52 protein-coding genes, 1 other RNA gene, 4 pseudogenes and 1 riboswitch (1 of these 58 cut by a window edge) are annotated in these 57,211 nt (G+C 63.3%); of the genes and pseudogenes, 26 read left to right on the top strand and 31 right to left on the bottom strand.

Annotated elements, in window-relative coordinates; genetic code table 11:
- Positions 1–98 precede the first annotated feature (98 nt).
- The 5 genes and pseudogenes from XANALMUS060_RS11505 to XANALMUS060_RS11525 form a co-directional block, all read left to right on the top strand.
- Positions 99–461, top strand: a pseudogene (locus tag XANALMUS060_RS11505) (DDE-type integrase/transposase/recombinase); the annotation flags it as partial.
- Positions 462–482: 21 nt separating this feature from the next.
- Positions 483–842 (top strand): annotated as a pseudogene (locus XANALMUS060_RS11510) (DDE-type integrase/transposase/recombinase); the annotation flags it as partial.
- Between the two features lie 439 nt (positions 843–1,281).
- Positions 1,282–2,064: an ABC transporter ATP-binding protein gene (locus tag XANALMUS060_RS11515; protein WP_045738534.1), complete on the top strand. Its 783-nt coding sequence runs from the start codon at positions 1,282–1,284 to the stop codon at positions 2,062–2,064.
- On the top strand, positions 2,061–4,484 hold the full coding sequence (locus tag XANALMUS060_RS11520; RefSeq protein ID WP_052688156.1) for an ABC transporter permease: 2,424 nt from the start codon (positions 2,061–2,063) through the stop codon (positions 4,482–4,484). The genes XANALMUS060_RS11515 and XANALMUS060_RS11520 overlap by 4 nt, the downstream gene beginning before the upstream one ends.
- On the top strand, positions 4,481–6,892 hold the full coding sequence (locus XANALMUS060_RS11525; protein ID WP_045738535.1) for an ADOP family duplicated permease: 2,412 nt from the start codon (positions 4,481–4,483) through the stop codon (positions 6,890–6,892). Before XANALMUS060_RS11520 ends, XANALMUS060_RS11525 begins: the two co-directional genes overlap by 4 nt.
- A 146-nt stretch (positions 6,893–7,038) precedes the next feature.
- Here the strand turns inward: XANALMUS060_RS11525 and XANALMUS060_RS11530 are convergent, their stop codons facing one another.
- Positions 7,039–7,227 carry a DUF5668 domain-containing protein gene (locus XANALMUS060_RS11530; RefSeq protein ID WP_045738536.1) on the bottom strand — a complete coding sequence of 63 codons (189 nt, stop codon included), beginning with the start codon at positions 7,225–7,227 and terminating at the stop codon, positions 7,039–7,041.
- Positions 7,228–7,283: 56 nt separating this feature from the next.
- Positions 7,284–8,393 carry an HlyD family efflux transporter periplasmic adaptor subunit gene (locus XANALMUS060_RS11535; RefSeq protein ID WP_235430464.1) on the bottom strand — a complete coding sequence of 370 codons (1,110 nt, stop codon included), beginning with the start codon at positions 8,391–8,393 and terminating at the stop codon, positions 7,284–7,286.
- A 55-nt stretch (positions 8,394–8,448) separates the two neighbouring features.
- On the opposite strand from XANALMUS060_RS11535, the gene XANALMUS060_RS22050 reads away from it, so the two are divergent.
- From XANALMUS060_RS22050 to XANALMUS060_RS11545, 3 genes are all read left to right on the top strand, one after another.
- Positions 8,449–8,592 (top strand): hypothetical protein, encoded by a 144-nt coding sequence (locus XANALMUS060_RS22050; protein ID WP_235430465.1) that lies wholly within the window; start codon positions 8,449–8,451, stop codon positions 8,590–8,592.
- A 237-nt stretch (positions 8,593–8,829) separates the two neighbouring features.
- Positions 8,830–10,248 (top strand): sigma-54 dependent transcriptional regulator, encoded by a 1,419-nt coding sequence (locus XANALMUS060_RS11540; protein ID WP_045738538.1) that lies wholly within the window; start codon positions 8,830–8,832, stop codon positions 10,246–10,248.
- A 28-nt stretch (positions 10,249–10,276) separates the two neighbouring features.
- Positions 10,277–11,593: an ATP-binding protein gene (locus XANALMUS060_RS11545; protein WP_045738539.1), complete on the top strand. Its 1,317-nt coding sequence runs from the start codon at positions 10,277–10,279 to the stop codon at positions 11,591–11,593.
- A 166-nt stretch (positions 11,594–11,759) separates the two neighbouring features.
- On the opposite strand, the gene XANALMUS060_RS22055 is transcribed toward XANALMUS060_RS11545, so the two are convergent.
- The 4 genes from XANALMUS060_RS22055 to XANALMUS060_RS11565 form a co-directional block, all read right to left on the bottom strand.
- Positions 11,760–12,038 (bottom strand): hypothetical protein, encoded by a 279-nt coding sequence (locus XANALMUS060_RS22055; RefSeq protein WP_052688157.1) that lies wholly within the window; start codon positions 12,036–12,038, stop codon positions 11,760–11,762.
- A gap of 15 nt (positions 12,039–12,053) precedes the next feature.
- Positions 12,054–12,566, bottom strand: coding sequence for a DUF2726 domain-containing protein (locus XANALMUS060_RS11555; protein ID WP_045738540.1), 513 nt, complete (start codon positions 12,564–12,566; stop codon positions 12,054–12,056).
- 161 nt (positions 12,567–12,727) lie between these two features.
- Positions 12,728–14,467 (bottom strand): ABC transporter ATP-binding protein, encoded by a 1,740-nt coding sequence (locus tag XANALMUS060_RS11560; protein WP_045738599.1) that lies wholly within the window; start codon positions 14,465–14,467, stop codon positions 12,728–12,730.
- Positions 14,468–14,609: 142 nt separating this feature from the next.
- Complete coding sequence (locus XANALMUS060_RS11565; protein ID WP_045738541.1) at positions 14,610–15,668, bottom strand: serine kinase; 1,059 nt, start codon at positions 15,666–15,668, stop codon at positions 14,610–14,612.
- A 211-nt stretch (positions 15,669–15,879) separates the two neighbouring features.
- Here XANALMUS060_RS11565 and XANALMUS060_RS22060 point away from each other — a divergent pair.
- The 3 genes and pseudogenes from XANALMUS060_RS22060 to XANALMUS060_RS11585 all read left to right on the top strand — a co-directional run.
- Positions 15,880–16,284: pseudogene (locus XANALMUS060_RS22060) on the top strand (cobalamin B12-binding domain-containing protein); the annotation flags it as partial.
- A 259-nt stretch (positions 16,285–16,543) separates the two neighbouring features.
- A pseudogene (locus tag XANALMUS060_RS11580) lies at positions 16,544–18,053 on the top strand (radical SAM protein).
- Complete coding sequence (locus tag XANALMUS060_RS11585; protein ID WP_082065093.1) at positions 18,050–19,339, top strand: nucleotidyltransferase family protein; 1,290 nt, start codon at positions 18,050–18,052, stop codon at positions 19,337–19,339. Before XANALMUS060_RS11580 ends, XANALMUS060_RS11585 begins: the two are co-directional and overlap by 4 nt.
- A 300-nt stretch (positions 19,340–19,639) precedes the next feature.
- Here the strand turns inward: XANALMUS060_RS11585 and XANALMUS060_RS11590 are convergent, their stop codons facing one another.
- The 20 genes from XANALMUS060_RS11590 to XANALMUS060_RS11685 form a co-directional block, all read right to left on the bottom strand.
- Entirely contained in the window at positions 19,640–20,770 is a 1,131-nt protein-coding gene (locus tag XANALMUS060_RS11590) for an aminotransferase class I/II-fold pyridoxal phosphate-dependent enzyme (protein WP_045738544.1), read from the bottom strand.
- A gap of 10 nt (positions 20,771–20,780) precedes the next feature.
- Positions 20,781–21,569 (bottom strand): SDR family oxidoreductase, encoded by a 789-nt coding sequence (locus tag XANALMUS060_RS11595; RefSeq protein ID WP_045738545.1) that lies wholly within the window; start codon positions 21,567–21,569, stop codon positions 20,781–20,783.
- Positions 21,566–22,834: an aminotransferase class V-fold PLP-dependent enzyme gene (locus XANALMUS060_RS11600; protein WP_045738546.1), complete on the bottom strand. Its 1,269-nt coding sequence runs from the start codon at positions 22,832–22,834 to the stop codon at positions 21,566–21,568. Before XANALMUS060_RS11600 ends, XANALMUS060_RS11595 begins: the two co-directional genes overlap by 4 nt.
- Before the next feature lie 23 nt (positions 22,835–22,857).
- Positions 22,858–24,306: an FAD-dependent monooxygenase gene (locus tag XANALMUS060_RS11605; protein WP_045738547.1), complete on the bottom strand. Its 1,449-nt coding sequence runs from the start codon at positions 24,304–24,306 to the stop codon at positions 22,858–22,860.
- A complete protein-coding gene (locus XANALMUS060_RS11610) occupies positions 24,303–25,481 on the bottom strand; it encodes a tryptophan 2,3-dioxygenase family protein (protein WP_235430466.1) in 1,179 nt (392 codons plus the stop codon). The genes XANALMUS060_RS11605 and XANALMUS060_RS11610 overlap by 4 nt, the downstream gene beginning before the upstream one ends.
- Positions 25,478–26,005, bottom strand: coding sequence for a VOC family protein (locus XANALMUS060_RS11615; protein WP_045738548.1), 528 nt, complete (start codon positions 26,003–26,005; stop codon positions 25,478–25,480). Before XANALMUS060_RS11615 ends, XANALMUS060_RS11610 begins: the two co-directional genes overlap by 4 nt.
- Before the next feature lie 417 nt (positions 26,006–26,422).
- Positions 26,423–27,529, bottom strand: coding sequence for a glycosyltransferase family 4 protein (locus XANALMUS060_RS11620; protein ID WP_045738549.1), 1,107 nt, complete (start codon positions 27,527–27,529; stop codon positions 26,423–26,425).
- The gene (locus XANALMUS060_RS11625; RefSeq protein ID WP_200894046.1) at positions 27,526–28,674 is read right to left on the bottom strand and encodes a glycosyltransferase family 4 protein; all 1,149 of its coding nucleotides are present in this window, start codon (positions 28,672–28,674) and stop codon (positions 27,526–27,528) included. The genes XANALMUS060_RS11620 and XANALMUS060_RS11625 overlap by 4 nt, the downstream gene beginning before the upstream one ends.
- A 23-nt stretch (positions 28,675–28,697) precedes the next feature.
- Complete coding sequence (locus tag XANALMUS060_RS11630) at positions 28,698–29,393, bottom strand: class I SAM-dependent methyltransferase (RefSeq protein WP_045738550.1); 696 nt, start codon at positions 29,391–29,393, stop codon at positions 28,698–28,700.
- Positions 29,390–30,622 (bottom strand): amidohydrolase family protein, encoded by a 1,233-nt coding sequence (locus XANALMUS060_RS11635; RefSeq protein WP_045738551.1) that lies wholly within the window; start codon positions 30,620–30,622, stop codon positions 29,390–29,392. Before XANALMUS060_RS11635 ends, XANALMUS060_RS11630 begins: the two co-directional genes overlap by 4 nt.
- Positions 30,623–30,625: 3 nt before the next feature.
- Positions 30,626–31,471 carry a class I SAM-dependent methyltransferase gene (locus tag XANALMUS060_RS11640; protein ID WP_045738552.1) on the bottom strand — a complete coding sequence of 282 codons (846 nt, stop codon included), beginning with the start codon at positions 31,469–31,471 and terminating at the stop codon, positions 30,626–30,628.
- 123 nt (positions 31,472–31,594) lie between these two features.
- The gene (locus XANALMUS060_RS11645) at positions 31,595–32,467 is read right to left on the bottom strand and encodes a Wzz/FepE/Etk N-terminal domain-containing protein (protein WP_235430467.1); all 873 of its coding nucleotides are present in this window, start codon (positions 32,465–32,467) and stop codon (positions 31,595–31,597) included.
- Complete coding sequence (locus XANALMUS060_RS11650) at positions 32,464–33,633, bottom strand: membrane protein (protein WP_045738554.1); 1,170 nt, start codon at positions 33,631–33,633, stop codon at positions 32,464–32,466. Before XANALMUS060_RS11650 ends, XANALMUS060_RS11645 begins: the two co-directional genes overlap by 4 nt.
- The gene (locus tag XANALMUS060_RS11655) at positions 33,630–34,577 is read right to left on the bottom strand and encodes a glycosyltransferase (protein ID WP_045738555.1); all 948 of its coding nucleotides are present in this window, start codon (positions 34,575–34,577) and stop codon (positions 33,630–33,632) included. The genes XANALMUS060_RS11650 and XANALMUS060_RS11655 overlap by 4 nt, the downstream gene beginning before the upstream one ends.
- Positions 34,577–35,830, bottom strand: a complete 1,254-nt coding sequence (locus tag XANALMUS060_RS11660) for an O-antigen translocase (RefSeq protein WP_045738556.1) — start codon at positions 35,828–35,830, stop codon at positions 34,577–34,579. The genes XANALMUS060_RS11655 and XANALMUS060_RS11660 overlap by 1 nt, the downstream gene beginning before the upstream one ends.
- Positions 35,827–36,942, bottom strand: a complete 1,116-nt coding sequence (locus XANALMUS060_RS11665) for a DegT/DnrJ/EryC1/StrS family aminotransferase (RefSeq protein WP_045738557.1) — start codon at positions 36,940–36,942, stop codon at positions 35,827–35,829. The genes XANALMUS060_RS11660 and XANALMUS060_RS11665 overlap by 4 nt, the downstream gene beginning before the upstream one ends.
- Positions 36,939–37,874, bottom strand: coding sequence for a GNAT family N-acetyltransferase (locus XANALMUS060_RS11670; protein WP_045738558.1), 936 nt, complete (start codon positions 37,872–37,874; stop codon positions 36,939–36,941). The genes XANALMUS060_RS11665 and XANALMUS060_RS11670 overlap by 4 nt, the downstream gene beginning before the upstream one ends.
- Complete coding sequence (locus tag XANALMUS060_RS11675) at positions 37,861–38,811, bottom strand: hypothetical protein (protein ID WP_045738603.1); 951 nt, start codon at positions 38,809–38,811, stop codon at positions 37,861–37,863. The genes XANALMUS060_RS11670 and XANALMUS060_RS11675 overlap by 14 nt, the downstream gene beginning before the upstream one ends.
- A gap of 7 nt (positions 38,812–38,818) precedes the next feature.
- Positions 38,819–39,484: an acetyltransferase gene (locus XANALMUS060_RS11680; RefSeq protein WP_045738559.1), complete on the bottom strand. Its 666-nt coding sequence runs from the start codon at positions 39,482–39,484 to the stop codon at positions 38,819–38,821.
- Positions 39,485–39,487: 3 nt separating this feature from the next.
- A complete protein-coding gene (locus XANALMUS060_RS11685; RefSeq protein WP_045738560.1) occupies positions 39,488–39,904 on the bottom strand; it encodes an FdtA/QdtA family cupin domain-containing protein in 417 nt (138 codons plus the stop codon).
- Positions 39,905–40,149: 245 nt separating this feature from the next.
- Here XANALMUS060_RS11685 and XANALMUS060_RS11690 point away from each other — a divergent pair, with 245 nt between their 5' ends.
- From XANALMUS060_RS11690 to XANALMUS060_RS11755, 14 genes are all read left to right on the top strand, one after another.
- The gene (locus tag XANALMUS060_RS11690; protein ID WP_235430470.1) at positions 40,150–40,719 is read left to right on the top strand and encodes a cytochrome b/b6 domain-containing protein; all 570 of its coding nucleotides are present in this window, start codon (positions 40,150–40,152) and stop codon (positions 40,717–40,719) included.
- Positions 40,720–40,854: 135 nt separating this feature from the next.
- Entirely contained in the window at positions 40,855–42,153 is a 1,299-nt protein-coding gene (locus XANALMUS060_RS11695; protein ID WP_235430472.1) for a cytochrome C, read from the top strand.
- A gap of 29 nt (positions 42,154–42,182) precedes the next feature.
- Entirely contained in the window at positions 42,183–42,581 is a 399-nt protein-coding gene (locus tag XANALMUS060_RS11700; protein WP_045738563.1) for a c-type cytochrome, read from the top strand.
- Between the two features lie 176 nt (positions 42,582–42,757).
- Entirely contained in the window at positions 42,758–43,519 is a 762-nt protein-coding gene (locus XANALMUS060_RS11705) for a hypothetical protein (RefSeq protein WP_235430468.1), read from the top strand.
- 63 nt (positions 43,520–43,582) lie between these two features.
- Entirely contained in the window at positions 43,583–44,167 is a 585-nt protein-coding gene (locus XANALMUS060_RS11710; protein WP_045738564.1) for a sigma-70 family RNA polymerase sigma factor, read from the top strand.
- Positions 44,164–44,805 (top strand): hypothetical protein, encoded by a 642-nt coding sequence (locus XANALMUS060_RS11715; RefSeq protein WP_045738565.1) that lies wholly within the window; start codon positions 44,164–44,166, stop codon positions 44,803–44,805. The genes XANALMUS060_RS11710 and XANALMUS060_RS11715 overlap by 4 nt, the downstream gene beginning before the upstream one ends.
- A 2-nt stretch (positions 44,806–44,807) precedes the next feature.
- Positions 44,808–46,157 carry a S8 family serine peptidase gene (locus XANALMUS060_RS11720; RefSeq protein WP_045738605.1) on the top strand — a complete coding sequence of 450 codons (1,350 nt, stop codon included), beginning with the start codon at positions 44,808–44,810 and terminating at the stop codon, positions 46,155–46,157.
- Positions 46,158–46,167: 10 nt separating this feature from the next.
- Positions 46,168–46,980 (top strand): heme ABC transporter permease CcmC, encoded by an 813-nt coding sequence (gene ccmC, locus XANALMUS060_RS11725; protein WP_045738566.1) that lies wholly within the window; start codon positions 46,168–46,170, stop codon positions 46,978–46,980.
- The gene (ccmD, locus tag XANALMUS060_RS11730) at positions 46,977–47,192 is read left to right on the top strand and encodes a heme exporter protein CcmD (protein WP_045738567.1); all 216 of its coding nucleotides are present in this window, start codon (positions 46,977–46,979) and stop codon (positions 47,190–47,192) included. The genes ccmC and ccmD overlap by 4 nt, the downstream gene beginning before the upstream one ends.
- Positions 47,176–47,643 (top strand): cytochrome c maturation protein CcmE, encoded by a 468-nt coding sequence (gene ccmE, locus XANALMUS060_RS11735; protein ID WP_045738568.1) that lies wholly within the window; start codon positions 47,176–47,178, stop codon positions 47,641–47,643. Before ccmD ends, ccmE begins: the two co-directional genes overlap by 17 nt.
- A 37-nt stretch (positions 47,644–47,680) precedes the next feature.
- Complete coding sequence (locus XANALMUS060_RS11740; protein ID WP_045738569.1) at positions 47,681–49,666, top strand: heme lyase CcmF/NrfE family subunit; 1,986 nt, start codon at positions 47,681–47,683, stop codon at positions 49,664–49,666.
- Positions 49,663–50,208, top strand: coding sequence for a DsbE family thiol:disulfide interchange protein (locus XANALMUS060_RS11745; protein WP_045738570.1), 546 nt, complete (start codon positions 49,663–49,665; stop codon positions 50,206–50,208). Before XANALMUS060_RS11740 ends, XANALMUS060_RS11745 begins: the two co-directional genes overlap by 4 nt.
- Positions 50,205–50,660: a cytochrome c-type biogenesis protein gene (locus XANALMUS060_RS11750; protein ID WP_045738571.1), complete on the top strand. Its 456-nt coding sequence runs from the start codon at positions 50,205–50,207 to the stop codon at positions 50,658–50,660. Before XANALMUS060_RS11745 ends, XANALMUS060_RS11750 begins: the two co-directional genes overlap by 4 nt.
- The gene (locus tag XANALMUS060_RS11755; RefSeq protein ID WP_152640487.1) at positions 50,657–51,313 is read left to right on the top strand and encodes a cytochrome C biogenesis protein; all 657 of its coding nucleotides are present in this window, start codon (positions 50,657–50,659) and stop codon (positions 51,311–51,313) included. Before XANALMUS060_RS11750 ends, XANALMUS060_RS11755 begins: the two co-directional genes overlap by 4 nt.
- Before the next feature lie 144 nt (positions 51,314–51,457).
- On the opposite strand, the gene XANALMUS060_RS11760 is transcribed toward XANALMUS060_RS11755, so the two are convergent.
- Complete coding sequence (locus XANALMUS060_RS11760; RefSeq protein WP_045738572.1) at positions 51,458–52,804, bottom strand: voltage-gated chloride channel family protein; 1,347 nt, start codon at positions 52,802–52,804, stop codon at positions 51,458–51,460.
- An 80-nt stretch (positions 52,805–52,884) separates the two neighbouring features.
- Positions 52,885–52,955: riboswitch (Fluoride riboswitch) on the bottom strand.
- Positions 52,956–53,068: 113 nt separating this feature from the next.
- Complete coding sequence (locus tag XANALMUS060_RS11765) at positions 53,069–54,442, bottom strand: replication-associated recombination protein A (protein WP_045738573.1); 1,374 nt, start codon at positions 54,440–54,442, stop codon at positions 53,069–53,071.
- A gap of 93 nt (positions 54,443–54,535) precedes the next feature.
- Between XANALMUS060_RS11765 and dmeF the strand changes: the two genes are divergently transcribed.
- Entirely contained in the window at positions 54,536–55,573 is a 1,038-nt protein-coding gene (dmeF, locus tag XANALMUS060_RS11770; protein WP_045738574.1) for a CDF family Co(II)/Ni(II) efflux transporter DmeF, read from the top strand.
- Positions 55,574–55,577: 4 nt separating this feature from the next.
- On the opposite strand, the gene XANALMUS060_RS18645 is transcribed toward dmeF, so the two are convergent.
- The 3 genes from XANALMUS060_RS18645 to XANALMUS060_RS11780 form a co-directional block, all read right to left on the bottom strand.
- A non-coding RNA gene (locus tag XANALMUS060_RS18645) (sX9 sRNA) lies at positions 55,578–55,655 on the bottom strand.
- A gap of 100 nt (positions 55,656–55,755) precedes the next feature.
- The gene (lolA, locus tag XANALMUS060_RS11775; RefSeq protein WP_045738575.1) at positions 55,756–56,382 is read right to left on the bottom strand and encodes an outer membrane lipoprotein chaperone LolA; all 627 of its coding nucleotides are present in this window, start codon (positions 56,380–56,382) and stop codon (positions 55,756–55,758) included.
- A 76-nt stretch (positions 56,383–56,458) separates the two neighbouring features.
- Positions 56,459–57,211, bottom strand: the 3' portion of a protein-coding gene (locus XANALMUS060_RS11780) for a DUF3857 domain-containing transglutaminase family protein (protein WP_235430473.1). It continues 1,098 nt past the right edge of the window; 753 of the gene's 1,851 nt are visible here — the last part of the coding sequence; the start codon falls outside the window, past its right edge — the gene reads right to left on this strand; its stop codon occupies positions 56,459–56,461.

Genomic DNA, 57,211 nt, shown 5'->3' on the forward strand with positions numbered 1-57,211 from the left:
TGAACTCGGCACTGAACTTCCTACGCTTTGACATGAACACTCCTCATGGCCTGGATCGGCCTTCTTGTAAGTGTCCGTGAAAACGGGGGTGAACCCACATGCCCACCGAGTTGATCTGCACGGCGTTGCAAATCGCCATCGCCCTGCGCCAGCCCAAGCCCGGGCTGATCGTGCATACCGATCGCGGTAGCCAGTACGCCAGCCAGGCCCACCGCGATCTGCTGGCCAAGCACAAGCTCGTGGCCAGCATGAGCCGCAAGGGCAACTGCTGGGACAACGCGGTGATGGAGCGGTTCTTCCTGAACCTGAAAATGGAACACGTCTGGCAGCGCCTCTACGCCAACCCCAACGAAGCCATCGCCGACATCACCCACGACATCGTCGGCTTCTACAACACCCACCGGCTGCACTCGACCCTCGGCTACCGATCACCGGCCGACTACGAGAAAGCCACTACCTGAAATTACCTATCGCGGTGTCCGCCCACCGAGTTGATCTGCACGGCGTTGCAAATCGCCATCGCCCTGCGCCAGCCCAAGCCCGGGCTGATCGTGCATACCGATCGCGGTAGCCAGTACGCCAGCCAGGCCCACCGCGATCTGCTGGCCAAGCACAAGCTCGTGGCCAGCATGAGCCGCAAGGGCAACTGCTGGGACAACGCGGTGATGGAGCGGTTCTTCCTGAACCTGAAAATGGAACACGTCTGGCAGCGCCTCTACGCCAACCCCAACGAAGCCATCGCCGACATCACCCACGACATCGTCGGCTTCTACAACACCCACCGGCTGCACTCGACCCTCGGCTACCGATCACCGGCCGACTACGAGAAAGCCACTACCTGAAATTACCTATCGCGGTGTCCACTAAAACTTGGCCAGCCAGGACACAGTACTTGACACTGATCGAACACAGGCGCGGTTGCCCGGCAGCATTTGTCGGAGAGGCGCAATGATGGCGACAGGAGTCCGAAAACGTACCATCCTAAATGGACGAGAGAGAATATTTTGGTGGAATTCGGCGTCTTTTTACTAACCGTAGTGGCGAATTTCGTGACGCAGCGTCACGGCTCGGCCGAAAACGCCCGAGAATGGTCTGTGGTGACCGTTTTTGGTCGCTTTTCCACGGCTGGAAAACGGCGGAAAAAATACGCGAGGTTGCGTGACAATCGATGATAAAAGTGATTTCATCATATGCAGGATTGAAGCGTGACCCTCATTGAGTAAATCACACAATGCGAAGCGCTTTTTGGTCCTCCATCTCCATATAACCCATGGGTATACATTGAACGATCAGTGCGAGCGTCCTCTCATTCGTCTTGAGTTGGTTTCGAAGGTCTTTCAATCGGAGGAAATCGAAACTCACGCGCTTTCCAGCGTGAATATCGAGATCAAGAAAGGCGAATATGTCTCGATCTCTGGCCCGTCCGGTTGCGGCAAATCGACGCTGCTTTCGATCCTCGGGCTGCTGGATGCACCCTCCTCCGGAACCTATTATTCGCTCAACGGTACGGCCATCCAGAGCCTCAGTGCTGGTCAACGCGCGAAAGTCCGCAATCGCGAGATCGGGTTCATCTTCCAAGCCTTCAATCTCATCGGCGATCTGAGCATCTTCGAGAACGTCGAGTTGCCGCTGGTGTATCTCGAAGGCGAACAGGCCCTGTCACGCAAGCAGCGCAAAGAGCGTGTCCTCGAAGTGCTGGAACAGGTGGGCATCGCCCACCGTGTGAACCACTATCCGGCGCAGCTTTCCGGTGGTCAACAGCAGCGCGTCGCCGTCGCTCGCGCGCTGGTCACCCGGCCTGCCGTTCTGCTTGCCGACGAACCGACCGGCAACCTCGATTCCCACAATGGCGAAGCGGTGATCGCTCTGCTGGATCAGTTGCACCGTTCGGGGTCGACCATCTGTATGGTGACCCATGATCTGAGGCACGCGAAGTTCGCCCAACGCAGCATCTACATGTTCGATGGTCGCGTGGTCGACGAGGAAATGCTCACTAGCCTGCGACGCAAGGAGGAGGATATGATTGACGAGCGCCTGAACCTTGCACGTAGCTCCCGGACATGAGCGTGTCCACCGGTCACGCGTTCCAGACGGCGGCGCGCCGTCTGCTCCAACGGCCAGGGCATTCGCTGCTCGCGGTCGCAGTACTCGGTGTCGGTCTCGGCACCGTGCTGTTCCTGTTCGGTCTCGTCAACGGCCTAGTGCTCAAGCCCATGCCGTTCCCGGACCCGGATCGGCTCGTAGCGATCGGCTACAAGACCGAGAACGACGTCGGTATCGAGGTCATGGGCAATGACGACTACGAGCAGATCCGCAACAGTCTGAAAAGCATCGAAGCCACCGGCATTTATCATGTGCAGGCCGCCGACATCGTCGTGGGCGGTGTCGCCAAACGCTACAACGGCTGTCTGTTGTCTGGACAGATGTTGGCGTTCCTTGGGACCACACCGCTGTCGGGACGTCGCCTTGGCAAAAGCGACGAGCGCCCCGGCGCGCCGCTCGTCGCGTTGATCAGCGAAAGCCTCTGGCGCAATGACTTCGCTGCAGCCAAGGATATCATCGGCAGGAACGTGCAGATCAACGGCGAAGCCGCCACGATCGTTGGCGTCATGCCGAAGGGCTTCGCTTTCCCCGCAATTGCGGATGTATGGCTGCCGACCCGTTTTCCGCCGGGAACTTCCACCGACGTCAACGTAGTGGGCAAGCTCAAGCCCGGCGTCGCACTGGGCCAGGCGCGCGCTGATCTGGAGACAGTCGCCTCCGCCCAAGGCAAGCAACTGCGTGGCCAGCGTGCCGGTCGAAACCTGACGGTCAAGCCACTCGCGCTAAGCTTCATCACCGAGAAGGTCCGTTCGTATGCGTGGCTGATGTTCGCGACTAGCAGTCTCGTGCTGCTACTGGCCTGCGCGAACATCGGGAACCTGCAACTGGTGCAGGCGATGAGCCGGCAGCGCGACCTGGCGATCCGCTGCGCTCTGGGTGCCAGCCGCGGACGCCTGCTCCGCGATCAGCTCATGGAGAGCTTCGTGCTGAGTGTTGCCGCGACTCTCGTCGCACTGCTCATCGCCCAGCTCGGCAACGACTGGATTGCGGGCATCTTCGCGGCAAATGGCAAACCGCCGCCGTATTTCATCCGGTTCGGCATTGATGGGCGGATGCTGGTATTCGCGGCCATCGCCGCGTTGTTCACGACGGCGGTCGCCGGTTTCATCCCTGCCTGGCGCGCGTCCCGCACCGATGTGCAGGAAGTGCTGCGCGAGGGCGGCAAAGGTTCCCATGGTGGCTTCTTTGCTCGCATTTCCAAGGCCCTGGTGGTCTTCGAGATCGCGTTGACGGTGATCCTCCTAGTCGGCGCAGGCACGTTCATCCAGGGCTTGGAGCGTGTGCTGGAGACCAAGTTCGGCAATGCCATCGATCCTGAGCGGATCCTCACGGCGCGAATCGACCTTCGCCAGAACCGCTATCCCGACCAGGCTTCGCGCATTCGCCTCTACGACCAGATCGGCGAGCGGTTGCGCAGCGATCCGGCCATCGTCAACGCGACGCTGGCCAATACGATTCCCGGCGCACTGCTCGGAAGTCACGAATACATTGCCGGTCTGGGCCAGCCACGGCCAGCCGGTGGATATCTTAAGGCGCAGTTGGGCGTGGTGGACAAGCATTTCGCCGAGACCTACCGGTTGAAACTGATTGTGGGTCGCTTCTTCGACGAACGCGATGCCCAGAATCCGGTGGTGGTCATCGACAGCGAGACCGCTGCACTGTTGTGGCCGGGCACAGACGCGATCGGCCAGCGGATCGCGCTGCATCCGGAACAGGAAAACCCGGACATCCTGACCGTGATCGGCGTGGTCTCCGACTTACAGTTGGACGGGGTTTCAGAAGATTCGCTCCCGAGCATCCTGCTGCCGATGCCGCTCAACGGTACGGCCATCCAGAGCCTCAGTGCTGGTCAACGCGCGAAAGTCCGCAATCGCGAGATCGGGTTCATCTTCCAAGCCTTCAATCTCATCGGCGATCTGAGCATCTTCGAGAACGTCGAGTTGCCGCTGGTGTATCTCGAAGGCGAACAGGCCCTGTCACGCAAGCAGCGCAAAGAGCGTGTCCTCGAAGTGCTGGAACAGGTGGGCATCGCCCACCGTGTGAACCACTATCCGGCGCAGCTTTCCGGTGGTCAACAGCAGCGCGTCGCCGTCGCTCGCGCGCTGGTCACCCGGCCTGCCGTTCTGCTTGCCGACGAACCGACCGGCAACCTCGATTCCCACAATGGCGAAGCGGTGATCGCTCTGCTGGATCAGTTGCACCGTTCGGGGTCGACCATCTGTATGGTGACCCATGATCTGAGGCACGCGAAGTTCGCCCAACGCAGCATCTACATGTTCGATGGTCGCGTGGTCGACGAGGAAATGCTCACTAGCCTGCGACGCAAGGAGGAGGATATGATTGACGAGCGCCTGAACCTTGCACGTAGCTCCCGGACATGAGCGTGTCCACCGGTCACGCGTTCCAGACGGCGGCGCGCCGTCTGCTCCAACGGCCAGGGCATTCGCTGCTCGCGGTCGCAGTACTCGGTGTCGGTCTCGGCACCGTGCTGTTCCTGTTCGGTCTCGTCAACGGCCTAGTGCTCAAGCCCATGCCGTTCCCGGACCCGGATCGGCTCGTAGCGATCGGCTACAAGACCGAGAACGACGTCGGTATCGAGGTCATGGGCAATGACGACTACGAGCAGATCCGCAACAGTCTGAAAAGCATCGAAGCCACCGGCATTTATCATGTGCAGGCCGCCGACATCGTCGTGGGCGGTGTCGCCAAACGCTACAACGGCTGTCTGTTGTCTGGACAGATGTTGGCGTTCCTTGGGACCACACCGCTGTCGGGACGTCGCCTTGGCAAAAGCGACGAGCGCCCCGGCGCGCCGCTCGTCGCGTTGATCAGCGAAAGCCTCTGGCGCAATGACTTCGCTGCAGCCAAGGATATCATCGGCAGGAACGTGCAGATCAACGGCGAAGCCGCCACGATCGTTGGCGTCATGCCGAAGGGCTTCGCTTTCCCCGCAATTGCGGATGTATGGCTGCCGACCCGTTTTCCGCCGGGAACTTCCACCGACGTCAACGTAGTGGGCAAGCTCAAGCCCGGCGTCGCACTGGGCCAGGCGCGCGCTGATCTGGAGACAGTCGCCTCCGCCCAAGGCAAGCAACTGCGTGGCCAGCGTGCCGGTCGAAACCTGACGGTCAAGCCACTCGCGCTAAGCTTCATCACCGAGAAGGTCCGTTCGTATGCGTGGCTGATGTTCGCGACTAGCAGTCTCGTGCTGCTACTGGCCTGCGCGAACATCGGGAACCTGCAACTGGTGCAGGCGATGAGCCGGCAGCGCGACCTGGCGATCCGCTGCGCTCTGGGTGCCAGCCGCGGACGCCTGCTCCGCGATCAGCTCATGGAGAGCTTCGTGCTGAGTGTTGCCGCGACTCTCGTCGCACTGCTCATCGCCCAGCTCGGCAACGACTGGATTGCGGGCATCTTCGCGGCAAATGGCAAACCGCCGCCGTATTTCATCCGGTTCGGCATTGATGGGCGGATGCTGGTATTCGCGGCCATCGCCGCGTTGTTCACGACGGCGGTCGCCGGTTTCATCCCTGCCTGGCGCGCGTCCCGCACCGATGTGCAGGAAGTGCTGCGCGAGGGCGGCAAAGGTTCCCATGGTGGCTTCTTTGCTCGCATTTCCAAGGCCCTGGTGGTCTTCGAGATCGCGTTGACGGTGATCCTCCTAGTCGGCGCAGGCACGTTCATCCAGGGCTTGGAGCGTGTGCTGGAGACCAAGTTCGGCAATGCCATCGATCCTGAGCGGATCCTCACGGCGCGAATCGACCTTCGCCAGAACCGCTATCCCGACCAGGCTTCGCGCATTCGCCTCTACGACCAGATCGGCGAGCGGTTGCGCAGCGATCCGGCCATCGTCAACGCGACGCTGGCCAATACGATTCCCGGCGCACTGCTCGGAAGTCACGAATACATTGCCGGTCTGGGCCAGCCACGGCCAGCCGGTGGATATCTTAAGGCGCAGTTGGGCGTGGTGGACAAGCATTTCGCCGAGACCTACCGGTTGAAACTGATTGTGGGTCGCTTCTTCGACGAACGCGATGCCCAGAATCCGGTGGTGGTCATCGACAGCGAGACCGCTGCACTGTTGTGGCCGGGCACAGACGCGATCGGCCAGCGGATCGCGCTGCATCCGGAACAGGAAAACCCGGACATCCTGACCGTGATCGGCGTGGTCTCCGACTTACAGTTGGACGGGGTTTCAGAAGATTCGCTCCCGAGCATCCTGCTGCCGATGCGTCAGTTGCCGCCCTACTCGATGGTCATCGCCGCCGAAATCAAGGGCGGTGATCCGCTCGCCAGTGCGTCCAAGATCACTCAGGCCGTTTCCAGCATCGACCCCGACATTCCTGTCTACGATGTCCGCACCCAGGCCAAGGGCATCGACATGGGACGCACAAGCATCCTCGTGCTCACCCAGGTCTTCACCCTGCTCGGCCTGATCGCGCTGATGCTCGCTGCAGCGGGGCTGTACGGCATCCTGTCGTTCGCGGTCGTGCAGCGGACACGCGAGATTGGCATTCGTCGGGCGCTGGGTGCGGGCTCGAAGACCATCGTTTCGAACATCGGCAGGCAGTTGCTCCTGCAACTGGCGATCGGACTGACGATCGGCATCGGCTTGGCTTTGCCCTGGTCGGCCGCGCTTACCGATCCGAAGTTACAGACCCATGGCGATGAAGGGTCGGTGTTTGCCGTGGTCGTTCTGACGATCGTGGTCGTCGCTGTGGTTGCCTCGCTCGTCCCGATCGCGCGGGCACTGCGGGTGGATCCGATCGTCGCACTGCGCTACGAATGAGCTGTACCAGCGAGGGGCGGCGCCATCGACATGGGCGCCCTTCCCTTCGTTTCCCGGCCTGGCGCGACGGCGTTCAAGACGTTCGCACCAAGTGCGAAGTATGCGTAGGTCGATGTGCGACAGCAGCGACCTACCTCAGTGCCGCATCAAGACCTGACGATGGCTTTGCGGTACAGGCGGCGGACCATGATCCACGCACCAAGAAAGATCAACAGCGCGGGCGACCACTTCGAGAAGATCCGATCGTATTCGATCAGCCAACCGAAATTCTGCATCAACAGGTAAGCTCCGATCATCATCAGCAAGATCGGACCAATGATCGTTCTCTGACGCATTTTAGTAATCCTTTTCGCAAACCAGGGTGGGCGGTGATGTTCCGGATGGTACTGAATTACTTCAGTCGGATCCGGTCGTATTGCAGCCATTGCGTACTGTCGGAGAGGATAACGCGCTCGCCTTCCTTGAGGCCATCGAGGATCTGTACCCGATCAGCCGACATGGCACCCAAACGGACTTGCACGCGACGTGCGCTTCCACCGGAAGGATCGAGGCGGAAAAGCGACATATGGCTACCGATCTTGGCCTGGGCTGGTCTGCCGACCGACAAGGTGGCGACGAGCTTGTCGATATGGACGACGCCCTCGACCGAGAGGTCCGGGCGCGTGCCTAGCGGGAGTTTGCCGGTGAGCGCGATGTCGACACGGACGGTACCGTCGACGACCGCAGGATCCACTCGGGACACGCGACCCACCACGAGGCCGTTGTAGGTGTCGATGTCTGCTGACTTGCCCACCACGACATCCCTGGCCTGCATCTCGGGCACCTTCAGCCGTGCGATCAGGACGTCCTGCTTGGCGACGCGGGCGAGGTTGCTGCCCGGCGAGACCCGTTGGCCTTCCTGCACCGCCACTTCCTGCAGCACGCCGTCGATGCCGGCGCGTACCTGAAGCGCATCGTGTTGCCGGCGTTGCAGCAACAGGTTGCTCTGCTTCTGTTGTAGCTCGGCCTGCACCGATGCCATCTGGGAGGTCATGGCCGCCTGCATCGCGTCCAGGCGCTTGTGTTCGGCATCCACGCGATAGGCGAGCTGCTTGAGTGCGATCTGGCCCTGTTCGAACTGGACTCTGGGAATGAGCTGCTGGGCGGCGGCCTTCGCATCGACATCGAACTTGACCTTCGCCGACGCGTAGTCGGACTGGGCCTGCGCCAGCTGCGATCGCTGGCCGAGGAGTTCCAGTTGTAACTCGGAACGTCGGACCTGCACCCGTGCGGTCGCAGCCGCTACCTCGGATTCCGCGTTCCTGAGTGCATCCTCCACATCCGGATTGCTGAGCGTGAGCAGTACCATGTCCGCCTTGACCGGATTGCCCGGCAGCACTTCGATCTTCACCACCACCGCCTGAGTCGACGCGGACACCCAGCGGATGTCGAGCGGCACCAGCGTGCCTTGCGCGCGCACATCGCGCAGCATGTCGCCGCGTTTGACGGTGTCGATCCACACACTGGAGGTATCGATCGATGGCATCGCTGAGGAGAAGCGATAGAGGATGACCGCGATGAGCACGACAACGATCACCACGATGCCGATGATGATCTGCTGCCTGCGCTTTTTCTTGATCTTGAAATTGGGGTTTACGATGTCCATGAACGCAATGGCAGCAAACAGCGTGCCAGCGTTTGATTATCGTGCAAAATATTGATTTGAAATATTTTTTGCGCCACCCACTTCTGCTCGAAGTATCCGATTTCGATACGCCTGCTTCGAAATCGGACGTTTCGACCGGATCGTTCGATCCATCGCACCGATGCCTCCTCCTATATCATGCCGTCCGAACACAGTCGTCCGCGAGCGCATTGTCCGATGCCGTATCGATGCGCGTGTCGATGCCGGTAATTGCGATGCGCCCGAAAAGCGCTCACGAGACCAGCAACGATGGATGCGAAGCTGGACCGTTTCGGAGATCGAAAGCCATCATGAGCCTTGCACCTTGAGAAACGTTCTCGCAGTCGATGATCAGAAAAGTATCCTGGATGCGCTGCGGTTGCTGCTGAAGTCCGAAGGCATCGCCTGCACCTCTGTCACCAGTCCGGCGGCTGCGCTGGAGGCACTCAATGATGGGCAGTTCGACGCCGCCCTGGTGGATCTCAACTTCTCCCGGGACACGACCTCTGGCGAGGAGGGCCTGGATCTGCTCAGGCAGCTGCGGCAGCGGCGGCCGGACCTGCCAGTGGTCGTGATGACCGCCTGGGGCAATGTCCAGCTGGCAGTGAGAGCGATCCAGCTCGGCTGCATCGACTTCATCGAAAAGCCGTGGGAGAACGCCCGGCTCCTGGATGTGCTGCGCGGCCTCCCCGGCCTCAGCGAAAGCCGCCGACACCCGGAAGATGCTGCGAGCGATGGCAGGGCCGCGAACGTGCCGGGAGAGTTGATTGCCCGATCCCCCGCGATGAAGCAGGTGATGTCGGTGGTCGCGCGGGTCGCCCCCAGTGATGCGAACGTCCTGCTCCTCGGCGAGAACGGTACCGGCAAAGGCGTCATTGCCCGCCATCTCCACAACCTGTCGCCGCGGGCTGGAAAGCCCTTCGTCAAGATCAACATGGGTGGGATTTCCGAGAGCCTCTTTGAATCGGAAATGTTCGGCCACGTCCGTGGCGCGTTTACCGATGCCCGTGGCGATCGCGTCGGCCGTTTCGAGCTAGCCAACGGCGGCACCCTGCTCCTCGACGAAGTCGGCAACATGCCGATCTCGCAGCAGCCCAAGCTGCTGCGTGTGCTGGAGGATGGCGGCGAATTCGAGCGGATGGGGTCCTCGCACACGCAGCGAACCGACGTCCGCCTGATCGCGGCGACCAATGCGGACCTTGAGAAGGAAGTGGCGAGCGGATCGTTCCGGCGCGACCTGCTCTATCGTCTGAACACCATCGAGATCACTCTGCCGCCGCTGCGCAACCGCAGCGAAGACATCCTGCCGCTCGCCCAGCACTTCCTATCCCAGTCGGCGAAGTGCTACGGCCGCCCCAAGATGCGGATGAGCGCGGCGGCGCAACGGGTGTTGCTCGAATCTCCTTGGCCCGGGAACGTGCGCCAGCTTCAGCACGTGATCGAACGTGCCGTACTGCTGAGCGACGGTGACGAGATCCGGCCCGAGGCGCTATCGATCGGCAAACCCGCTGCGCTTGCCGACGATCTCGAACGGATGACCCTTGACGATGCCGAGAAGTGGCTGATCCGACGCTGCCTGGACCGCTACGACGGTAACCTCCAACGCTGCGCCGACGCGCTCGGCATCACCCGCCAAGCGCTGTATCGGCGCCTCGAAAAGTACAGCCTGCGCGCGACAGGCGGCGATGGCTGAATCGGGTTCCAGAGCCCCTGGCACGTGGATGCCCTTCGTCCGCCTGCTGGCCTCGGGCGTGGCCCTGTCACTGGTGCCGTCGGCCTTGATGCTGGTGGCGCTTGTCGTGTTCGACTGGCCTGCGCATGCCGCCCGTGGCTGGATGCTGGGGGGCGTGGTGGTGGCGACCGCAGCCATCGTGTACTGGCGCTTCCAGCGGATGCACTACCTGCTGCAGACCCTGTCCGGTCTGCTTGAGGCGCTGCGCGAAGGCGACTACACGCTACGCGGCAGATTGGGAAACCCGCTAGGCAAGGTGATCTACGATGTCAACGCCTTGGCAGTCCAGTTGCAGAAACAGCGGATCCACTTCGAGGAAAGCTTGCGTCTGCTGAACAAGACCCTTGACGCACTGGACAGCGCGGTGCTGGTCTTTGACGATAAGCGCAAGCTGCGCTTCCTCAATCCAGCAGCCGCGAGCCTGCTCGATGCCGGTGCGCAGATCGCCCTCGAACGCAGCGCCACCGAGCTTGGCCTGGACGCCTACCTTGACGAGAACGGCGCGCGCGCGTGGAGCTGCACATTTCCCGGACGCACCAGTCGCTTCTTCATCCGTACTGCGGCGTTGGTCCACGAAGGGCGCAAAGGTTGCCTACTGGTCATCAGCGACATCGGCCGCGCGTTGCGCGAGGAAGAACGGGATGCTTGGCAGCGGTTGCAGCGGGTGCTGAGCCACGAAGTCAAGAACTCGCTGGCCCCCATCTCCTCGATCGCCGATACCCTCGCCACCCTCGCCACCCGGCAGCCTCTGCCGGAGGACCTACAGGAGGATCTGGTGGCCGGGCTGCGGGTGATCGGCGACCGGGCGGAATCCCTGGACCGCTTCCTGGCAGGATACGGCCGGCTGACCCATCTACCAACGCCCGAACGTCGCGACATCGATCTGGGCGAAGTGGTCCGTAAAGTCGTGCGTCTGGAACCCTCACGCGCGCAAGTGCACGAAGGCGAACCACTGCAGGTGCAGGCCGACCCCGACCAGATCGAGCAGGCGCTGATCAATTTGTTGAAGAACGCACTCGAAGCGATGAGTGGCGCCGACGGAAAGGTCCAGGTCCGCTGGTGGCGGGAGAACGACTTCGCCGTGATCGAATTAGTCGACGACGGCGTCGGTCCACCGCGAAGCGAGAATCTGTTCGTTCCATTTTTCACGACCAAGCCCGGCGGATCCGGCATCGGCCTGATGCTCGCCCGTGCGATCGCCGAGGCGCACGACGGCAACGTGTTGTTGGAAGCCAGGACGGATGGTCCGGGCGCGATCGCACGGTTCTGGCTGCCCTTGGTCGCCGATGGCGCTGCGTCGGCCTGATCGATGCTGCGGTTGCGGTGTCAGCATCACTGCGCGGGTCGCCCACGTTTTCGTGGATCATGCGCGATGCGCGGAAATTCGCCTGCATACGATCGATGCGGAGCGGCGCTTCACTTGTGTTTCGCCCGGCAGAATGCCGTCTGCGTTTGACAGGCCGCGCGAAAATTTACAGACTCTGGTTACTGCTGGTTCGAGGCGCCTTTCTTGATCGCCACTGCGTGGCGTAGGCGTATCCAACGAACTGATCGCCCTCCAGCGCCGCAAGCCAAGGCTGGCCAATGTTCTGGACGTCTGCAATACGTTTGGCCATATCGATTGATGTCACCGGTTCCATCTCAAAGGTGATGCAGTTGCTGTGAGCCAGTTCTCCTTGAGCAGTAAGCCAGTCTGCCTCGTGCGCAATTCCGCCCTGCACTTCAAACTGGCCCCGGCACTTCTGACGCATGGCCGGCTAAAGCGTCTACGCCGGGGTACGCCCCTGCCCCCATTCCAGTGAGGATATTTCGTCGCGAATCTTGGCAACATTTGGCATCGACTTCACATGCCAACGAATCATGTGCAGTCCAGCGTCCGCAATCGCTTTCGTTTTATCGGCATCCGCCTGATGACGCCCCGGACGATCATGGCTTGCGTCGTCAAGCTCAATAACAGTTAGTACAGAAAAATCTTTGTTGCACACAATAAAATCCGCGCTCTTTTGATTGACCTTATTAAGCCATTGAATTCGTCCACTTCCTTTGCGAATACCTAGAAATCTTGATAGCTGGACCTGAGCTAGGACAATATTTTCAGGGAGCGCCTCAATCAATCGCCAATAAAGAATCTGTTCCGAATTTGTCAAAACCCGCATGCCGTAAAAAGGCCACTGTAACTGTGCATTTTGCTTCAACTTATTTTTTTGACCCGCGAGAGCGGAAATAAGTGCCATCAACAAAAAAAGAGCAAAAAGGCACAGTAGCAATATCATGCTCATCTCCAGCCTAAGATATGGTCGCAAATGATGATACCCCGGCAGTTCACCTGATAGGTCTACGCAGGAAGATTCCTCCCCCAACTCTCTTACATGGCTAACGTTGTAGCCGGCGTCACATCTCACTTTTGTATGCCTTGTTTCCCGGGACCGATCCCAGCGCGCTAGATTGGCGCGGAATTGATGCGCCAAGAAGGAGCTGCCGTCGGTCCCGTCTGTGTTTCGCTGGCGCTCGTCGCACACGGGCCGGCACGGGGGTGAACCCGTTGCACCGTCAGGCAGCGGTCGGCGATGGTCGATAGGCCAATCCGGTGCGAGACGACCACCAGTGCGGTATGCGGCAGACGCCGCCGCATCATGCGCAATACGTGCTGTTCGGAGATGGCGTCGAGTGCGCTGGTGGCTTCGTCGAGCAAGGCGATGCGAGGTTGCCGCAGGAGCACCTGGGCCAGCAACAGGCGCTGCAATTCGCCACCAGAAAGTCTGGCGGCGGCACCATGCACGGCGGTGTCCAGACCCTGCCAAGCAGCATGCAGGCGCGTGGTCAGGCCAACATCGCCTAGTGCTTGCCACATCGCTGCCTCGCTGGCCGTCGGCGCGGCCCAGGCCAGACAATCACGCACCGTGTGTTGCCACGGGCGCACACTCTGCGCAACGTAGGCGGTCGAGTGCAAGCGCGCGCGATAGCCGGAAAAATCCAGCACATCGCCGTCGCACTGTGCGCTGAAGACCTGCGGTGCGACCATCCCCGCCAGCACGTCCATCAGGCTGCTTTTGCCGACACCCGATGGGCCGCTAATCAGGGTCAGGGTACCGGGTGCCAGGATCAAATCACACACACTCAGTGCCTCCAATGGAGGTGCCAGGCTGAGTCGCTGGATATGAATCGGCATCTGCACTGGCGCCGCGCTCATGCTCGCCGTCTGCGTTGGCACCACCGCGCCCAGGGCGACGTAGCGCTGCCACAAGGCCAACGCCGGTGCGGCCGAACGCAGTTGTTGCACGCTCTGTCGGGTCGCGACGAGATAAGGCAGCAGCCGTCCCAGCAGCAGGCCAACGGTCATGAGCGCGCCGCGGTCGAGCCCATGCCACAGCCCGGCCAGCAGCATGAGCGTCGCGATGGCGGCGACTGCGACCAATTCCAACACCAGGCGTCCGGAAGCGACCAGCGCCTGCTGGCGCCAATAGCCGTGCGCAAGGCGTGCGGAGATGAGGTCGTAGGCGGCCTGCTCATGCTCCTGGCGGGCGAACGAGCGGACGTGGCGTAGGCGACGCGGGAAGTCCTCGCTGAGCCAGAACAGCTTGGTCATATCGGCAACGTACTGACGACTGACACGCGCTTGTTCGTGACCGGCGATGCGAAAGGCGAGCATGGCCAGCGCCAGTAGCGGTGGCAACGCCAGCACCAGGATCGGCGAGACCAGGAACGCGATGGCAAAGCTCACCACTGCGGTGATGGCGGCTACCAGCAACTGCAGCAAGGCGCTGAAGCCCTGCACGACGATCTCCACGTTATAGGTCAGCAGATTGGCGATTTCTGCCGAACTGGCGTCTGCCAACGCATGCAGCGGTGCCTGCAACAAGCGCGCATGCACCCGGCGGCGCAACTCCAGTGCATGCTGGCTGGCCAGGTGCGCGGCCATACGTGTGCATTGCCACCGCAACAGGGCAAAGCTCACGCTGGCAATGACGAACAGCATGGCCTGAGCGAACAAGCCATCGGATAAGAGCAGCGTCTGCCCGCCAAGGATCAAGGCATGTCCGGGCTGCACCAGCGGCACTAACGCGACGGTGGCGATAGCGCCGGCCAGCGCCGTGCCCAGCGATACCAGCACGTACCAGGCGATGCGCCGGCGTTCGTCGCGCTGGAGCGTGGACAGAAAGATACCCAGCAAGCGGGACAGCGGTTGCGGCGTGGTGGCATCCGCGGACGCGATCACTGGCCATCTCCAATGACGCTGCACTGCGGCCATATATCGGCGTCATCGCCCCCCCTCTGGCGATACGCGTTGCCTCCACGGTAGTGCATCACCGGCGCGTGCCTGCTCATGCCAGCAGTGCCTGCAAGGCATCCACCGACGTATCCGGATGGGGGCCGCGCTGCAATTCGTACATGCCCAGGCATTGCAACTGGTGGGCGAACAGTGACCAGTGTGGTTGGCCTGCGGCATAAGGTTGATCCGCCGTCAGGCGCTCGAACGCCGTGTCCTCGGCGATCGGCTGTAACAGCCGGTGTGGATCGGCGGCAAGCGTAGCGGAAACAAAGACCGCCCCGACCAGACGTAACGGAGCCGGTGCGAGTCGCGCGACCCCCCTGCGGATGTCCACTTCGTGCTTGAGCACGCCACTACGGCGGCGAATGACCGGCGCGGCGGCAATCCACGCTCGGGTCGGCGGTTCCAGCAGAGGAAACAGGTCTGTGCGCAGATGCAGAAAGTTGCCGATGCCAGTGGCGAGCATGCTCGTCGGCGCGACGAAGAGTGCATCCTCGGCGATGAAGTCCAGGCCGCGCAGCAGACTGTGCAAGGCCAATGTGGATTTGCCGCTGCCGCTGCCGCCGAGCAGTAGCACGCCGCGCCCGTCGCGACCAACGCAGGCACCGTGCAGCGGCACCAGGCCCATGCGCCGTGCCGCCAGCACGAACACCGCGAACTCGATCAGTTCGTAGCGCACGTGATAGGGATGGTCGAGCATGTCCTCGGACACCATCACCATGGCCCGACCCTGCTCCGGAGCCATCACCACATAGTTGTGCGCATCAACGACGCCGCACAGCACGCCGGCACCGCAATGCGTCTGCACAGGTGGCGGCTCCATCGCCAGCACATAAGGCGCATCGGCGCGCGTGAGCAGGGTGAGTTCGATACGGAACTCGGCGCTCTGCGCTAAACGATGCGGCGGGACTTCGCCAAATGCCGCCTCCACCAAGGCCAACAGCGCGTTGCTGTTGCTCTGGAAATGAAAACGGCCCCCAAGCAATTGCTTGTCGAGCGTATGCGTGCGGCGTAATTGCGCACCAAACGGATCGCTGGCGAAGCATGCGACTGAAGAGGGCATCGCCTCGGTGCCGTCAACGCACTGACTGCGCGCGATGGATCGCTGCATTGGAGAACTTTGTTTTGGCTGAATGTTGCGTTGGTGCATGCGCCGCGCACAAAGGTTGCATACAGCGCCGCGGAGACATCAGACGACAAGGTCGCCGCAAACGGCGCACAACCAAACCCCGCATGGGTGGCACTTACCGCCACAACCACCTTTGCGCAGCCATTGCTGCATGCGCCGCTTGCACGCTGGCGCCGAACGAGACCTTTCACCGATGCTCAAAATCCAGGTCAGTCATTCGTATTTTTTGCGTTACGACCCCAAGCAATGGGAGCGTGGCAAACCGTATCCGCCACTGGCCACGTTGCAGGTGGCGTCGCTGCTGCGCCAGCATGGGCATCAGGTGACGCTGTTCGACGCGATGCTGGCCGAGGGTGTGGAGGACTATGCGGACGCGGTGCGCGGACAACAGCCGGACCTGGTGGTGTTCTATGAAGATAACTTCAATTTCCTCACCAAAATGTGTCTGAGCAGGATGCGTGAAGCCGCCTGTCAGATGATTGCGCAGGCACGCGCCAATGGCAGCCGCGTGATCGTCGCCGGATCCGATGCGTCCGATCATCCAGAGGCGTTCCTCGCCGCCGGTGCGGATGCCGTGCTGATCGGCGAAGGCATCGCCGCGTTACTGGATCTTGTCGCGCGATTGCAACAGACCCCGCACATCGCCCCCACCGACTGGGTGGCGGACGTGGCCGATGTCGCCAGCGCGGCATCGCCGCAACTGCGACGCGCGCAGATCGGTACACGGCCGCCAGACCCGCGCCTGTCCACCATGGCCGCGTGGGACTTGGTAGACATCGAACGCTACCGACGCCTGTGGCAAGAACGGCACGGTTATTTCAGTTTGAACATGGCCGCCTCGCGCGGTTGCCCGTTCCATTGCAACTGGTGCGCCAAGCCGATCTGGGGGAACCACTACGCGTTACGACCCCAAGCAATGGGAGCGTGGCAAACCGTATCCGCCACTGGCCACGTTGCAGGTGGCGTCGCTGCTGCGCCAGCATGGGCATCAGGTGACGCTGTTCGACGCGATGCTGGCCGAGGGTGTGGAGGACTATGCGGACGCGGTGCGCGGACAACAGCCGGACCTGGTGGTGTTCTATGAAGATAACTTCAATTTCCTCACCAAAATGTGTCTGAGCAGGATGCGTGAAGCCGCCTGTCAGATGATTGCGCAGGCACGCGCCAATGGCAGCCGCGTGATCGTCGCCGGATCCGATGCGTCCGATCATCCAGAGGCGTTCCTCGCCGCCGGTGCGGATGCCGTGCTGATCGGCGAAGGCATCGCCGCGTTACTGGATCTTGTCGCGCGATTGCAACAGACCCCGCACATCGCCCCCACCGACTGGGTGGCGGACGTGGCCGATGTCGCCAGCGCGGCATCGCCGCAACTGCGACGCGCGCAGATCGGTACACGGCCGCCAGACCCGCGCCTGTCCACCATGGCCGCGTGGGACTTGGTAGACATCGAACGCTACCGACGCCTGTGGCAAGAACGGCACGGTTATTTCAGTTTGAACATGGCCGCCTCGCGCGGTTGCCCGTTCCATTGCAACTGGTGCGCCAAGCCGATCTGGGGGAACCACTACAAAGCGCCGCGATGCGCAAGATGTCGCAGCGGAAATGATCCATCTCAAGCGCAACTTCGCACCGGACCACATCTGGATGGCCGACGACATCTTCGGCTTCCACGTCGACTGGGTGGAAGCCTTTGCCGAAGCATTGGCCGCCGCCGAAGGCTCGATCCCCTTCACCATCCAGACCCGCGCCGACCTGGGGAGCGAGCGCATGGCCGCAGCACTGGCTCGCGCCGGCTGCGTGGAAGCCTGGATCGGTGCGGAAAGCGGCAGTCAGCGCATCCTGGACAAGATGACCAAAGGAACGCACGTATCCGGGGTGATCGCCGCGCGCCAGCGCCTGGGCGCGCAGGGCATTCGCGTTGGTTTCTTCTTGCAACTGGGCTATCTGGACGAACAATTGGAAGACATCCTCGCCACACGCCAACTGCTGGCGCAGGCGCGCCCGGATGACATCGGCGTCAGCGTGTCCTATCCCCTGCCCGGCACCGTGTTCTACCAGCAGGTGAAAAACCAACTCGGACGCAAGACACATTGGCAAGACAGCGACGACCTGGCGATGATGTTCCATGGCGCTTACGACTCGGACTTCTACCGTCGAGTACGCGATCTACTGCACAGGCAAGTGGATCTACAACGCGACACAGCCGATGGCTCCAAGCAGGCGCAGGACGTTGCGTTATTGGATACCGACTGGGACAAACTGATCGCCAGCGAGATTCTGCACCGCACCGACGCCGTATCGCCGGCATCGGTACTCTCCGGTACTGGCAGTTCCGCACGGCGCATTGCGCTGGTGCAACGTTCATGACGCCACAGCCTCCCTCGCCGGTCGCGACCGCCACGGCCACGCCGCCCCCCTCGCCGCTCGAAGCCACGTTGCCTGGACTCAAACGGATCGGTCGCGGCCTGCGCCTGAGCACCGAAACGCTGGCGCGCGAACTGGCGCAGCCGGGGACTGCGTCGCCAACATGGGACCCATTGCAGTGGCAACTGGCGGCGGCGGCGGCGGTCGCGCATGGCGTGGCACCGTTGCTCAGCCAGCGCTCGCAATGGCCGCGGCGCGACTGGCAGGAGTTCCTGACCGCACAGCGCGACCACGTCGCCGCGCGCTATCAGCGCATCGCCGCATTGCTCGAACGCATCGATGCGCTGGCGCAGACGGCGGGTATCGTTATCGTGCCGCTGAAGGGTGCGGCATTGCATGCACAAGGTCTATATCGGCCCGGCGACCGCCCCATGGCCGACATCGACCTGCTGGTCCGCGAGCAAGATGCGCAGCGGACCGCCACGCTATTGGGCGCATTGGGCTACGTCGCAGAATGCGCTCTATGGAAACACCAGACCTTCCGTCCCGCGCAGGCACAGGTGCCGCACGGGCTGGGCGAGCATCGCGATACCCCCATCAACATCGAACTGCACGTACGCATCCAGGAGCGCCTGCCGCTGGACACGGTGGAGATCAGCAGCCGGATCTTCCCCCGCAACGACGCTCCGGGACTACACCCCTACCCCAGCAACGGCGCGTTGATGAGCCACCTGCTGCTGCATGCGGCCGGCGGACTATGCAGCCGCAGCCTGCGGCTGATGCACCTGCACGACATCGCCTTGCTCGCGCCGCGCATGCGCGCCAGCGACTGGCAGATGCTGTGTAACCCGCACGATGGCACCGGCGCCTGGTGGGCATGGCCGCCACTGCGGCTGATGCTGCGGTATTACCGTGCCACCATCCCCGCAACGGTGCTCGCGCAATTGCGTGCGCAGTGCCCTCCACTGCTACGCCTGCAGACAGCTTGGCTGGACCTGACGGCGGCATCGTGTTCGCACTTGTGGCTGCCGACGTTGCCGGGAATCCCATGGTCGCGTTCGTGCGGTGCGGCGCTACGCTATCTGCGTCAGCGACTGCAACCATCGTTGGAAAGCCAGCAGGAGCGTGCCGAGATGATCCGCACCCAACTCTGGCTGCAGGGCCAGGCATGGGTGCGTTTGCCGCACGTGCACCGGGTGTTGCAGCGGCTGCTGCGCCCGGTGCCGCGCATGGATACCCTGTACGTGGTACGCAGCGCACTGCAAGGATATGCGCCGAACGCATCATGAAACGCCTCATGAGTCGTGGCTGCCGATGCGGCTGCTGCGATGCTTCGTCGATCGCCGCGCAGCATCGTCGGAACTCGGTGCCACGATCACCCACGCCGGATCGTGACGCAGCTTAGAGTGGCGAAAAAAAACCTCGCGATTCGCTATCGGATCGGCGCGGAGAGCACGCAGGAGTCGCCATGGTTGTGTTGGCGACTCTTCGCCATCACTGCGCGTCGGCAAGGACCGATGCGACACATCTTGTGGCCTGCTGTCGCCACAGTACGTCGGGAGCAGGCGCCACCCTGCACACCAGCATCATCACGTCGAGGCCGAAGCGGCGAGCAATTGTGCTAATCGCGCAAGTCCCAACTCCAACTCCTGCATCGACACACCGCCGGCACCCAGACGCAGATGCTGGGGACACGCATAGGCATCGCCGGACATCACGAAGGTGTTGTATGGCGGCGCCAGCAATCTTCGGCAAAACTCTTCCGCACCGAGTGGGAGATGCAACCGGGCCAGCCCGAGCAATCCCGCCTGTGGCGGCGTCCAGCTCAGCGCCGGTTGCGTGGCGACGAAACGATCCAGCAAATCGATACGTTTGCGTCCGACCGAACGGGCATGTGCGACCGCATCCGCAAAGTGTTCCGGGCGCAACGCGATCTCGGCGAGCCGTTCGCCGAGGACGTTCATGATCTCGCTGGTGTTCTCGCGCAGGACCATGGCCGCCTGCAACACAGCGCGATCACGGGTCACCATCCAGCCGGTGCGCAAGCCCTGCAAGCCGAGCAGTTTGGAGACGCTGCCGGTACTGATACCGCGCTCGTATAGGGTGGCGATGCGCGGCGTCTGCTGCGCATCCCACTCCAGGCCACGGTAGACCTCATCGGAGAGAATATAGGCACCGACACGATCGGCGGCGGCGATGATGCGCGAAAGCGTCGCGGCATCCTCCACCCGACCGGTGGGATTATTCGGATTGCACAGGAAGATAAGTTTGGTCCTCGGCGTGACCAGCGCTTCGAGCTGGGCGATGTCCAGCGCCCAACCATTGGATTCGAAGCGTTGCACGGGCTTGGCGACCGCGCCGATTTGCTCGGCCAGCACCAGCGGCTGCTGCCAACCCGGCGCATCGATGACGAACTCGTCGCCGCGCTGTAGCAACTGTGTCAGCGCTAGATAATTGGCCTCCTGCGCACCAGCGGTGATCAGCACATCCTCCACGCCACAGGCCGGACCATAGCCGTACTGTTCGAGCACGCGCTCGCGCAGGTTCGGCAGGCCCTGGTAATCCTCGGCGGACCAGTCCAGCGACTGCGCCGTGTCCAGTTCGGCGAGAAACCGTTGCAACGGTGGCGATGGCGACAACGAATAGGTCACGCAGGCATCGGGCTTGGCGCGATGTGCGGTGAGCCATTGTTCCCAGAAGCGGTTCGAGGGGACGGGCATAGCTGGCTCCTTAGTCCATGATGCCTGGGCACACGCCCAGGCCAAGCGATGCGTCGATGACGGCCCCGCGCAGGATGCGGGCTTCGTCGCGGCACAGATACAGGCACAGATCGGCGATTTCGCGCGGATGAATCAGGCGCCCGCCCGGCAACGAGGCTTCCAGTGTCTGGCGTTGTACGGCCGAAAGCGCATTCAAGGTGCTGGCCTGGAACATCGGCGTATCGGTCGCGCCGGGACACACGGTGAAGACATCGATTCCGGTGCAGGCACAGGCGGCGGCGAGCTGCCGGCCCAGGAACGCCACGGCCGCCTTGCTCATGCCATCGGCGGCGCGGAAACGTGGGAAATGGGTAATCCCACCATCCACCGAACTCATGAACAGCACTTTGCCATGCCCTCTGTTCTGCATTCCCGGTAGCAGATCTTCGGTCAGCCACAGCGGCCCCAGGGTATTGACTCGGAAAAACGCTTCGTCCTGTTCCTTGTGGGTGGCCGCCGCACGCTCGACGGTCTTGGTGCCAAGCCCGGCATTGTGGATGACGATATCCACCGGATCGTGCAAGGTCTGCATGAAACGGGCGTGGCTATCGCGATCACCGACATCGAGTACGTGCGCGGCCACGGCGGCCGGACCGACGCTCTCGAGCAGGGCCTGCGCCCGACGCTGACTGTCTTCTCCCGGGCGATACGTGAACGTCACCTTGTGCGCGACCTGCGCGAACGCGTGAATCAACTCGATGCCGATGCCGCCGGCTCCGCCGGTAATCAAGACATGCTTGTCCTGCAATGCCAAGCTCATGACGCGACGCCTTCTATAGCGTATGCAGGGCGCTGGCCTGTCCGCATCGCCGGTGTCGGCAACATGCTGGATGCCAAGGCATCGGCAAGCGACGCATAATCCTCGAACGTGTTGTAGATGTGCGCGGATATCCGCACGACGCGGCTTGCCGGAACCGGCCATGCGCAGATCGCCACATCGATGGCATGAGTGGTGTACAGATGCTCCTGCAATGCGCTTGCACTCAGCGCGCACGTCGCGGCATCAGCGTCGTGCAAGTCGAACGCGACCATGCTGCCGACCATCGTATCGGCTGCCAGGCGTGTCAACGGCAATCCTGCGGCAACACGCGCCGCCGCCGCGATTGCCAAGGCGCGGTTACGCGCGTACAGCGCCGCCAGGCCGCCAGGCAGTAATCCGGCGAGAAACTGCACGGCCGTCGGCAGGCACAGTAATGCGGTCGGATCGGCGGTGCCCAGCCAATCGAATTCCAGGTGCAGACGCGGACGCGTCGTCGTCGTGTCGCCGTAGCCGCGACTGATCACCGGAGGATGCAGACCGCGTTGGCGATCAGCTCGGATATGCAGGAAACCAGCGCCACGCGGGCTGCACAACCACTTGTGGCAATCGCCTGCGTAATACGCCGCGCCGATCGCGTGCATATCGATGGGCAGCATGCCCGGAGCGTGGGCGCCATCCACCAACGTCTCCACGCCGAGCGCGGCGAGCCGTTGCACCAGCGCGGCAATGGGAAACACGATGGCCGTCGGGCTGGTGACATGGTCGAGCACGGCCAGCCGTGTCCGCGCAGTGACGCGCTCCAGCACGGCGTCGATCACCTGCTCTGGTCCATCCACCGGTGTCCGCACCGTCGCCACGACGATCACCGCACCGCTGCGTTTGGCGATGTAGTCGAGCAGATTCAAGCAGGACAGATAGGCATGGTTGGTGGTCAGGATTTCATCGCCCGGCGCGAAGTCCAGCGAGCGCAGCACCGCGTTCAATGCCGTCGTGACGTTCGGCAACAGGACCACGTCCTCGGCGTTGGCACCGATCAAGTCGCACAAGGTATGCCGGGCGTCGTCGAGCAGCGCGGGCAGCTCGCGCAACACGAAGGCGGCGGGTTGACGCTCGATGCGCGCGCGCAACGCGTCCTGCCGCTGGAGAACCGGGAACGGGCACGCTCCGAGCATGCCGTGGTTGAGACAACGGACATCGGAATCCAGTGCGAAGTAATCACGGAAATGGGGCGGATCGGTGTCCGTATTCCGGATGGGATACTGCATGCAACGCTCCAGAGAAGAGAAAATCAGGCAGGTGGATGGACGCAGTCGGCCATTCGGTTGTCGGCGATCAGCCGCATCAGCGCCGCTCGACTCGGTTGCGGTGGTGACGGCATGTCCTGCGCGCGATGCGTGTGGACGCGGACCAAGACGTCCTCGCGGGCGAAGATCGCCTCGGGTGCATCGAGCATGCCGGTGCGGCGCGCCAGCGCGTGCCAGACCAGGGGGTCATGGCGGGCGGTCGCGGCGATGTCCTGCAACGTGATGTCAGTCGACCGGGGCGACGGCGGCATCCCGGCCCAGCACGCGGTGCGCACGCGGTCCTGTTCGACGCTGTCCTGGTACCAAGGTCTGACCCAGCGTCCCGCGAGTCGGTCCGCTTGCAGCGCGAAACTTACGGGATCGTGCCCCCCCTCGCAGGCGGCAAGATCGGCGAGCGCAAACGCATAGCGCATGGCCAGCGACATCCCACGGGTATAGGTCGGATTGGTGACGCATAGCGAATCGCCAACCGCAACCGCGCCCAACAGCACCGGGCGCCCGTCCACCACGAAGCGATGCAGGCGATTCTCGCAGACCGGCCAACGCAGCACGTCGGATAACGGCGCGCAGACTGTCGGTTGCAGCCAGTCGGCCACACCGGGATGCGCCCGCGCCACGGCAGTGAACAACAGAGGATCGTCGAAGACGTGCAAACGCTTGTCGGTTTGCGGCACCATCAGCGTCACCGAGGCGTAACCGTTGTCGGCAGGACACACCACACACCCGCTCGCTGCGGCATATCCGCCTGCGGACAATCCCGCCTGCAACCGCACCGAAGGCGGCTGACGCACACGATACCAACGCGTGTAGTACGCAAGTCCGCATGGCTCGACGCTCTCCGACGGCTCTGGCATTCCGGCCGCATGCAGCCACTTGGCCAGCGGCGAGCTGCGTCCCAATGCGTCGATTGTCAGGTCGCCGAGTACATCGCCAGCGGTGGTGCTTACACCCTGCACCGTCGGCATCGTGGCCCTGTCCAGGATCAGGCCCATGACCGCTGTCTGCGAGCGCAGTTGCACGTTCGGTTCCGCGCAGACAATGGGCCGCAACACCGCCTCGACGAGGGAGCGACGCACGGACAGGCCGAACAGATCGGGATCCTCGCAACGCGGGATGCGTCCCCGCCCGTCCAAAGTTGCGCCGAACGGCATCTCAAGAGCACCGGCCGCGAGCAAGGCATGCCAGACGTCTGCCGCACGCTCCCGCAGCACCTGGCGACCGAGGGCTGCCAGGGCATGCGTATGCCGTGCATGCGCCACGCCCTTACGCCACCAGGCCTTGACCGACGCATCCTGCCGCAGATCCGAAACGTTCGGATGGTCAATCGCATCGCGCTCAATCAACGTGACCCGAGCGCCCTGTCGGGCGAAGGCCAGCGCGCTCGTCAGTCCGGCGACACTGCCACCGAGCACGACGACATGCGGCACCGTCATCGCCCCCGCTCCAGCACACCCTCATCGCACAGACCATGACGCAGTGGCGGCAAACTCGCCGTGGGCAGCAGCAAGGAACGCACCGTCCATAGATCGGAAAATATCCGATATTGCAAGGCCGTTTGATCCAGATACGCGACCCCGGGCGATCCACCGGTGCCAACGCGATGGCCGATGAAACGCTCGACCATCCGTGCATGGCGCTGACGCCAGATGAGCATCGACTGCTCCAGTGCGACGATCTCTTCGAGCAACTCCCATGGCCAGGTCAGCATAGGCAGATCACGGTGACTCTCGATGAAAATCAGCGCCGTGCGCACCGCGCGGCGCTGCGCACGTTGCTCTGCGTTTGCCTGCGGATCGTCTTCGCCAAGCAGAAAAGAGGCGGCATTGGTGCTCTCGATCGCCAAACGCGCATGCTGTTGCGCCACAGCTTCCGCACTTGCTCCGCTCGTGCAGGCAGCCCTGAACCGACGTTCGCTTTCGGCATCCAACGCGGCGATGTAGTCATGCACGAATCGGGTGGCGACCGCTGGATCGTGCGAGCCATTGATTGGCATGCGCGCAAGCCAAGCATCAAGACTCTGTTTCAAGCTCGGACCGGAGCAGATCCGTGCTTGTAGCCGCTGTGCGGAACTGGATGACGCTCCATTGGGAAGCTTGAGTGCATCCTTGAAGGAGCCGACTTGCCCCATCGCGATACGCTGGCCCTCCTCCAGCCCAAGCAAGACCTCGATCTCGCGCAACTGAGCGGATTGAAAGCCGCTGGCCGGCGCCAAACGCGCGCGAAACTCCAGGAAATCGCGCGCCGTCATCGTCTCCATCAATTTGAAGTGCGAATTGGCCTGTTCGAACACCGAAGTCGCCCGTCGCAGCGAGCGCACAGCCAACGTCATGCGCGGGTCCTCCGGTTGCAGCACCTGGAGTAGATCGCGCGTGCTGGTGAGTTCGCGCAGGATGAGTTTGAACCAGAGCTCGTAGATCTGGTGAACCGCGATGAATAAGGCTTCGTCGTTGCCGACAGAAGCCTCGTCATCGTTCAACCCACCCTGCAAGGCAAGCAACTGCTCGACCTTGATGTAGTCCCAGTAATTCATGGCCTTCGCCGTCTTGCTGCGCTCGCCTGGCCTACTGGAACAGGTACGTGCGTTCAGTACGGGGGCAATCGTGCTCATGTGGTAGCGGCCTGCTTCAATGCCACCCACCGGGCCAACTCGGCGTGGGCATTCTTCGCCAGATCGTCCCAGATCGCAGTCTGCGCGATTACAGGTTTGACCAGCAATTCCAGCCGATGCCCATTAGGGTCGCGGAAGTACCAAGAGCGGGCCAGTTCACCGCAGATTTGATCGCCTGCCACTTCGTGGATCACTGGTCCCTCCACCGCAGTGCCGTGCGCGTGCAGACGAGCGGCGATCTGCTCGGCACGTTCCACATCATGGACTTCCAGTGCCAAGTGCTGCGCCCAAGTATCGCTCAAGGGCGCCGAGGGACCATTATCGTCGATAATGTCGAAGAAACATAGATAGCTGCCATCTTCCATCTCGAAAAAGACATTATTATTGGACGGCCGTACTGCTTCCGATGGCGCATGATCGATCAATGCCGCAGCGAATTTCAGCCCAATCACGCGCTCATAAAAATCGACTGTTTCAGCAGCATCCCTGCAACGGTATCCGACATGATGCAACTTCTTCAGCATGGAATTTTCACCTGCGACAAAAGTGACGGGGGAGCCGCAATTACGCCGTATCATGCTGGCGCAACGATTCAATCAGCGGCGATGAGGCTGCGTGCCGGAACACGTACAATGTGTTTCTCGCGCCTAATTAATCTGCGAGCGAAACAAAGCAATGGCAGTAGCGTCCTGCTTGTTAGAGATAAATTCCAGATGTTTTTCTTGATCGTTAATTGCAATGCAGAAAAAAATTCAATCAAATCAATGCAACCATTTTTTCGATAAAAAACACGTATTGGCGTGTCGCACATTCACTGAGTGACACCCATCTAAAATATCGACGCTACTGTTTGAAAATAAAAATTTTTTGCAGCCACGACATCAGTCAATGAAAAATCACGAAGAGCTGACATCGCAGCACATCGACGCTAGCGGTAGCGATCAGCTCGCTGCCCCGCACAAGCGCTCATACAGAGCGCTGAAGCAGCGCACGCTGTGATCGATATCCTCGCGCACCGCGCGACACTGCGCCGACCAGGCCAGACGCAGGCGCAAATCGTCGTCACTGAGGACCTGCCGTAATGCGTCGGCCAGGCCGGCCCAGTCGCCGACGGGTACGGCCAAGGCCGCCGACGGTGCCCATTCGAGTAAATGCCCAACCGCCGTGCCGACCGTTGGCACGCCGGCGACTGCGGCTTCCAGCAACACCAACGGCCCAGCCTCGTGCAACGAGGACATGACCAGTAGATCCGCCGCCTGCACCAGTGGACGCAATTCGCGCTGGGTCTTGAAGCCGAGCAAGCGCACACGCTCGGCCAGGCCAAGTTGCACACTCAATGCCTGCATCGCACCGTCGAGCGTATCCACGCCAACCAGATCGATACGAAAATCCACCCCGGTACGAGCCAATGCGGCCAACGCACGCAGCAGCGTCGGCTGATCCTTGACCCGGTTGAGGCTGGCAACGTGCAACAAGCGGGCGGGTCCATTGCCACGCGCACGCGGCGCAGACGGCGGCCATGCACGCAGGTCCACGCCCAAAGGCACACGCTCGGCGTCGATTCCCAGCGCCTTCAGGCTATCGATGATGGGGGCGCTGGCGGCAGTCACCACGCTGGCTAATCGCAACACCACAGCCTCGCGTAGCCGTCCCTGCCATTTGCGTCGCCCGCCGTAGCCGATCGCGTGCAATGCGACGAGCTCGCCACCGGCGATGTGGACCAGGCTGGGACGCCGTAGCCAGCGCGCCGCAGCGACCGCGATCAGGCCGCAGTGCCCGGAGAAGATCGATTGCAGCAGATCGAACGGCGCACGGCGATGCTCGGCGCAGATCGCGGCGATTGCGCGCCAGCGGGTACGGCCTTGGCCGATGTTGTGGATCTGCGCACCGAGCAGATGCCACTGCGCCGGCTGTGGCTCCTGATGCAGGACGAAGACGTGCAATTCATGTTCGCGCGCCAAGCGCTCGATCAAGCTCAGCAACACCGGAATCACCCGGTATTCGCCGCTGCGATCCACTCCGCCGGGAACGACCAGTGCCAGTTTCATGGCTCACCTCGCGGCGACTGTTCGCGCAATTGCGCGTAGGCCTGCGCCCAGCGCCGGCCAACCGCCGCGAACGACAAGTGTGCATCGAAATGCGCGCGCACCAATGCGCGTGATGGCCCTTGCTCGACGACGTGTACCAGCGCCTCGGCGAGGCAGGTGGCGTCGCCGCATGGCCACAGTGCGCCGATCCGGCCGTGATCGCTGAGCACGCGGAAGGCGGGAATATCGGTCAACACCGGCACGGTGCCGCAGGCGAACGCCTCCAGCGCCGCGTAGCCGCAGCTCTCGCCGTGGCTGCCGGCGACGAAGACATCCGCCGCGCGCATCAGCGTTTGCACCTGCGCATGCGGCACCCTGCCGAGCAGATGCACGCGACCACGCAAACGCGCATCCTCGGCGATGCGCTGCTGTACCGCAGGCAGCAGCGGCGCATCACCGAACACGCAGAACAATTGCAATCCAGGCAGACGACCAACCGCACGCGCCACACCGTCGAGGACACTCAACGGATCCTTGCCCGCGCTCAGATGCCCGACCCACAGCACGCAGGGGGCACCGCTCAATCCGCTCTCGCCTCGTGCCTGGCTGCGATCACCGGGAGTGAAGCGACAACTGGATTCGGGGATCGCGAACAGGCGTGTGGATGGAGCAAACAACGCGTGCTGGACGAAGCCGCGCGCCAGTTCCAGCGAAGTGAACGCGATGCCGGAGGCCGCCGCGTACAACCGCCGCCAGCGCGTGCGTTGCCACCAGCATGGCGGGCGGTTGGCGTGGTCCTGCAGCAAGATGGGCAGCGTTGGCCATTGCCGTCGCAGCGTCCATGCCTGGCGCGCGAATTCCAGGCCATGGATGTGCACCACGTCGGCGCCCAGCGTGTCCAGCCGCGCGATGGCGCGGTGTGCATGGCGACCACGGCGACCGCTGCCAAGATCGATGAAATGGTAATCGACCCCGTTGCGCTGCAGCCGCGTGTCACTGGCGGCGGCCTGGATCACCGAGACGCGGGTGCCGCCACTGGCAGCGGTTTCGGCGATGTCGGCCAGCGACGGCCAGTGCGCGAAAACCCGCGTTGGCGCTATGTTCGCCGGCACCGGAACAAAATTGATCTGCACCGCATGCAGTGGCCTGAGCACGCACGGCGGCATGGCGGACGCGCCCAGCACCTGGTTCACGACAAACGCCGCAGGCGCACGACCAACGCCACCGGCACCTGCAACGCGACAGGATCGAAATGGGCGCCGGCCGGAATATCGGCCGGGTCGAGCATGGGTTCGCACACCGCTTCGATGGCCAACCCGAGCGCGGCACAGGCCGCGTGCCAGTGGCTATACAGATGTTGGGTGTGGCGCACCGCATAGTGCTTGCCTGCGGATTTGAAATCGCGACGCCAACCCAGCGCTGGCCCAATCGGATGCACATCACTGCACAGCACCCAACCGCCGGGCCGGGTGACACGGCGCAATTCCGCCAGTACCGGAGTCAACTGCGGCAGATGTCCGATGGCCAGCGCACACAGACTCAGCTCGACGCTGGCATCGGCCAGCGGAAGCGCCTGCAGACACCCTTCGCGCAAGCTGTAGCGGCTGTCCTGTATATCGGCCAGTTCGCATGCCGCGCGCGCCAGCATATGCGCGGACAGGTCCACACCGGTGACGTGCATCGCGCCGCGCCGCAACGCATGCAGCAGGTAGCGCCCGCTGCCGCAGCCTGCGTCGAGCACGCGCTGGCCTTGCAGCGAGGCCGGCAGTAACCCCAGCATCGCGCGCTGCTCGGCTTGCATCACTGGATTGTGCGCGTGTGCCGGATAATGTTCCGCCCACAGTGCATAGGCGTCGAGCGGATCCAGGGTTGGCATCGCGCTCATGCCAGACAGGCCTTGGACGATGTGATCTCGTGCAGATGCGACGGCGCGCTCAGCAACGCCAACCCCGGCTCCAGTGCGAGCAACGCAGGGTCGGCCAGGTCAGCCGCCAGCAGTTTGGGCACGCCATCCAACGTCACCGGCACCGTCTCCACGCCAGCGGCGGCAAACCAGTCGGCGAAATCCGGATCGGCGATTTGTGGGCGTCCATCGCGCACGACCGCACGCAATGCGCTGCGTGTCAGGCCGACCAGACTCTGCGCCGGTGCGCCACCGCAGTCGGCCACGATCACCAGATCGGCGTGCGCGCCGGGCGTCAGGCAGCCGCGTCCAGGCAGACGCAGAATGTCGGCGGCGGCAACGGTCGCCAAGCCCACGGCCTGCGTCGCATCCAGGCCATGGGTTGCGGCCAAACCCAGGTCGTCGAGTAAATCGCGCCCACCACTCAGACGCGAATCGCTGCCCAATGCCAGACGTCCTGCCGCGCACAGGCGTTGCGGTGTCAGGGTTCGACCGAGCAGTGTCAGGTTGCTCGATGGACACCACACCACCGCCGCGCCGCAGGCGATGACGCGCGTAATATCCGCCTCGCTCAGGCCCACGCCATGGATCAGCACGCTGTTGTGCGCCAGGCAACCGCGTCGCTCCAACTCGGCCAGTTCGCTGGCGGCCACCGCATCGGTGCCTTCGGCCAGGTGGATCATCCAGGGCCAGCCTGCGGCAGCCGCGGCGGCGAAACTCGGCAGCAGTGGTGGACCGTAGGCAGGTCCGTGCAAGGTGTAGGCCCAGCCGAAATCGCGCAGCAGCGCGACCGGAAAATCGGCGGTCTCCAGTTCGGCATGCCAGGGATCGTGGTGGGCGACGCAGGTGACTCCCGCCAGCAGGTTCTTCAGTCCGCCGTGGCGCAGACGCAGCGCCTTGGGTCGTTGCAAGGCGGCGACCACGGCGGGCTCCTTGAAATGCGCGGCGAAGGCCGCGATCCAGGCATAGCTGTTGGCGAATGGCGTGCGTTGCGGCAAGGGCGGCACCGCATTGACGTGCAGATGGTCGTGGGCGTTGATCAGCCCCGGAAAAATCGTGTGCCCATGCAGCGCAATACGACACGCGCGCGCACCGACGCGCTCCACGAGACGGCCCGCGCGCAGAGCCAGCGGTGCACGCTCGGCGCCCATCGGATGGGCCAGGCGGGCACCGTACAGGTACGCTTCGGCGGCGGCGGAAGGCGCACGCATGGTTTAGCGTTTGCGCATCACGATCAGGAAGTGATCACCCATGTCGCGCAGCAACGGCCAGCCGCCGATGCGGTCGTCCAGGCGGCCAAGCCACTGGCCCACACGCGGATGGCGACGGTAGTGTTCGACCAGATAAGGCGGCGGCAGGCACAGGCTGAGTGCGCGGTAGGACTCCAGCGCGAAGTGCGGGGCGAAGGCGCGGTAGAACTCGCGCGGCAGGTAGTACCAGGTCCAGATCGTATGCCCGTTCATGCCGACCGCGGTAGCGCCGCGCGCCGCGCGCACCGTGGCACGACGCAGGCGTCCGCGCAGCAGGTAATGGCCCAGTTCCCACGGACACAAACGACCGATCACCGAAAACACCAGGCGTCCATCGCCACGCAGCAGACGCGCGCACTGCGCTGCCACCTGCGGCAAATCCGGCGCGCAATTCAGCGGGCCGAAGTTGGAATACATGCCATCGAACTCGCCCTGCACCTGCTCCAACTGCTGGATGCCGACATGCGTGGCGCTGAGGCGGCCATGCAGCGTCGGATCTTCGGCGCGGGCCTGGGTACGCGCCACCATTTGCGGCGACCAGTCGGTGGCCAGCACGCGATAGCCGAGCTGGGCGAAGGCGTAAGCATCCAAGCCGGTACCGCAACCCAGATCGATCAATCGCGAGCCGACGGGAAGCTGCGCTCTCACCGTATCCCAAAGCGTGGAACGCATTCGCTGGATCAGTGCGTTATTACCGCGTGGACCGTCGTAATCGGCAGCCACGCTGTCGAAGGCGCGCTGCGTCTCCAATAGCTGCGACGGGTCGATCGTCATCGCGCGGGCGGCCGCGCCAAGCTTGTCGTTTGCCATCACCTGCCTCTCTCCACTGCCCTAGCGACATCGTTGGGGGAAGCCGCGCAGGGCCAAACGCGCGGTCACTGAGGTAAGTGCGGGGGCGAGGCGATTTGGTTGAATTCTTCTTCGCCAGTGGCTCTATAGCGCTTGCGAGGTGGCAATGGTGTGGGAAGCGGCACATGCCTGACGCCGACGCAGCGCGTTCCTGATCACCGCAGCCAGTACACCAGTACCGCCACCCAACAGCAGTGCCAACCCCAGCACCAGCACCGGATTGGGGAATGCCGGCTGTCGCGGCACGTCGGTCGCCCACGGTGCCGAGGTGTCGTAGGTGTAACGTGGGTCGAGTCGGCTGAGTAGATCGTCGCGTTCGGCCTTGAGCGTGCGCAGAGCGGTGGTCTTTTCCGACAGCAGCAGCTGCATCAACAATTGCTGCTCGGCACTGCCCTGGGCCTGGCGTTGTCGTTGCAGCAGACCTTCCCGCTCGGCCTGAATCGCGGCCAGTGTGTCGGTGATGTCGCGCAGGCGGACAGTGCTCTGGCGTAGCGGACCAGCCTGAATGCGCTGGTGCAAGGCACGCAATTGCGCGGTGGTGGCCTCGGCCAGCAGGTGTGCCTGTTGCGGCGCATCGGCGCGCAGGCTGAGCTGGATCAGGTTGGCGTAGGGGTCGGGGTCCAGTTTCAAACTGCGGCGATACAACGCGCCCTGGCGACTCTCCAGCGGCACTCCGACGCTGCGCAGGACCTGGTCCTGGAACGCACGCGTCTTGATCCGGTCGATCACGCGCTGGAATGGTTCCAGCTTGGGATCGTGTCCGGCCGGGGTCGGCCCGAATTCACCGACCTGGATCCAGGTGGTGGCCTGCCACTGACGGGGAGCGGCATACAAAAACCCCAGCGCCACCACCAGCGCGGCGAGCAGCGGCAGCAAGCACCAGCGCCATTCGCGGCGAAGGATGCGCCACAGGTCGATCAGATAAATTTCGTCGTCGTGCATTGTCGTTTGGCTCATGGTGAAGCGGTCCTCGGGGAAGCGGAAAGCGCGACTTGCACCGCATCACCGCCATCGCGGCGGTTCGGTAACAAGGCGCTGCAGACATGCAACAGCAGGCAAAGCGCGATGAAGCCAGCGTTGGTCCAGGTAAAAGCCTGCGGGGCGAACGGCGACATCACGCAGGCATAGGCGATCCGCAGAAACACCAGCAGATTGAACAGCGCCACACCGCGACCGAGCAAACGCACGCTCCACAACAAGGCGACGTACAGCGCCAGCATCGAGGCCACGGCCGCACCGGCCCCGCCAGCCAGCAAAAACGGCAGGAATTCGGTCCCCACGTTGATGTTCGGTGCGTCCAGCGGAATACCGGTGCCGGCAGTGGCGATCGAACCACTCAGCGGCACCAGTTGGTTGACCAGAAAGCTGGCGTTGACATAGTGCTTGGCCAGCAGCGCACCGAAGTTGTATGGGCCGGCGCCGATGTACAGCAACAGCCATTTGATGCCCTGCGGCGCGGCGCGGTACAGATCGCCGAACGGCAGCGCCACCGAATCCAGCGAACCGGAACGCAGCGTGCCCAGCAACGCGAATGCGGCGGTGCCAGCGCACAACAGGGCCAGTACCCGCTTCCATGGTAGCGACCGTGCTGGATCGCGCCGCAACACCAGCAGCAGGCCGACGCTGAACACCGCAGCGAACAAGCGGTTGCGATCAATCACTAGTACCGGGAATACAAAACCACCCAACAACAAGGCCGTGCGCAGACGCCGATCACGCACGCACAGCAGGCCGATGGGCGGCAGAATCCAGCACATGTTGGAGATATGCCGCACCTGCGCACGCAACGGACTCAAGTCCGCATAAGCGGAAGGGTTATGCAACAGGGGAATCGGGAACAGCAGCAGGTCCAGCAGGCAGAACAGCACCACCACGGCCGCCAGCCCGAGCGCGACAACGCCCTCGCGAGTGCCGGCATAACGCCGCGTGCGTAGTGCCGTCATTGGCGGCAGGCGAATGCCGAGCAACGCGTCCAGCAGCAGCGTCGCCAGGGCCACGGCGGCCAATAGCGCGATGCCATCCAGATACCCCGGTGGCAGATGAAAACTGAGCAGGGTCACGCCGCAACTAAATAGCAACGGCACGCCGAAATACAGCGATGGCAGGCGCAATATCCCGCTCATGCGTGTTTTGCCATCGTGCTGGAATCGGCCACATCCCGGCGTAAGCACGCCAGCAGCGACAGCCCGGCGTAAGCCAACAGATGTCCGCCCAACGCCAACGGGCGCCATCGCAGGAACGCGAGCTTGGCGGCAATGTGATGCGCCTGCGCCTGCAACAAGGTGCGACTGACCGGGTCGAACAGGCGTGCATGACGCAACGCCACCTGCCGCGATTCGGCAAGATTGGCCAGGCGGCTAGGCAAATGTCGGGTCCGGCTGGTGTTGGTCGCATGGACGCGGTACGCGCACACCGGGACATCGACAAAGCCAAGCGCATCGCGTGCGACCAGACGCAGGAAAAAATCCCAGTCCTCGATCCGCAAATCCTCGTCCCAGCCCACTGCCCCCTGCATCGCGCTGCGGCGGATCAAGACAACCGCCCCACTCACTGCCCACTGCTGGATGACCGCACGGCGAATGCCGGCTTCGCTGCGATACAAACGTTTGTCCACGCCGTGCAGGTCGCGCATGCTGCTTTGGTGCAAGGTCTGACCATGCGCATCGACCACGATGGCATCGCCAATCACCGCGGCCTTATGCGGCTGCGCGCGCAGATAGGCCACCTGCGCGCCCAATCCACCCGGCAGCAGATAATCGTCGCTGGCACCCAAGCGCAGGAACTCGCCGCTGGACATTGCCACCAGGTGATTCAGCGTCGCGGCAGTTCCCAGGTTCTCGCGCTGCCAGAAGCGCACGTGCAGGCGCTCGCCATGTTGGGCGATCCAATCGGCAATGCGTGCAGCGGTGGCATCGCTGGAGCCGTCGTCGACGATCACCAGCTCCTTGTTCGGATAGGGATCCTCCAGCACGCTGTCCAGGCATCGCTGGACAAAGCGTTCGTGGTTGAACGCTGGGATCAGCACCGAGACCAGCGGCGCGGCAGGCTGCTGCGCGTGTTTGTCCATCAGCCTAATCCTCGTAGATAACGGCGCGCCACCACCACGTTGAACAGCAGGTACACGGCATAGTTGCAGGCGAAGGCATAGGTCGCGCCGATCAAGCCCATGCGCGCGGTGAACAGATACACCAGCCCCAGGTAGCTGATCGCGAACACGCATTCGGAGATGACGAACAGGCGCGTCATCGCCTTCGCCAGCATCAGATACGACAGCACGAACGAAGCAATCTTGAGTACATCGCCAATGAGTTGCGGCGCATACAGTGACGCGGCCGCCGCAAAATCGCGGGCGAACAACACACGCGTGACCCCGTCGCGGCACAGGTAGAGCGCAATGGCCGCCGTGCTCACAGCCGGCAACACGTAGCGATAGGCACCGCGCAGTTCGCGCAGCAGATCGGTACGGGTCTGCAATGCCGCCAGTTTGGGCAGGTAATAGACGTTGATCGCCGTGGTGAAGAACAGCAGATAGGCGTCGGAGACACGACCGACCGCCTGCCAGTAACCGACCTGTTGCCAACCGAAGCGGCCGGCCAGGTGGTCGCGCACGCCGATGTTGACCAGCAACGGCAGCAACGCCGAAGCCAAGGTCATCGCCGAAAACGCCGCCAGCCGGCGGACCATCGGCGCATCGAAACGGATGCGGAACATCTCCCGACGAAAATACGGGCTGCGCCGCAGCGCTGGCAGGCCGACGCACAACCACGCCAGTTGTCCCAGCACCAACCCCAGCAACACGCCATACAGCTGCAACCAGCCTGCCAGACACGCCACCACCAGCACGCTCAGGCCCGCACCGACGACTTGGATGAAAGCCAGCCGCCGCACATCCATGAAGCCGTTGACCACGGCCAGAATGTAGTTGAGCAGCGCGATACCGAGTTGCGCCAGCGCCAACGCACAGATCAACGACTGGTAGTGCGCATCGCCGAGCAGGCGCTGCGCGATCTGGCGGCTGCACAGCAACCCGACGAGCGCCATCGCGCCGGCAGCGCACGCGGCGTAGCCCAGGGCGGTGCCCAGCAAACGCGCCAGCATGCCTGGATCGTCGCGGTACTCGGCGACGTATTTCACTACACCGGCGCCAATTCCACCGCCCGCGAGCACCGCCAGCAGCGACATCAAACTGGTGAACTGGCCGAGCCGGGCCACCCCTGCCGGACCGGCATACACCGCCACCAATTTGAGCACGAGCAAAGCCGACAGCAACTTGGCCAGCGTGGCCATGCCGCTATAGATACCGCTGCGCAGCACGTTCATGCCTGCATGTCCATGAAGGATCGACAGGCATCGATCACCAGCGTCACCGCTGCCGCATCCAGGGTCGGACCGATCGGCAGGCTCAACACCTCGGCATGCAAGCGCTCGCACAGCGGCAGATGCAGCGCATGCATGTCCGCATACGCCAGTTGATGGTGTGGTGGCGTCGGGTAATGCACCAGACATTGCACGCCACGAACCTGTAGATGGCGTTGCAGAGCATCGCGCTGCGCACAGCGCACCACGAACAGATGCCAGGCGTGGGCGGCTTCGTCGGCCACCTGCGGTAAGACGATGCCTGGATGGGCGATTTCAGCGCGATAACGCTGTGCGACCGCACGACGCAGCGCGATCTCCTCGTCCAGATAACGCAGTTTGACCCGCAAGAGCGCCGCCTGCATCTCGTCCAGGCGCGAGTTCACCCCCTGCAACAGATGCCGGTATTTGATGTCCGAGCCGTAGTTGCGCAACACACGGATCTTTGCGGCCAGGGCGTCGTCGTCGGTGACGACCGCACCGCCGTCGCCGAGCGCGCCCAGGTTCTTGCCCGGAAAGAAGCTGAAACCGGCCGCATCGCCGAAACTGCCAGCATGGCGGCCGTGGCACCGTGCGCCGTGCGCTTGCGCCGCGTCCTCGATCAGCAGCAGATCGTGCCGTTGCGCGATGGCCCGCAACGCGGTCATGTCGGCCAACTGTCCATACAGATGCACCGCCATGATCGCCCGTGTCCGCGGCCCGATTGCGCGCTCGACCTGCTCGGGGTCGAGATTGAAACTGGTCGCATCCGGCTCCACCGGCACCGGTCGCAATCGGTTCTCGCTGATCGCCAGAAAACTGGCGATGAAGGTATTGCCGGGCAGCAGCACTTCGTCGCCTTCGCGCAACCGACCCAGCGCGCAATAGCCACGCAGGATCAGGGTCAACGCGTCCATGCCGTTGCCGACACCGATGGCATGGGCATTACCGCAATAGGCGGCGAACTCCTGCTCGAATGCTTCCAGCTCTGCGCCCAATACATACCAGCCCGAATCGATCACCCGTGCCGTTGCCGCCTTCAATTCGTCGGCATAGCGTGCATTGCTGGCGCGCAAGTCCAGGAAGGGCACGATCATGGTAGATCCCACACATAGAAATCGTGGACCACCGCGCGCGCGCCGAAGCGCTCCTTTTGTTCGACCAAACCGGCGTTGAGCTCGCGTCCCTGCTGGTTGGTGGAAATGCCCAGGCTCAAGAAATCGCGCTGCACGTAGACATGTTCGATCAACTCGGCCAGCAGCAGGCTCAGCGCATCGACGCGTTTGCCCTGCTCGGAACAGGCCAGGTATTGGGTATGCACCACATGGCCGAAGTCGTACACCAAGGATGCGGCCAGCAGCGTATCGCCGTCGCGCACTTCATAGGGCACGATCTGCTCGGGGAAACGCGCACATAACAGGCGCAATTCGTCCAAGCGATGCACCGGACGGGTGTCGTGGCGGTGCAGCACCTCGCTCAGCAGCGCGTGCAGCGGCGCCGGATCGACCGTGCGCTGCACCCGTAGGCCGGCTTGGCGTGCCTTGCTGATCGAGCGACGGCGCGCGGAAGTCAAACGCGGCGGTTCGCGCAAGGCAACCGCAGAAGACAGATCGCGGCGATACAGCTGCGCACCGAGCCGGTGCAAGGCATACAAATCCTCCTCGGCCGGACTACGGTGGAACACATGCGGTACCGCCTTGTAGAACAAGCGCTGCACACCCGCGTTGCGGTAATACGCGGCAATGCGTTCGAACGCTTCCAGCGTCGCGACGGCGCGTAACCCATGGGAAGACAGCAATCCGGCATAGCTGAGGCCGGCATGGCTGACGACCTCTGCACCATCGCGATTGGCCGGGAACACCGCCACCGGCATGCCGTCGCGCTCGACCAACAGCGAGGCATCGACGAAACGTTCGGCGTGATAGTCCATGTAGCCACGGCAGTGCAGTAGGTTGCCGTTGCGCGAGGCGGCCACCAGCGCGTCCCAGGCTGGCGCATCGGCCGCGGTATAGGCCCTAACCGAAAGCATCGCTGCCCTCCCCGGCCGGCAGCGTCGCCTCGGCCACGCCGAATCCCTCGCGCCCCATGTCGTTGCCGTTATAGAACATCAGCACGCGATCGCCATGGCGGATCAGCGCCGGGTAACACAGCGTGCGCGCATCCCAACCTTCCGATGCCAGACGCAGCCCCAGCTCCTCATCACATCGCTGCCAGTGGCGACCGTCGTCGCTGATCGCCATGCCTGGAAAATAGGCACCATCGACATTGCCACGGGTGAAGTACATCAGATAGCGGCCATCGTGGCGGTAGACCCGCGGGCGGCCGATGCGGTACTCGCTGCCTTGCGGACGCAGACACACCGTGTCCTGGCGTGGAATCGCATGAAGATCATCGGTGTCCACGCAGCGGATGTGGTAGCGCGGGAACGGCGTGCCACCGATCCACTCCCAATCGTCGCCGACCGCGTACCACAGCCGCCAACGGCCATGTTCGTAGCGCGCTGTGTGCACAGCGGCGATGGTGCTGCGACCAGACGCGCGGTCCAGCAATGGCGTGTCCTGACAACGCTGGAACGAAGCGCCACCATCGCCGGACAGCGCCAGCCCGGTGAAGGCCAGGAACTTGGCTTTGGCCACCTGCTGGAACCCGACATAGAACATGTAGAGCCCATCCGGCCCCGGTACCACGTCGCCCAGGATCATGCCGTTGTCGTCGAAGCAACCAGCACGGCCAATCTCCAGTACCGGTTTGGCACTGACACTCAGCACCACGGTCGGATCGTCGGCGCGCACGTCGACGTAACCGATGCGACTGACGCCGTCGGCATCGCGAAAACCGGCATAGACCCGCAGACGTTCGGCATCCAGTCGGTATGGTGTCGGCGTCAAGGCCGCGTACGCCATCCAGCCACCGACGCCATCGCGTGCAGTGGCGAAGACCAGGCCACGTTTGTGCCAGTCGAACAGAGGCATCTCACAGGTCCACATCGAAACTCGACTTGCCGGCCACCGCGCGTGCCGGCGAGCCGACGTAGATTCGCCCTGGCTCGGTATCTCGGGTGATCAAGGCTCCAGCCCCGATCACGTTGTCGGCGGCGACCTTGACCTTGTCGCTGAGGGTGGCGTTGACCCCGACGAAGCTGCTGGTGCCGATTTCGCAATAACCGGAAATCACCGCGTGCGAGGCGATGAAGACATGCTCCTGGATGAGCGTGCGATGGCCAATGTGATTGCCACTCCACAGAATGCAGTTGGCGCATACCCGGGTGAACGGCTGCAGTACATTGCCTTCGAACACGAAACAGTGCTCGCCCATCTCCACGTTATGCCACACGAACGCACGCGAACTGACATAGCTGGCCATGCGATAGCCACGGCGCTTGGCGTCGAGATAAAAGCGTGTGCGCAATCGATTCAGCCCACTGGCGGGAATCGCCACGAAAGCCTCCACCTGCGAGGCAGGATACAGCCGCTCCAACTCCTCGTAGGGCACCACGGGCAGTCCGGCCAGGCTGGAGGCGGTGAGGTAGGCGCGCTCCACACTGAAGCCCACCACCTCGTAATCGCTATCGTGGGTGAAGTACTCGCAGGCGATCTGGGCCAACTCGCCCGCACCGATGATGACCAATGCACGCGCCACGAGCTAGGCCTCCTGCCGGCGCACACCTGCTGCTTCGCGCAGGAATTCATCGTAGTCGAGGATATAGTCGCTTGGGTCGTAGGCTTGGTCGGCCAGCACCATCAGCACACAGTCGTGGCTGAAATCGTACAGATCGCGCCAGACCATGCTGCCGAGCAGCAGGCCCTGACGCGGATCGTCCAGCACGACCTGCACCGGCCCGCTGCCATCGTCGAGCAGAAACGACACCGAGCCGTGCAGGGCCACCGCCAGTTGGTTGAGACGGCGATGCGCATGCTGGCCGCGATGCACACCGTTCCTGGTGGCGAACAGATAGTAGACGCGACGGATATCGAAAGGGACGTCGCGCTGCTGTTCAAGCGCCACGAGCAAGCCGCGCTCATCGCCGTGTGTCCGCAACTGGATGCGTTCGATTGCCATAAGCGTGCCCGGACTCGGACCCCATCACCAAGTATCCCGGTTAAGTGCCGCGGGCCTGCGGAAAGGTTGCCGACAAGGCAATTGCGGCGATGTCGTCGCGACCATGCAACCTTTTTCCGCCTCCCCGGCACCTATGCAGGACAACCGCTGCAGCGGCGCACCGCCCCATGCCACTGCCCCCGATATCGCTTCACCAGGACCAAAGCGACAAGGCCATGACTTCCACCACACAGGCCGATGCAGAAATGACGACGTCGCACGTTCCCATCGGGTCCGTGCCCTCCTCCGCCTTGCCGCGCCCGATGGTATGGCTGCACTGGCTCACCGTGCTGTGCCTGGTGTTGGCGGCCGGCCTGATCCTGCTGCGCGAAGAGCTCGATGGGCGAATGCTGCGCCAATGGCTATTGGAAGGTCATCGCCACTTTGGCCTGTTCGTCCTCGTGCTGTTCTGCGTGCGCGTGGCACTGCGCCTGCGGCTCGGCCGCAGGCATGATCCCGAGGTCGGCTCGGCGCTGATGCGCGCCATGGCGGCACTGACGCATCTCGTCCTGTACGCGCTGTTGCTGACGCTGCCGGTGCTGGGCATTGGTCTGAGTCAGGCGCTGGACAAGCCGGTGCATCTGTTGGGAGCGACGCTGCCGACATTTGTCGCAGCGGACCCTGATTTGGCCGACACCTTGGGCGCATGGCACCTTGATGCTGCCTGGGTGTTGCTCGGTCTGATCGTGCTGCATATCGGCGCAGCGCTGTGGCACCACTTCGTCCGCCGCGACGAGGTACTCAGACGCATGTTGCCGTTCCTGCCTCGCCGTTGAATCCCGTGTTGCGTTCCCCTCCTCCCCACGATCCCGCCCGTCGCCGAACCGACCAGCCCAAGGACCTATCGCATGCCTTACGTCCCGTCCGTCTTTTCCTTCTCCCGTCACGACAGGACACGCGGCGCCGAGCAAATGTTGCTGTGGTCAGCGCTCGGCTCGCTTTTACTGGTGCTTAGCCCACGTGCGGCAGCGGTTCCGGCCTTCGCGCGGCAGACAGGCTCCTCGTGCGCGGACTGCCACATCGGCTCCTATGGTCCGGCACTGACTCCCTACGGCATTCGCTTCAAGATGAGCGGTTTTACCGACAGCGACGGCAAAGGCACCAAGATTCCTGTCTCCGCGGAACTCACCGCGACCCAAAGCGTGCCCAAGCACGGCCCAAGCCCTGCGCGCTTAAGCACAGCCAACCTGTATCTGGCGGGCCGCATCACCGACAACGTCGGTGGCTATATCGAAGTCAGCACCACCAACAACGGCAACAACAAATACACCACCAAGTTGGATAACGTGGATCTGCGCGCCGTCGCCAAGACCTTCCAGGTCGGCGGCAAGGACGCGCTGGTGGGCGTGAGCGTCAACAACAATCCCGGCACCCAGGATCCGATCGGCATGCTGCCCAATGCCTCCGGCCTCGGCCCGGCATCCGCATACCCCAGTTCGACCACCTTGCTCAACCAATCCGCGTTGTCCAACCGGGTGATCGGCGCCACTGTCTACGGTCTCTACGATCGCAATTGGTATGGCGAGGTCGGCACCTACACCGCGCTGCCCGTGTCCACCCAGGACAAACTGGGTTACGACATCGGTGGCGATCCAGGCAAGCTCAGCGATACCGGCTACCTGCGGCTGAGCTACATGAAGGACTTGAAAAAACAGTTCTTCTCCGCCGGCGTGATCGCCCTGACGACCCACCTCCAGTTGCCACGCGACACCGGCCCGCGCGATACCTACACCGACCTGGGCTACGATCTGAACTACCAGTTCCTGGGTACCCGCGAACACGTGCTCAAACTCGGCTATCTCGACATCTACGAGCGCCGCCGCTACGGCAGTACGCTGTTCGACCCGACCACCCCCGGCCTGAGCAGCGCGCGCCGCGCCAGCATCCATGACCAATCGGTCAGCCTCAGTTACGCCTACCAGCAAACCTACGGCGTGCTGCTGGCGCACTTCATCAACACCGGCTCGAACGATCCGTTCCGCTATCGCCCGTATGGCGCCCCGGACACCACAAGCAATCTGGTCGTCGCCTATTGGGCGCCATTCGGTAAGGACGATTCGTTCTCTTCGATCTCCAACCTGCGCCTATCAGCGAGCTGGTTCCGTTTCAGCAAGTTCAACGGCACCACAGGTAATATTTTCGGGGCGCTGCCACCCACCCGCCCGGGTGACCTCAGCCAGTTCGCCTTGTCGCTGAGCCTTGCCTTCTGATCTCCCTCATGCCCAGAACCTCATTCATCATGAAACCGGCCAACACCATCGCGCTGTGGCGCACCCTGATCGTCGCTCTGTTGCCGCTGAGCCTGGCCCTTGTACCCGCCGCACATGCCGGCAGCGGCCCACCTGGCACTGGCGTGTTCGCCAGCGAGTGCGCCGAATGCCACAGCGCCACCGCTGGCAAGAACAAGAAAGGCCCCAGCCTGTTCGGAGTGGCCGGACGTCGTGCCGGCAGCGTGCCGGATTTCAACTATTCCGACGCCATGAAGCAAAGCCAGTGGACCTGGAGCGACGAGAAGCTGCACAGCTACTTGTCACAAACATCGTCCAAGGCACTGCCAGGCACCAAGATGAAGTACGACGGACTCGACGACGAAAAACAATTACAGGAGTTGATCTCTTATCTGCACAGCCTGCATTGAAGTCGCTGCGCGATCAGGTCATATTCGGTGGCCGGCTTGGCCGGCCATCGTGCCGTGCCAAGCTGGAAGCCCTGACCTGCGAGCATCGAGCCCCCCGTGCACTCCAGTCCCGTTTTCGTTAGCGTTTTTACCCACGCCGTTGTCCTTGTCCTAGATTGCCGCAGGCCTGCTCAGGCATGCTGAACAGGTTCTTGCAGGTCGCCACCCCATTCGTGGGACATTGGCCGGCACCGCAGCTTAAGGCCGCCGGACCTCTACTGGCGCTGACCATCGCGACCGCATCGATATCCGACGTGGCCGCTGCGAGCGATTTCGGTGGTGCCGCCGGGCTCAGCTCGCAACTGGTTGATCGCGGCATTGCACTGACCCGCGATACCAGCGTCCTGCAAGGCACGCTGTTCTGGCTGCCCGCTCCGGACTGGTCGGTGAGCGTCTCGGCCAGCTCCGCGTTGAACGCCCCGGGCAAAATCCTGATGGTCAGCGCTGGAGTGTCGCGGAACTGGACCCTGTCCGACAGTTGGCAGATGCAGGTCGAAGTCCTGCGCTACAGCTATCCCACCAATCGCATCAACCGGATGTTCAACCGCAACGAGGCCAGCCTCGGCTGGACCTACCGCGACCGCCTCAGCATTTCCCTGGCTGCGTTCCAGATGCCCGACAACGGCCTGAGGCAGCGCTGGTACGGCGCCGCCGACCTGAGCACACATCAGCCATTGATCGGTGCGCTGTCGTTGTCGGCCGGGATCGGCGTCAGTCAGGCGCCAGCGGCCATTTATGGAATGGAACACACATCGCACTACAACTACGGACACGCCGGGCTGATCTACACCACCGGCCACTGGAACGTGGAACTGAACCGAATATTCAGCAACTCCCATACCGGCTACCCAGACCACGGCCTATGGCCCTGGGTGGCCAGCGTCTCACGCCGTTTCTGATCCCGGTGCAACCTTTCCTTCCCACTTCCACACATACGTGTGTCCGTTGCCAAGTCCTCCCCCATGAACGACAACGATCTACTCGGCGATGCCACCGACCGCATGCTGCTGCAGCGTATGGCGGCCAGCGACCGCGATGCGCTGGCGCGTCTGTATCGCGCCTACCATGGGCGTCTGTGCCGGTTCCTATCGCGGTTGACCCGGCGCCCGGACATCATCGAAGAAGCCATCAACGATTGCTTCTGGATCGTGTGGCAAAAAGCCCGCGATTTTCGCGGCGACTCGCAAGTCTCGACCTGGATCATGGGCATCGCCTACCGCTGCGGACTCAAGGCGATTCGCCACCACTGCGATGACGCCATCGACGACGACGCCAACGCCGAGGACCACGTCAGCGCAGCGGATCCGGACGAAGACCGCGAACTACGCGACTGGCTAGGCAAAGGGTTGGAACGTCTATCGACCGACCAGCGCCTGGTGGTGGAACTGGTGTACGGCCTGGGCCACAAGCTGGAAGAGGTGGCGGCGATCATGCAGTGCCCGGTGGGCACCATCAAGGCTCGCCTTTTCCATGCGCGAGTCAAGCTTCGCAATGTATTGCCGGGATTGGCCGGCGACACGTCAACGCTGAAGGGGAGCGTTTCATGAAAACAGGCTGCAACGAGCCAGGCAACGAATGCACACATGCCTGGGATCTCATGCCGTGGGTGCTGCAAGGCAGCGCCACGGAAGAACAAAACGAATGGTTGGTGGCACACTTGGCCAAGTGCCGCTTCTGTAGCGCCGAGTTCGCGCAGCAGAGCCGCTTGCGTATGGCGATGTCGCTACCCAGCGATGTACCCGTGGACGCCGAAGCCGGCCTGCAACGCCTGCTGCAACAGTTGGATACGCCAGTAACGCAACAGCCAGCGCTGCGTCCGCGCTCCAGTTGGACCACACGGGCACTGGTCGCAGCGGCCCTCTTGCAGGCTGTCGGCCTGGGCGTGCTTGGCGTCAGATTGTCGGCCGATCACGACCGCGGCACCGTCTACCGCACCCTCAGCGATACCGCGCCGCCAGTGGCCACCGGGGCGATCCGGGTGGTGCCGGACGCACGCATGGCCCTGGCCGACTGGGACGCCCTGCTGCACAAGCTACAGTTGCGTGTGATCGACGGCCCCAATGGCGCTGGCGGCTACACAGTGGCACCGGCGCAGGCAAACGCCGCGGCACAGACACAACGTAACCTGCAGCAGTTGCGCGCCAGCACCGGTATCCGTTTAGCGGAGCCGATTTCCGCGCCATGACCATGCGCCTACGTCTCGTCAGCTTGCTCGCGACCTGCCTGATCCTCGCCGCTTGTGCCCACAGCGCACCCGGCGCGCTCACCGGCACGGCCCACGCCAGCAATGCGCCACTGCCGCATCAGGACCCGTCACCGGCATTGGACAGCCAGCGCCAGATCGTCCTTGCCGTCGCCAACCCGATGGCCGCGCCGAGCCGCCATGCCGGCTCGGATCTGCTCGGCTACGCTTCCGCGCGCTACTACGGCGCCGGCACCCAGGCGGTCGCCACGCTGGAGGCGTTGAATCGCCGTTACGGCCTACGTCAGGTCGCCGGTTGGCCGATCAAGGCGTTGGGCCTGTACTGCGTGGTGCTGGAACCTGCACCCGGCAGCGACCGCGAGGCACTGCTCGCACAACTGGCCAAGGACGAGCGCGTCGCGCTATCGCAGCCGCTGCAGGAATTCGGTACCTATGCAGATCCAAGCGCAGCCGCAACTGCGCCTGCGCCGAGGTCCACTTCCTCGCCACAGGCGCTACGCTACAACGATCCCTACGTGGACATGCAACGCGGCTTCGTCGCCACCAACGCCGCCGCCGCGCAGGCGTTGAGCCAGGGCCAGGGCGTTGACGTGGCAATCGTCGACACCGGCGTGGATACCGCCCATCCGGACCTGCACGGACGCTTACGCAACGTGCGCGACCTGGTCGCCGCCGATCCCACCGCGTTCAACCGCGATCACCATGGCACCGAAGTGGCAGGCATCATCGGCGCCGGAAGCAACAACCATCTGGGCATCGTCGGCATGGCCCCCAAGGCGATGCTGGACGTGTACAAAGCCTGCTGGTATCCGCAACAACCCGGCGTTGGTGCTGGCTGCAATTCCTTCACTCTGGCCAAGGCGCTGGCGGCAATCGGCGATACCCCCGCACGCATCGTCAACCTGAGCCTGGGCGGACCCGCCGACCCACTGCTGCGCAAACTGCTGGAACAACTGCTGCGACAGGGCCGCATCGTGGTCGCGGCGATGCCGCCGGACGGGCGTATGAACGGCTTTCCCGACAACACGCCCGGTGTCATCGTGGTCCGTAGCAGTGCGACCACGCCGGCACCACCGGGGGTGCTGAGCGCGCCTGGGCAGGACATCCTCACCACCCAACCCGACGGCGGCTACGACTTCACCTCCGGATCGTCGATGGCCACCGCGCACGTCAGTGGCGTGGTCGCGTTGCTGCTGGCGCTCTCGCCACATCTGGACGCGCGCAGCGTGCATGATTTACTACTGCGTACCAGCCAGCAACGCGATGGCCTGCTGCAAGTGGATGCGTTGGCGGCGGTGCAAGCCCTGCCCGGCATCCGCCGCAGCGTTCAGTGAGTGCTGCGCCATGACCTCGTGGATTCCGGCGTGGTTGCACCGGTTGGCGTCACCGCCGACCTTCTTCCGCGTGGCCGCTCGTGTGCGACCTTGGAGCCTTGGCGCGGCCGTCGTGCTTGGCGCCATCGCCCTCTACGGCGGCCTGGTGTTGGCTCCACCGGACTACCAGCAGCACGACGCCTATCGCATCATCTTCGTACACGTGCCTTGCGCCTGGATGAGCCTGTTCGTCTACGCCGCCATGGGCGTGAGCGGATTCATCGCGCTGGTGTGGCGGATCAAGCTGGCGGAAGTGGCGTGCATGGCCTCGGCGCCGATCGGCGCGGCATTCACCTTCATCACCCTGTGCACCGGCTCACTGTGGGGGAAACCGATGTGGGGCGCGTGGTGGACCTGGGATGCACGGCTGACCTCCGAGTTGGTGCTGCTGTTCCTGTATCTGGGCGTGATCGGCTTGCACCGCGCCATCGACGATCCACGTCAGGGCGCGCGCGCCGCGGCGCTGCTGGCGCTGGTCGGGCTGCTGAATCTGCCGATCGTGCATTTCTCCGTGGTATGGTGGAATACGCTGCACCAAGGCTCTACGGTGCGTGTTCTCGGCCCCTCGACGATGCCCCTATCCATGTTGTGGCCGCTGCTGACTGCGATGCTGGCAAGCAAGTGCTATTACCTGGCGAGCCTACTGGCACGCATGCGCAACGATCTATTGGCGCTGGAGTGCGGCAAAGCCTGGGTGCGCACGATCGCCATGGCCGCACAACCGTCGTCACGGTTGCCGGCCAATGCGCATTCGTCGATGTCGATACCGGAGCATGCGCAATGAACAGCGGCTTCTGGGCCATGGCCGGCTATGCCGTCTACGTGTGGACCGCCTACGCACTGGCACTGCTGGTGCTAGTGATGGACTATGTGCTGCCGCGCGTGCGGCAACGCCGCCTGCTCGCCGCCGCCCGCGCGCATGTCATGCGCGAACACGCCCGCCGCGCACGCGGCGCCTCCGCCGGCACCTGGCAACACGATGAATCCCACCCGTAAACGCCGCTTGCTGCTGGTCCTGTTATTGCTCGGTGCGACGACCCTGGCTAGCGGCCTGTTCGTACTGGCCCTGCAACACAATATCAGCTACCTGTTCACCCCGAGCCAGGTACAGGCGGGTGCGGCGAAAGGCTATCGTGTGTTCCGTCTCGGCGGCATGGTCAAGGCCGGTTCGATCCGACGCAGCACCGATTCCCTGCGCGTGGACTTCACTGTCATCGACAAAGCCGGTGCCACGACCGTGACCTATACCGGCATCCTGCCGGACCTGTTCCGCGATAACCAGGCGGTGATTGCCACCGGTTCGATGCAAGGCGCGGGTTTCGTCGCGACCGAAGTGCTAGCCAAGCACGACGAGACCTACATGCCGCAGGAACTGAAGGACGCCATGGCCCAGGCCCACGCCGCGCACCCGCACAGCGGCACCAGCGTGGTCACGTCGCACCCATGAGCCTGCACATGGCCGCGCACCACGTCATGGTGCCGCGATGAGTGCCGAACTGGGCCAGTGCGCATTGATCCTGGCGTTGCTATTGGCGCTTGTGCAAGGCGTACTGCCGCTGCTCGGCGCCTGGCGCGGCGAGCGCGCCTGGATGGCAGTGGCGCGGCCAGCGGCGTATGCGCAGGCCGGGTTCGCCTGGCTGGCCTTCGCGCTGCTCGCGTATGCGCTATGGCGCCTGGATTTCTCGGTGCGCTACGTGGCCGCCAACGCCAATCTGGCGCAGCCCTGGTACTACCGTCTGGCGGCGGTGTGGGGCGCACACGAAGGCTCACTGTTGCTGTGGATCGCCATCCTCAACCTGTGGACGGTGGCGCTGGCGTGGAGCGGACGACACCTGCCGGAAGCTTTCGCCGCGCGCGTGCTCGCTGTGTTGGGACTGGTCTCCAGTGGTTTTCTGGCCTTCGTCCTGTTCACCTCCAATCCGTTCGCACGACTCTCGCCGATGCCACGCGACGGCAGCGAGCTCAATCCGGTGTTGCAGGACCCCGGCATGGTGTTTCACCCGCCGGTGCTCTACACCGGCTACGTCGGTTTCTCGGTCGCCTTTGCCTTCGCCATCGCCGCGCTACTAGGCGGCGAACAGCAGCAGGCCTGGGTGCGCTGGGCGCGCCCGTGGACCAACGTCGCCTGGGGCTTCCTCACCGCCGGCATCGTCGCCGGCAGTTGGTGGGCCTATGCCGAACTCGGCTGGGGCGGCTGGTGGTTCTGGGACCCGGTGGAGAACGCCAGTTTCATGCCATGGCTGGTCGGCGCTGCGCTGATCCATACCCAGGCGGTGACCGAAAAGCGCGGTGCGCTCGGTGCCTGGACGTTGCTGCTGTCGATCATGGCATTTTCGTTGTCGCTGCTGGGGACCTTTCTGGTCCGCTCCGGCGTGCTGACCTCGGTCCACGCCTTCGCCGCCGATCCGCGTCGCGGCCTGTACATCCTCGGTTTCATGGTACTGGCGGTCGGCGGCTCGCTGCTGCTGTACGCATTACGCGCGCCACGGCTGGCGGCAGGTAAACCGTTTACCGCGCTATCGCGGGAAACCGCGATTCTGGTCGGCAATCTGATGTTGAGCGTGGCCGCGGCGATGGTCTTGCTCGGCACCTTGTTCCCCCTGCTCGGCGAGGTGCTGCGGCTGGGCAAGATCTCGGTGGGACCGCCCTACTTCGGGTTACTGTTCCCGTTGCTGATGCTGCCAGTGGTACTGCTCATGCCACTCGGTCCTTATCTGCGCTGGGGTCGCACCGAACCCGGCGCGCTACGCGCGGTGGCCGCACGCGCCGGCCTGGCCGCACTGGGCTGCGCACTGCTGGCCTGGCTGCTGACGGCCGGCACCCTGCGCGCGGTGCTAGGCGTTGCAGCGGCGGCATGGGTCGGCGTGGGAACCGCCCTGTATGCCTACACGCGCTGGCGCGAGGCACCACGCGGCCGCCGTTTTCCGGCAGAGATGACCGGCATGCTGCTGGCCCATGTCGGCGTGGCGGTATTCGTCGCCGGCGTGTTGCTGTCGGAAAGTCTGTCGGTGGAGCGCGACGTGCGCCTGAATCCAGGACAAAGCACCCGCATCGGTGCCTACGATTTCCGCTTCGATGGCGTGCGCCTGCTCGACGGCCCCAACTGGAAAGCCGAACAAGGCACGCTGACCGTGCTGCGCGATGGCGCCACGGTGGCGGTGTTGCATCCGCAAAAACGCTTGTACAGCAGCGAACGCATCCAAACCGAGGCGGCGATCGACGCCGGCATTGTGCGCGATCTCTATGTCGCCCTGGGCGAGCCGCTGGACGACCAGCACATCGAATACGGCTGGACCGTGCGCCTGTACGACAAACCCTACATCCGCTGGATCTGGGCAGGCGGCCTGCTGATGATGCTCGGCGGCTTCGTCAGCGCTGGCGCGCGCCGGCTGCGTGCACGGCACGATGAAAACACACCAACAGCCGCCCTCGCGAGCAGCACGGCGAAGACGATGGGGGCGACGCCATGAGCCGTGTGCTGCCGCTGCTCGGTTTCCTGCTGTTGGTCATCCTGTTCGGAGTCGGGTTATGGTGGAGCCGCACCCACGATCCACGCGCACTGCCATCGCCGTTGCTCGGCAAGCCGGTGCCCGCATTTTCGCTGCCGCGCCTGGATCGTCCCACTGAAAAAAGTGGCAGCGCCGCGCTACGCGGTCGTCCATATCTGCTCAACGTCTTCGGCAGTTGGTGCATGGCCTGCAGCGAGGAGCATCCGCTGCTGATGGCGCAGGCACCCAAGCTAGGCATGGCCTTGATCGGATACGCCTATAAGGACAATCCGCGCGACACCGCAGCCTGGCTTGCACAACGCGGCAACCCGTATGCGCTGGTGTTGGTCGACGAAGACGGCCAGCAGGCGATCGACCTCGGCGTCTACGGCGCGCCAGAGACCTTTCTGATCGACGCACATGGTGTGGTGCGCTACAAATACGTCGGCGTCCTGACCCAGGCGGTGCTCGCCGAAGAACTCCGCCCAGCCATCGCAGCGCTACTTGCGGAGGAGCGGCGATGAACGCTTTGCGCCTGCGCTGCTGCCTGTTGCTGGCGTTGTTGTGGCTCGCCTGCAGTCTGCCAAGCTTCGCTCAGGCGGTGGATCCCCTGCCATTCAAAGATCACGCGCAGGAGCAACGCTTTCAGCAGTTGACCACGCAACTGCGCTGTCTGGTCTGCCAGAACGAAAACCTGGCCGACTCTGACGCACCCCTGGCGCGCGACCTGCGCCATCAAGTGTTCGCGCAGTTGCAAGCGGGGCGTAGCGATGCGCAGATCAAACAGTACATGGTGGCGCGCTATTCCGACTTCGTGCTGTACGACCCGCCGCTGGCGCCGGCCACCTGGCTGCTGTGGTTCGGGCCGGCCCTGTTGTTGGTCGCAGGCGCTGGCATGGTCGTGGCGACACTGCGACAGCGCCGACATGGGCCCGATGCAGGCGCAGCGCAGCCGGAAGCGGAGGATGGCTGGTGATCGCGATTTTCGTGCTGACGGTCGCCACGATGCTCGGGATTGCCCTGACCGCCGTGTTGCGTCCGTTGTTGGCCCGTGGCGATGGTAGGCGTGCGCACTATGCGAGCGCCGCCGTGCTGACCATCGCCTTGCCCATGCTTGGCGCCAGTGTGTACTGGTCCATCGGCGATCCCGGCGCACTGGCTGGCGTGCCGCTGCAACCGGCAGCGTCCGCCATGCCTTCATCAGGTCTCCAGAAGACGCTCCCCACTCTGCTGCAACAAGGTTGGGACGCACAGCAGGCACAACGCCACGCCGACGCAGAGCAAGCCTATGCGCAGGCGTTGCAACTCGCCCCGGACAATATCGACGCCTTACTCGGCTGGGTCGAAGCGGACATGGCACAACGCCCCGATTTCGCCATCGTCACGATAGCGCGCGACAGACTGGAACGGGTTCTGGCACTGCAACCGGACAACCAGCGTGCATTGTGGATGCTCGGCATCGCCGCATTCCAGCAACAACACTACGCGCAAGCCGCCGCGTACTGGCGCCAGCTACAACGTCTGCTGCCGCAGGCCACGCCACTGCGTGCAGCAGTGGCGCAGAAGATCGCCATTGCACAGAAGCGAGCCGGCACCACAGCACCCGCGCCCCGCTCGCTCAACCCTTGAGCGCCTCAGGCGACTCACGATCGCCCGTGAGTCGGCACTGAGCAATGGCTTGAGCAGATCCCAATCAAGAAACCAAAAGGCGAATGCCCGCACCATCCCGATCAACATGCCGCAGGCGCTGTGCCGTTGCACTGCCACGCTCATTCATCGCATGCGCTCATCGTTGCGATCCTGTGTCTGCGAGGTTGGCGACGTTTGCTGCGACTGTCCAACGCGACGCAGTCGGGAAGCCAGGCCGGCAATCTGAGCAAGCTTCTGCGCACCGCGTCGATATTTACCATGCCCCACGCGCTGGGAACGGTAGATCCCGCTGTGACCGGAAAACAGATAGGCCGTGACGCAGCCGATGGCCGCCAGTGGAGCGATGTCGGCGCCAAATAACTCCATCGCCATCAACGTGGTGGCGATCGGCGTATTGGCCGCGCCGGAAAAGACCGCAACGAAGCCAATCCCGGCCAACAACGAAAATGGCAGATGCAGCAGCGGCGCCAACGCGTTGCCGAGCGTGGCACCGATATAGAACAACGGCGTGACCTCCCCGCCTTTGAAGCCGCTCCCCAACGAGGTCACGGTAAATCCCAATTTACCGAGGAAATCCAACGGCGGCATCGGTTGCTGAAACGAACGCACGATATCGGGAATGCCCAGGCCGACATAATGGTAGGCGTCGAGTGCCCAGACTGCTGCCGCGATCACGATGCCGCCAATGGCCGGCCGTAAGGGCGGGTAACCGATCGTGCGCTTGACCAAAGCGCCAAGCCAGTGCGTGGTGGTGGCAAACAGCATGCCGACCAGACCGAACACGATTCCCGCGGCGACCACGGCCATGACGCTTCCGGCACCGACCGGAACAAACTGACCTATCGCATACGCTGTGTGATGAATGCCCCAGGCCAAGCAAACTTGGTCGGCGATGATCGCGGCGACGATACATGGGAACAACGCGTCGTAGCGCATGCGTCCAATCGCCAACACTTCCAGGCCGAACACCGCGCCTGCCAACGGTGTCCCGAATACCGACGCGAAACCAGCGCTGATGCCCGCCATCAAGAGGATGCGCCGGTCCTGACGCCGCATGCGCAATACGTGGGTGAGTTGGTCGGCCAAGGCTGCGCCCATCTGCACTGCCGTTCCCTCGCGCCCCACCGAGGCACCGAACAGATGCGAAACCACGGTACCGCCCAGCACCAGCGGTGCCATGCGCAAGGGCACGACCTTCTTCGGGTCATGGATCTCGTCGATGATGAGGTTGTTGCCGCCATCGACCGCCTTGCCCAGCAGGTGATAGACCAAACCGACGCCGAATCCGGCGACAGGCAACAACCAGATCGCCCAATGGTGTGCTTCGCGCCAAGCCGTGGCACGGTCAAGGGACCACAGAAAAAGTGCCGAGGCACTGCCTGCCATCCCTCCCACGACACTGGAAATGAGCAGCCATTTGCCCAGATGAGGCACGACATCGAACTGTTCGGGACGTTGGAATTTAGGCATCGGTGGTATCCGCGCGAATGGATATGGCCGACCGAAGCGAGGGATGTGGACGCATGCGCCTACAGCCCCGACTTGATCGGGCGACTGTAGGCGTCATCAACCATGCGGATCGCACGGTGGTTAAAGGAGGAACGCCATCTCCTGCGACGCAGTATGGAAGATGGCCCGTGACGTGTCCAGCCACGGCAACGCAAGTCGATGCGTCATGCCTACTCACCCGATACGCAGCACAAGCCAGAGCAACGCACGGCCTGGTTCACTGCGTCAACTGCGCGGTGGCTTGGCCTTGTCGGCACGGGCTTGTTCGCGCGCGGCACGCAGCCGGTCGAGCTTGTCCTTGAGCTTGATTTCCAACCCGCGCGGCACTGGCCGGTAGTACACACGCTCGCCCATCGCGTCGGGAAACCCGGTCTGGTCCAGGGCGATACCGCCTTCGGTGTCGTGGTCGTATTGATATTCCGCACCGTAGCCCAACTGCTTCATCAGTTTGGTCGGCGCGTTGCGCAGATGCAGCGGCACTTCCTGGGTTCCACTCTCGCGCACCTCCGCCTTGGCCTGATTGAACGCGGCGTAGCCCGCATTGGATTTTGCGGTACTGGCCAGGTACAGCACCAGTTGCGCGAAGGCCAGTTCGCCTTCCGGGCTGCCCAGCCGCTCGTAGATGTCCCAGGCTTCCAGCGCCATCGACTGCGCGCGCGGATCGGCCAGGCCGATGTCCTCGATCGCCATACGCGTCAGCCGCCGCGCCAGATAGGCCGGATCGCAGCCGCCATCGAGCATGCGCGTCAACCAGTACAACGCCGCATCCGGATTGGAACTACGCACCGATTTATGCAGCGCCGAAATCTGGTCGTAGAACTGTTCGCCGCCCTTGTCGAAGCGGCGGGTACGATCGGCCAACACCTGCTGCAAGGTCTGCGCGGTGATTTCGCCGCCCTCGTCCTGAGCTAACTCTGCGGCGATTTCCAGCAGCGTCAATGCACGCCGCACGTCGCCGTCGGCGGCGCTGGCGATTTCCAACAAGGCCGCATCGGATACCTGGATCGCCTCGGCACCCAAGCCACGTTCGGCATCGTGCAATGCACGCTGCAAGGCCTCGACGATGTCCTGCGGCGATACCGCTTCCAGCACATGCACACGGCAACGCGACAACAACGCCGAATTCAACTCGAACGAGGGATTTTCTGTGGTGGCACCGACAAACAGGATGGTGCCGCGCTCGATATGCGGCAAAAACGCATCCTGCTGCGCCTTGTTGAAACGATGCACCTCATCGACGAACAGCACCGTGCGGCGCCCATCGGCGAAACGCTGCGCGGCTTCGGCCAGCACCAGCCGCACGTCCGGCAAACCGGAGAGCACCGCCGAGATCGCCTTGAACTCGGCCTCGGCATAGTGCGCCAGCAACAAGGCCAACGTGGTCTTGCCGCAACCGGGTGGCCCCCACAGGATCATCGAGTGCACACGCCCGGCGGCAACGGCACGGCGCAGCGCGCTGGATGGCGTCAGCAGACGCTTCTGTCCGACCATCTCCTCGAGCGTCTGCGGGCGCATGCGTTCGGCCAGAGGCCGCAGCGCTTGGCGATCGACGCGCAGCAGATCGGGCATATCGGAGGCGAGACGTCTGCGCTTGGTCACCCGCGCATTCTATCGCCGCAACCGTCGCAGCGTAGCGGCAGCTGCATGCGGCTACAATCGTCTCTCAGTCACACTTGCCTAGCGAATCCCGCCATGAGCCACCACCGCACCCTGGATTCATTCACGCATTCCCACAATTTTCTGGGCGCGCGCCACGAGCGCAATGCGCGCCGCACCTGGGCAGTCGTGGCGCTGACCGCCACGATGATGTGTGTGGAGATCGTCGCCGGCTGGTGGACCGGTTCGATGGCGCTCTTGGCCGATGGTCTGCACATGGCCACCCACGCCGGTGCCCTGTCGCTGGCTGGCTTCGCCTATTGGTTCGCGCTCCGACACCGGAACAATCCGCGCTTTAGCTTCGGCACCGGCAAGGTCGGCGACCTGGCAGGGTTTTCCAGCGCGCTGATCCTGGCATTGATCGCACTCGGCATCGGCGTGGAGTCGGCGCTGCGTCTGGCGCAGCCGGTGCAGATCGCCTACGACGAAGCCCTGTGGATCGCCGCGCTGGGACTGCTGGTGAACCTGCTCAGCGCCTGGATGCTGGGCGCCGATCACCACCACGACCATGCGCATGGCCATCATCACGGCCATCATCATGCTCACCACGATCACCAGCACTCCCACGACGGGCACGATGATCATCACCATCACGACCACGCGCATCACCCTGCAGCGCACGCTGCCGCAGGCCATGACACGCACGCGCATGCCGACCACAATCTGCGCTCGGCCTATGTGCATGTGCTGGCCGATGCACTGACCTCGGTGATGGCGATCATCGCCCTGCTACTGGCCAAATACTTGGGCTGGCAGTGGACGGACGCGCTGATGGGCATTGTCGGCGCCATCGTGATCGCACGCTGGTCGCAGGGACTGCTGCGCGATACCGGTGCCGTGCTGTTGGACGCGTCAGCCCCGCCCGCGCTGCAAGCGCAGATCCACGAACGGCTGGAACAGGACGACGAACGCATCGCCGACCTGCACGTGTGGCGGATCGGCCCTGGGCAACACGCCGCCATCGTGTCGTTGGTGACCCATCGACCACGGCCGGTCGCGTTCTATCACGCACGCTTGCACGATATTGCGACGTTGGGACATGTCAGCATCGAAGTGCAGACCTGTTGCGACTAAGAGTGGCTAACAAACCGTCACCAGTCGCTGCCGGGTAGGCGCGGAGAGCACGCAGGAACCCCAGTGTACGCGCGGCAGACATGAGGATTCCGAGCACTGCCCGCGCCCGTCCGGCGGCAACGCAGTCGTTCTGTTAGCGACTGTGAATACGTGCCGCATGCAAGTCACGGGGCGGGCACGCCTCAGCGGTCGCCGACCACATCCACGTCCTTCTCTGGGACGTAGCGAAACGTACCAGTGGCAAAGCGCGGATTACGCTCCCAGCCAGTGAAGCTGATCTCGGTACGCTGGCCGACCGGGTCGACCACCTCCATCCTGGCGAGACCTTTGCCGTCGAAACCCAGCTTGGCCAGTTGGAAGTTAGCCTCGGTACCGACCTTCGGGGTCATGGTCAACCACTGCAGTCCATCGCGCGCCACCGCCTCCTCGCTGACGTCGTACTGGCGATCGAGCTTGCCCGGGTCGATCAGCGCAGTCAGCGGGCTGTTCTGCTCTTCGGCCCCTTGGGTGCGCACCGTGGCTTGCTTCAGGTCTGGATCGTAGACCCACACCTTGCTGCCATCGGCCACGATCAATTGGCTATACGGCTTGCGGTACTCCCAACGGAACAAGCGCGGTGCCGACAGGGCGACGCGGCCACTGGAACTTTCCTTCAGCGTGCCTTTGCCGTCGTAAACCTTCTGTACGAACTGACCGTCCAGGCCTTTAAGCCCGTGGGTGAAGGTCGTGAGGTCTTCGCGCGCACCGGCATAAGCGGTGCTGACCAACAAGGCGGTGGCGAGGACGGTGTAGCGGAGTGTGGAAAACATACCGATAGATTCCGGACGAAGAATGGGAAGTGTGAGGCGCAGGGGCTGAATCGGCGATCAGACGGTGGCGTGTCGCTCAGGGTGCGGTCTGCATCCGGCGCAGGTCGCCGTAGAGGATCTGCCCGCGGAAACCACGCCGAACCTGCTGGTACAACTCGCGAAAAGCCACGTAATCCTGCGGCTGGCACAGCGCGGCCGGACCATGGATCGCGCGTCGGTGCAGCGTCTGCGTGGCGATCACAGTCTGCCCCTCGCGAACCCAGTTCGCGGTGTATTCACCGGCAGCGTTACGGAAACGCATGTCATTCGGAATCGCAATGATCGGCACGCTATCCGGGAAAGTCAGCCGATAGGTCTCGCTATGCGCGTTATCGTTGCAATAGAACGGGGTCAGGTTGTACTCCGCCGAGGTAGTGGTGTAAACGGCGCGTATCGAATCGGCGCCAGGGATCAGCGGCAACGTCATGCCGCCGACCACACTGAAGTCAAAGGCGTCGTCGGCACGAAAACGGTAGGCATAACCGAATGGCCGACTCGTATCCTGTGGTGTGCCCTGCAATTGCAGTTCGCCGCTGCCATCGAAACCGGAAGCTGCAAGGATCGACTCCTCGATGCGGGTACGGTTTTGTGCGTTGAGCTGCACAAACATTGTGCGCAGGCCGATCTCGCCGATCTCGCCACTGTCCAGATGGGTGGTTCCGCTGACGCTGCCATCGGCGGCGAAGCGATATTCGACCTCGACACGGTATCGATTGACCTTGGCATCGTTGGGCGGGGTCCGCGCGAGGGTGCCGTCGGCGGTGTGCAGGACCGGAACCCCCAAATCGCT

This window comes from Xanthomonas sp. MUS 060, assembly GCF_000963215.1.
Classification (GTDB): domain Bacteria; phylum Pseudomonadota; class Gammaproteobacteria; order Xanthomonadales; family Xanthomonadaceae; genus Xanthomonas_A.

Coding starts and splice junctions, on each gene's coding strand:
- XANALMUS060_RS11520 (WP_052688156.1), top strand. CDS start 2,061: ATGAGCGTGTCCACCGGTCACGCGTTCCAGACGGCGGCGCGCCGTCTG.
- XANALMUS060_RS11525 (WP_045738535.1), top strand. CDS start 4,481: ATGAGCGTGTCCACCGGTCACGCGTTCCAGACGGCGGCGCGCCGTCTG.
- XANALMUS060_RS11530 (WP_045738536.1), bottom strand. CDS start 7,227: ATGCGTCAGAGAACGATCATTGGTCCGATCTTGCTGATGATGATCGGA.
- XANALMUS060_RS22050 (WP_235430465.1), top strand. CDS start 8,449: ATGAGCACGACAACGATCACCACGATGCCGATGATGATCTGCTGCCTG.
- XANALMUS060_RS11540 (WP_045738538.1), top strand. CDS start 8,830: ATGCGAAGCTGGACCGTTTCGGAGATCGAAAGCCATCATGAGCCTTGC.
- XANALMUS060_RS11545 (WP_045738539.1), top strand. CDS start 10,277: ATGCCCTTCGTCCGCCTGCTGGCCTCGGGCGTGGCCCTGTCACTGGTG.
- XANALMUS060_RS22055 (WP_052688157.1), bottom strand. CDS start 12,038: ATGCGTCAGAAGTGCCGGGGCCAGTTTGAAGTGCAGGGCGGAATTGCG.
- XANALMUS060_RS11555 (WP_045738540.1), bottom strand. CDS start 12,566: ATGAGCATGATATTGCTACTGTGCCTTTTTGCTCTTTTTTTGTTGATG.
- XANALMUS060_RS11565 (WP_045738541.1), bottom strand. CDS start 15,668: ATGCAGCGATCCATCGCGCGCAGTCAGTGCGTTGACGGCACCGAGGCG.
- XANALMUS060_RS11585 (WP_082065093.1), top strand. CDS start 18,050: ATGACGCCACAGCCTCCCTCGCCGGTCGCGACCGCCACGGCCACGCCG.
- XANALMUS060_RS11590 (WP_045738544.1), bottom strand. CDS start 20,770: ATGCCCGTCCCCTCGAACCGCTTCTGGGAACAATGGCTCACCGCACAT.
- XANALMUS060_RS11595 (WP_045738545.1), bottom strand. CDS start 21,569: ATGAGCTTGGCATTGCAGGACAAGCATGTCTTGATTACCGGCGGAGCC.
- XANALMUS060_RS11600 (WP_045738546.1), bottom strand. CDS start 22,834: ATGCAGTATCCCATCCGGAATACGGACACCGATCCGCCCCATTTCCGT.
- XANALMUS060_RS11605 (WP_045738547.1), bottom strand. CDS start 24,306: ATGACGGTGCCGCATGTCGTCGTGCTCGGTGGCAGTGTCGCCGGACTG.
- XANALMUS060_RS11610 (WP_235430466.1), bottom strand. CDS start 25,481: ATGAGCACGATTGCCCCCGTACTGAACGCACGTACCTGTTCCAGTAGG.
- XANALMUS060_RS11615 (WP_045738548.1), bottom strand. CDS start 26,005: ATGCTGAAGAAGTTGCATCATGTCGGATACCGTTGCAGGGATGCTGCT.
- XANALMUS060_RS11620 (WP_045738549.1), bottom strand. CDS start 27,529: ATGAAACTGGCACTGGTCGTTCCCGGCGGAGTGGATCGCAGCGGCGAA.
- XANALMUS060_RS11625 (WP_200894046.1), bottom strand. CDS start 28,674: ATGCCGCCGTGCGTGCTCAGGCCACTGCATGCGGTGCAGATCAATTTT.
- XANALMUS060_RS11630 (WP_045738550.1), bottom strand. CDS start 29,393: ATGAGCGCGATGCCAACCCTGGATCCGCTCGACGCCTATGCACTGTGG.
- XANALMUS060_RS11635 (WP_045738551.1), bottom strand. CDS start 30,622: ATGCGTGCGCCTTCCGCCGCCGCCGAAGCGTACCTGTACGGTGCCCGC.
- XANALMUS060_RS11640 (WP_045738552.1), bottom strand. CDS start 31,471: ATGGCAAACGACAAGCTTGGCGCGGCCGCCCGCGCGATGACGATCGAC.
- XANALMUS060_RS11645 (WP_235430467.1), bottom strand. CDS start 32,467: ATGAGCCAAACGACAATGCACGACGACGAAATTTATCTGATCGACCTG.
- XANALMUS060_RS11650 (WP_045738554.1), bottom strand. CDS start 33,633: ATGAGCGGGATATTGCGCCTGCCATCGCTGTATTTCGGCGTGCCGTTG.
- XANALMUS060_RS11655 (WP_045738555.1), bottom strand. CDS start 34,577: ATGGACAAACACGCGCAGCAGCCTGCCGCGCCGCTGGTCTCGGTGCTG.
- XANALMUS060_RS11660 (WP_045738556.1), bottom strand. CDS start 35,830: ATGAACGTGCTGCGCAGCGGTATCTATAGCGGCATGGCCACGCTGGCC.
- XANALMUS060_RS11665 (WP_045738557.1), bottom strand. CDS start 36,942: ATGATCGTGCCCTTCCTGGACTTGCGCGCCAGCAATGCACGCTATGCC.
- XANALMUS060_RS11670 (WP_045738558.1), bottom strand. CDS start 37,874: ATGCTTTCGGTTAGGGCCTATACCGCGGCCGATGCGCCAGCCTGGGAC.
- XANALMUS060_RS11685 (WP_045738560.1), bottom strand. CDS start 39,904: ATGGCAATCGAACGCATCCAGTTGCGGACACACGGCGATGAGCGCGGC.
- XANALMUS060_RS11690 (WP_235430470.1), top strand. CDS start 40,150: ATGACGACGTCGCACGTTCCCATCGGGTCCGTGCCCTCCTCCGCCTTG.
- XANALMUS060_RS11695 (WP_235430472.1), top strand. CDS start 40,855: ATGTTGCTGTGGTCAGCGCTCGGCTCGCTTTTACTGGTGCTTAGCCCA.
- XANALMUS060_RS11700 (WP_045738563.1), top strand. CDS start 42,183: ATGAAACCGGCCAACACCATCGCGCTGTGGCGCACCCTGATCGTCGCT.
- XANALMUS060_RS11705 (WP_235430468.1), top strand. CDS start 42,758: ATGCTGAACAGGTTCTTGCAGGTCGCCACCCCATTCGTGGGACATTGG.
- XANALMUS060_RS11710 (WP_045738564.1), top strand. CDS start 43,583: ATGAACGACAACGATCTACTCGGCGATGCCACCGACCGCATGCTGCTG.
- XANALMUS060_RS11715 (WP_045738565.1), top strand. CDS start 44,164: ATGAAAACAGGCTGCAACGAGCCAGGCAACGAATGCACACATGCCTGG.
- XANALMUS060_RS11720 (WP_045738605.1), top strand. CDS start 44,808: ATGCGCCTACGTCTCGTCAGCTTGCTCGCGACCTGCCTGATCCTCGCC.
- ccmC (WP_045738566.1), top strand. CDS start 46,168: ATGACCTCGTGGATTCCGGCGTGGTTGCACCGGTTGGCGTCACCGCCG.
- ccmD (WP_045738567.1), top strand. CDS start 46,977: ATGAACAGCGGCTTCTGGGCCATGGCCGGCTATGCCGTCTACGTGTGG.
- ccmE (WP_045738568.1), top strand. CDS start 47,176: ATGAATCCCACCCGTAAACGCCGCTTGCTGCTGGTCCTGTTATTGCTC.
- XANALMUS060_RS11740 (WP_045738569.1), top strand. CDS start 47,681: ATGAGTGCCGAACTGGGCCAGTGCGCATTGATCCTGGCGTTGCTATTG.
- XANALMUS060_RS11745 (WP_045738570.1), top strand. CDS start 49,663: ATGAGCCGTGTGCTGCCGCTGCTCGGTTTCCTGCTGTTGGTCATCCTG.
- XANALMUS060_RS11750 (WP_045738571.1), top strand. CDS start 50,205: ATGAACGCTTTGCGCCTGCGCTGCTGCCTGTTGCTGGCGTTGTTGTGG.
- XANALMUS060_RS11760 (WP_045738572.1), bottom strand. CDS start 52,804: ATGCCTAAATTCCAACGTCCCGAACAGTTCGATGTCGTGCCTCATCTG.
- dmeF (WP_045738574.1), top strand. CDS start 54,536: ATGAGCCACCACCGCACCCTGGATTCATTCACGCATTCCCACAATTTT.
- lolA (WP_045738575.1), bottom strand. CDS start 56,382: ATGTTTTCCACACTCCGCTACACCGTCCTCGCCACCGCCTTGTTGGTC.